This is a genomic window from Streptomyces antnestii (assembly GCF_004005495.1).
Lineage (GTDB): Bacteria > Actinomycetota > Actinomycetes > Streptomycetales > Streptomycetaceae > Streptomyces > Streptomyces antnestii.
In genome coordinates this window covers 1-57,671 of record NZ_RZYA01000006.1, presented here as the reverse complement: position 1 = coordinate 57,671, position 57,671 = coordinate 1, and the positions used below count along the sequence as shown (strand labels likewise).

At 72.4% G+C, this 57,671-nt stretch carries 41 protein-coding genes, 1 tRNA gene and 1 pseudogene (1 of these 43 running past the window's edge); 20 read left to right on the top strand and 23 right to left on the bottom strand.

All coding sequences use genetic code 11. The features are described from left to right. Positions 1 to 11: the 5' portion of a sugar phosphate isomerase/epimerase family protein gene (locus EOT10_RS14795; RefSeq protein WP_127828657.1), read on the bottom strand. It extends 892 nt beyond the left edge of the window; the window shows 11 of its 903 coding nt (coding positions 1-11); its start codon is at positions 9 to 11; its stop codon lies off the left edge, out of view. A 134-nt stretch (positions 12 to 145) separates the two neighbouring features. On the opposite strand from EOT10_RS14795, the gene iolC reads away from it, so the two are divergent. From iolC to EOT10_RS14755, 8 genes are all read left to right on the top strand, one after another. Then, positions 146 to 1,120, top strand: coding sequence for a 5-dehydro-2-deoxygluconokinase (gene iolC, locus EOT10_RS14790; protein ID WP_127828656.1), 975 nt, complete (start codon positions 146 to 148; stop codon positions 1,118 to 1,120). Continuing rightward, positions 1,117 to 2,088 (top strand): Cgl0159 family (beta/alpha)8-fold protein, encoded by a 972-nt coding sequence (locus tag EOT10_RS14785; RefSeq protein WP_223280976.1) that lies wholly within the window; start codon positions 1,117 to 1,119, stop codon positions 2,086 to 2,088. The genes iolC and EOT10_RS14785 overlap by 4 nt, the downstream gene beginning before the upstream one ends. Before the next feature lie 10 nt (positions 2,089 to 2,098). Continuing rightward, positions 2,099 to 2,914 carry a 5-deoxy-glucuronate isomerase gene (gene iolB / locus EOT10_RS14780; protein WP_127828655.1) on the top strand — a complete coding sequence of 272 codons (816 nt, stop codon included), beginning with the start codon at positions 2,099 to 2,101 and terminating at the stop codon, positions 2,912 to 2,914. Continuing rightward, on the top strand, positions 2,911 to 4,779 hold the full coding sequence (iolD, locus tag EOT10_RS14775; protein ID WP_127828654.1) for a 3D-(3,5/4)-trihydroxycyclohexane-1,2-dione acylhydrolase (decyclizing): 1,869 nt from the start codon (positions 2,911 to 2,913) through the stop codon (positions 4,777 to 4,779). Before iolB ends, iolD begins: the two co-directional genes overlap by 4 nt. Positions 4,780 to 4,857: 78 nt before the next feature. Further along, a complete protein-coding gene (mmsA, locus tag EOT10_RS14770; protein WP_127828653.1) occupies positions 4,858 to 6,369 on the top strand; it encodes a CoA-acylating methylmalonate-semialdehyde dehydrogenase in 1,512 nt (503 codons plus the stop codon). Positions 6,370 to 6,861: 492 nt separating this feature from the next. After that, on the top strand, positions 6,862 to 8,283 hold the full coding sequence (locus EOT10_RS14765; RefSeq protein ID WP_127828652.1) for an APC family permease: 1,422 nt from the start codon (positions 6,862 to 6,864) through the stop codon (positions 8,281 to 8,283). A 194-nt stretch (positions 8,284 to 8,477) separates the two neighbouring features. After that, positions 8,478 to 11,489: an alpha/beta fold hydrolase gene (locus tag EOT10_RS14760; RefSeq protein WP_127828651.1), complete on the top strand. Its 3,012-nt coding sequence runs from the start codon at positions 8,478 to 8,480 to the stop codon at positions 11,487 to 11,489. Continuing rightward, on the top strand, positions 11,486 to 12,349 hold the full coding sequence (locus tag EOT10_RS14755; protein WP_127828650.1) for an ABC transporter permease: 864 nt from the start codon (positions 11,486 to 11,488) through the stop codon (positions 12,347 to 12,349). The genes EOT10_RS14760 and EOT10_RS14755 overlap by 4 nt, the downstream gene beginning before the upstream one ends. Before the next feature lie 167 nt (positions 12,350 to 12,516). Here the strand turns inward: EOT10_RS14755 and EOT10_RS14750 are convergent, their stop codons facing one another. Further along, the gene (locus EOT10_RS14750) at positions 12,517 to 13,503 is read right to left on the bottom strand and encodes an aldo/keto reductase (protein ID WP_223280975.1); all 987 of its coding nucleotides are present in this window, start codon (positions 13,501 to 13,503) and stop codon (positions 12,517 to 12,519) included. A 22-nt stretch (positions 13,504 to 13,525) separates the two neighbouring features. Beyond that, a complete protein-coding gene (locus tag EOT10_RS14745) occupies positions 13,526 to 14,005 on the bottom strand; it encodes an SCP2 sterol-binding domain-containing protein (RefSeq protein WP_127828649.1) in 480 nt (159 codons plus the stop codon). A gap of 84 nt (positions 14,006 to 14,089) precedes the next feature. Between EOT10_RS14745 and EOT10_RS14740 the strand changes: the two genes are divergently transcribed. The 4 genes from EOT10_RS14740 to EOT10_RS14725 all read left to right on the top strand — a co-directional run bounded on the left by EOT10_RS14740 (position 14,090) and on the right by EOT10_RS14725 (position 20,168). Then, positions 14,090 to 14,884: a TetR/AcrR family transcriptional regulator gene (locus EOT10_RS14740; protein ID WP_317617342.1), complete on the top strand. Its 795-nt coding sequence runs from the start codon at positions 14,090 to 14,092 to the stop codon at positions 14,882 to 14,884. Positions 14,885 to 15,036: 152 nt separating this feature from the next. Next, entirely contained in the window at positions 15,037 to 16,998 is a 1,962-nt protein-coding gene (locus EOT10_RS14735; RefSeq protein ID WP_127828648.1) for an AMP-dependent synthetase/ligase, read from the top strand. Positions 16,999 to 17,076: 78 nt separating this feature from the next. Then, on the top strand, positions 17,077 to 17,703 hold the full coding sequence (locus tag EOT10_RS14730; RefSeq protein WP_127828647.1) for a MerR family transcriptional regulator: 627 nt from the start codon (positions 17,077 to 17,079) through the stop codon (positions 17,701 to 17,703). A gap of 242 nt (positions 17,704 to 17,945) precedes the next feature. Next, on the top strand, positions 17,946 to 20,168 hold the full coding sequence (locus EOT10_RS14725; protein WP_127828646.1) for an MMPL family transporter: 2,223 nt from the start codon (positions 17,946 to 17,948) through the stop codon (positions 20,166 to 20,168). Between the two features lie 89 nt (positions 20,169 to 20,257). On the opposite strand, the gene EOT10_RS14720 is transcribed toward EOT10_RS14725, so the two are convergent. Next, positions 20,258 to 20,330, bottom strand: a tRNA-Arg gene (locus EOT10_RS14720). A gap of 277 nt (positions 20,331 to 20,607) precedes the next feature. Between EOT10_RS14720 and EOT10_RS14715 the strand changes: the two genes are divergently transcribed. The 4 genes from EOT10_RS14715 (at position 20,608) to EOT10_RS14700 (ending at position 26,854) form a co-directional block, all read left to right on the top strand. Beyond that, entirely contained in the window at positions 20,608 to 22,260 is a 1,653-nt protein-coding gene (locus EOT10_RS14715) for a dynamin family protein (RefSeq protein WP_127828645.1), read from the top strand. A gap of 5 nt (positions 22,261 to 22,265) precedes the next feature. After that, positions 22,266 to 24,239 carry a YfjP family GTPase gene (locus EOT10_RS14710; RefSeq protein WP_127828914.1) on the top strand — a complete coding sequence of 658 codons (1,974 nt, stop codon included), beginning with the start codon at positions 22,266 to 22,268 and terminating at the stop codon, positions 24,237 to 24,239. Positions 24,240 to 24,516: 277 nt separating this feature from the next. Then, entirely contained in the window at positions 24,517 to 25,062 is a 546-nt protein-coding gene (locus EOT10_RS14705) for a single-stranded DNA-binding protein (RefSeq protein WP_127828644.1), read from the top strand. 454 nt (positions 25,063 to 25,516) lie between these two features. Beyond that, positions 25,517 to 26,854, top strand: a complete 1,338-nt coding sequence (locus tag EOT10_RS14700; protein ID WP_127828913.1) for a Cys-Gln thioester bond-forming surface protein — start codon at positions 25,517 to 25,519, stop codon at positions 26,852 to 26,854. An 86-nt stretch (positions 26,855 to 26,940) separates the two neighbouring features. Here EOT10_RS14700 and EOT10_RS14695 read toward each other — a convergent pair whose 3' ends face one another. Then, positions 26,941 to 27,501 carry a hypothetical protein gene (locus tag EOT10_RS14695; protein WP_189491568.1) on the bottom strand — a complete coding sequence of 187 codons (561 nt, stop codon included), beginning with the start codon at positions 27,499 to 27,501 and terminating at the stop codon, positions 26,941 to 26,943. A gap of 308 nt (positions 27,502 to 27,809) precedes the next feature. Between EOT10_RS14695 and ettA the strand changes: the two genes are divergently transcribed. The 3 genes from ettA to EOT10_RS14680 are packed head-to-tail and all read left to right on the top strand — an operon-like array spanning position 27,810 to position 30,582. After that, entirely contained in the window at positions 27,810 to 29,474 is a 1,665-nt protein-coding gene (gene ettA, locus EOT10_RS14690; protein ID WP_127828643.1) for an energy-dependent translational throttle protein EttA, read from the top strand. After that, on the top strand, positions 29,474 to 29,914 hold the full coding sequence (locus EOT10_RS14685) for an acyl-CoA thioesterase (RefSeq protein WP_127828912.1): 441 nt from the start codon (positions 29,474 to 29,476) through the stop codon (positions 29,912 to 29,914). Before ettA ends, EOT10_RS14685 begins: the two co-directional genes overlap by 1 nt. Further along, positions 29,911 to 30,582 (top strand): DUF8010 domain-containing protein, encoded by a 672-nt coding sequence (locus EOT10_RS14680; protein ID WP_127828642.1) that lies wholly within the window; start codon positions 29,911 to 29,913, stop codon positions 30,580 to 30,582. Before EOT10_RS14685 ends, EOT10_RS14680 begins: the two co-directional genes overlap by 4 nt. 165 nt (positions 30,583 to 30,747) lie before the next feature. On the opposite strand, the gene EOT10_RS14675 is transcribed toward EOT10_RS14680, so the two are convergent. From EOT10_RS14675 to EOT10_RS14660, 4 genes are all read right to left on the bottom strand, one after another. Further along, complete coding sequence (locus tag EOT10_RS14675; protein WP_127828641.1) at positions 30,748 to 31,701, bottom strand: ABC transporter ATP-binding protein; 954 nt, start codon at positions 31,699 to 31,701, stop codon at positions 30,748 to 30,750. Between the two features lie 20 nt (positions 31,702 to 31,721). Beyond that, entirely contained in the window at positions 31,722 to 34,499 is a 2,778-nt protein-coding gene (locus EOT10_RS14670; protein ID WP_127828640.1) for an FtsX-like permease family protein, read from the bottom strand. A 1-nt stretch (position 34,500) separates the two neighbouring features. Beyond that, positions 34,501 to 37,821 carry an FtsX-like permease family protein gene (locus tag EOT10_RS14665; protein ID WP_127828639.1) on the bottom strand — a complete coding sequence of 1,107 codons (3,321 nt, stop codon included), beginning with the start codon at positions 37,819 to 37,821 and terminating at the stop codon, positions 34,501 to 34,503. 137 nt (positions 37,822 to 37,958) lie between these two features. After that, the gene (locus tag EOT10_RS14660) at positions 37,959 to 38,363 is read right to left on the bottom strand and encodes a globin (RefSeq protein WP_127828638.1); all 405 of its coding nucleotides are present in this window, start codon (positions 38,361 to 38,363) and stop codon (positions 37,959 to 37,961) included. Positions 38,364 to 38,600: 237 nt separating this feature from the next. Between EOT10_RS14660 and EOT10_RS14655 the strand changes: the two genes are divergently transcribed. Continuing rightward, on the top strand, positions 38,601 to 39,602 hold the full coding sequence (locus EOT10_RS14655) for a methyltransferase domain-containing protein (protein ID WP_127828637.1): 1,002 nt from the start codon (positions 38,601 to 38,603) through the stop codon (positions 39,600 to 39,602). A gap of 10 nt (positions 39,603 to 39,612) precedes the next feature. On the opposite strand, the gene EOT10_RS14650 is transcribed toward EOT10_RS14655, so the two are convergent. From EOT10_RS14650 to EOT10_RS14575, 14 genes and pseudogenes are all read right to left on the bottom strand, one after another. Beyond that, positions 39,613 to 40,824 (bottom strand): FHA domain-containing protein, encoded by a 1,212-nt coding sequence (locus EOT10_RS14650; protein ID WP_127828636.1) that lies wholly within the window; start codon positions 40,822 to 40,824, stop codon positions 39,613 to 39,615. A 34-nt stretch (positions 40,825 to 40,858) separates the two neighbouring features. After that, positions 40,859 to 42,202, bottom strand: a complete 1,344-nt coding sequence (locus EOT10_RS14645) for a vWA domain-containing protein (RefSeq protein WP_127828635.1) — start codon at positions 42,200 to 42,202, stop codon at positions 40,859 to 40,861. Between the two features lie 252 nt (positions 42,203 to 42,454). Then, positions 42,455 to 43,810, bottom strand: coding sequence for a PP2C family protein-serine/threonine phosphatase (locus EOT10_RS14635; protein WP_127828634.1), 1,356 nt, complete (start codon positions 43,808 to 43,810; stop codon positions 42,455 to 42,457). 4 nt (positions 43,811 to 43,814) lie between these two features. Further along, positions 43,815 to 46,394 (bottom strand): serine/threonine-protein kinase, encoded by a 2,580-nt coding sequence (locus EOT10_RS14630; protein ID WP_127828633.1) that lies wholly within the window; start codon positions 46,392 to 46,394, stop codon positions 43,815 to 43,817. Then, positions 46,391 to 47,707: a coiled-coil domain-containing protein gene (locus EOT10_RS14625; RefSeq protein WP_127828632.1), complete on the bottom strand. Its 1,317-nt coding sequence runs from the start codon at positions 47,705 to 47,707 to the stop codon at positions 46,391 to 46,393. The genes EOT10_RS14630 and EOT10_RS14625 overlap by 4 nt, the downstream gene beginning before the upstream one ends. Positions 47,708 to 47,778: 71 nt before the next feature. Further along, the gene (locus EOT10_RS14620) at positions 47,779 to 48,789 is read right to left on the bottom strand and encodes a glutamate ABC transporter substrate-binding protein (RefSeq protein ID WP_127828631.1); all 1,011 of its coding nucleotides are present in this window, start codon (positions 48,787 to 48,789) and stop codon (positions 47,779 to 47,781) included. A 17-nt stretch (positions 48,790 to 48,806) separates the two neighbouring features. Next, positions 48,807 to 50,249: a hypothetical protein gene (locus EOT10_RS14615; RefSeq protein WP_127828630.1), complete on the bottom strand. Its 1,443-nt coding sequence runs from the start codon at positions 50,247 to 50,249 to the stop codon at positions 48,807 to 48,809. 478 nt (positions 50,250 to 50,727) lie between these two features. Then, positions 50,728 to 51,702, bottom strand: a complete 975-nt coding sequence (locus EOT10_RS14605; protein ID WP_127828628.1) for an N-acetylglucosamine kinase — start codon at positions 51,700 to 51,702, stop codon at positions 50,728 to 50,730. Next, positions 51,693 to 52,958: a 6-phospho-beta-glucosidase gene (locus EOT10_RS14600; RefSeq protein WP_127828627.1), complete on the bottom strand. Its 1,266-nt coding sequence runs from the start codon at positions 52,956 to 52,958 to the stop codon at positions 51,693 to 51,695. Before EOT10_RS14600 ends, EOT10_RS14605 begins: the two co-directional genes overlap by 10 nt. A gap of 16 nt (positions 52,959 to 52,974) precedes the next feature. Next, positions 52,975 to 53,877, bottom strand: a complete 903-nt coding sequence (locus EOT10_RS14595) for a carbohydrate ABC transporter permease (protein ID WP_127828626.1) — start codon at positions 53,875 to 53,877, stop codon at positions 52,975 to 52,977. Positions 53,878 to 53,882: 5 nt separating this feature from the next. Then, entirely contained in the window at positions 53,883 to 54,818 is a 936-nt protein-coding gene (locus EOT10_RS14590) for a carbohydrate ABC transporter permease (protein WP_127828625.1), read from the bottom strand. A 16-nt stretch (positions 54,819 to 54,834) separates the two neighbouring features. After that, a complete protein-coding gene (locus tag EOT10_RS14585) occupies positions 54,835 to 56,175 on the bottom strand; it encodes an ABC transporter substrate-binding protein (RefSeq protein WP_127828624.1) in 1,341 nt (446 codons plus the stop codon). A gap of 61 nt (positions 56,176 to 56,236) precedes the next feature. After that, complete coding sequence (locus tag EOT10_RS14580) at positions 56,237 to 57,415, bottom strand: ROK family transcriptional regulator (protein WP_127828623.1); 1,179 nt, start codon at positions 57,413 to 57,415, stop codon at positions 56,237 to 56,239. A gap of 160 nt (positions 57,416 to 57,575) precedes the next feature. Then, positions 57,576 to 57,671 (bottom strand): annotated as a pseudogene (locus tag EOT10_RS14575) (HNH endonuclease); the annotation flags it as partial.

The following is a 57,671-nucleotide window of genomic DNA, read 5'->3' as shown; positions in this document are numbered from 1 at the left end:
AGCGACGTCATGGAACCAGCCTTGAGGGCACCGCGGACGGGTGTCAATACGGGCGCCGACGCGTAGTCCGAATGTCAGGACAAAATGTTGACAGGGGTCCGCGGCGGGGCTAGACCTGAGCCTGAGACCGCCGAAGGGAATCCGTATGCAGGCGAGGCTGCCCGGCGAACCGTACGACGTCATCACGATGGGCCGGATCGGCGTGGACCTCTACCCGTTGCGGACCGGCGTGCCGCTCGCGGACGTGGACACGTTCGGGAAGTTCCTGGGCGGCTCGTCGTCGAACGTCGCGGTGGCCGCGGCCCGGCTCGGACGCCGCACGGCGACGGTCACCCGCACCGGGGCCGACCCGTTCGGGGAGTATCTGCACGGTCAGCTAAGGGAGTTCGGCGTCGACGACCGCTGGGTCACCCCCGTGCCGGACCTGCCGACCCCCGTCACGTTCTGCGAGATCTTCCCGCCGGACCACTTCCCCCTCTACTTCTACCGGCAGCCCAAGGCGCCCGACCTGGAGATCCGCACCGGCGAACTCGACCTGGACGCCATCCGGGCGGCCCGCGTGTTCTGGATGACCGGCACGGGCCTGAGCGAGGAGCCCAGCCGCTCGGCGACGCTTGCCGCCCTCGCTCACCGGGCGAAGGCGGGCATCACCGTCTTCGACCTCGACTGGCGCCCTATGTTCTGGGCCGATCCGGACGTGGCCCGTCCCTTCTACGCCGAGGCCCTGCGCCACGCGACCGTCGCCGTCGGCAACGTAGACGAGGTCGAGATCGCCACCGGCGAGCGCGAACCGGCCGCGGCGGCACGGGCGTTGCTCGCCGCCGGGGTGCGCCTCGCCGTCGTCAAACAGGGCCCCAAGGGCGTCCTCGCCATGACCGGCGACGGCGCGTGCGCGGAGGTCCCGCCCCTGCCCGTCGACGTCCTCAACGGGCTCGGCGCGGGCGACGCGTTCGGCGGCGCCCTGTGTCACGGGCTGCTCGCGGGCTGGGACCTCGACCAGGTCATGCGGTACGCGAACGCGGCGGGCGCCATCGTCGCCTCCCGCCTGGAGTGCTCCTCGGCGATGCCGTACCCCGCCGAGGTCGAGGACGCGCTGCGGACGGGGGCGGTGGTGGCATGAGGGCCGGACAGGTGGGACACGGCGCCGGAGGGTCCGCTCAGGGCCCGCGGCCGGGGAACCGCATCGCGCGCGGCCCCGAGCCCGTCGACGCGGGCGCGCTCTGCCGCATCCGTGCCCGGCACCCCGAAGCCGTCGCGGAGGCCGCCGCGCTGCGGCCCCGGCGGACCCTCCTCGGCGACTCCGGACGGCTGATGATCGTCGCCGCCGACCACCCCGCCCGCGGCTCCCTCGGCGTCGGCACCGACCCGCTCGCCATGGCCGGCCGCGCCGACCTCCTCGGCCGGCTCCGCCTCGCCCTGTCGCGGCCCGGCGTCGACGGGGTCCTCGCCACCGCCGACATCCTCGACGACCTGCTGCTGCTCGGCGCGCTCGACGGCAAGGTCGTCCTCGGCTCGATGAACCGCGGCGGCCTGGCCGGGGCCTCCTTCGAACTCGACGACCGCTTCACCGGATACCGGCCGGAAGATCTGCGCAGGATGCGGTTCGACGCCGGCAAGCTGCTGCTCCGTATCGACTACGACGACCCGGGCACCGCGCGCACCCTGGAGTCCGCCGCCCGCGCCGTCGACGAGATGGCCCGGCTGCGCCTGCCGGTGTTCGTCGAGCCGTTCCTGTGCCACCGCGACCCGGCGAGCGGAAACCTGCGCAGCGACACCGGCGCCGAGGCCGTCACCCGGTCCATCGCCATCGCCTCCGGGCTCGGCGGCAGCTCCGCGTACACCTGGCTCAAGGTGCCCGTCACCGACGACCCGGACGACATGGCGCGCGTCATGGAGACCTCGACGCTGCCGGCCGTGCTGCTCGGCGGGGATGTCGGACCGGCGGACGAGGGGGACACGGCGTTCGAGAAGTGGCGGCACGCGCTGCAACTGCCCACCGTGCGCGGTCTGGTGGTGGGCCGCTCGCTGCTCTACCCGGCCGACGGGGACGTGGCGGGCGCGGTCGACACCGCCGTGGGACTGCTGTAGGAGGTGGAGGGTGACCCATACGCCGTACGTGCCCAGGGGCAGCGCAGCCGACGGGCCCTACGCCCTGTCCGTCGACCCGGAGCGGGCCGGCTGGTCCCGCTCGGCGCTTCGGGTACTCGAACTGGAACCCGGACAGACGCACCACCTGGACACCGGTGGGAGTGAATGGATTGTGCTGCCCCTGTCAGGTGGTTGCACAGTGCGGACGCAAGGCCGGATCATCGAACTGCAGGGCCGGGAGAGCGTGTTCGGCGGGGTCGGCGACTTCGCCTACGTGCCCCGCGACGCCCATGCGCAGATCGCCTCCGGCGCGGGAGGCCGCTTCGCCCTGGCAGGAGCGAAGTGCGAGCGTCAGCTCCCCGCCCGCTACGGCCCCGCGCCGGAGGTTCCCGTCGAGCACCGCGGCTCGGGCACCAGCGCCCGCGAGGTGCGCAACTTCGCCTCCGCCGACGCCTTCGAGTGCGACCAGCTCATCGCCGTCGAGGTCATCACGCCGGGCGGCAACTGGTCCTCGTACCCACCCCACAAGCACGACGAGCACCGGCCCGGCGTCGAGTCCGAGCTGGAAGAGATCTACTACTTCGAGATCGAGGGACCCGGCGGGTACGGGTACCAGCGCGTGTCGCCGTCCCGCCCCGGCGGCACCGACGTGCTCGCCGAGGTCCGTACGGGCGACGCCGTCCTCGTTCCCGACGGCTGGCACGGCCCGTCGATCGCGCAGCCCGGCCACACCATGTACTACCTGAATGTCATGGCGGGGCCGGGAGCGGAGCGGGAGTGGCGGATCTCGTTCCATCCCGGCCATCTGACGGAGGGATACCGATGACGCGGCTGACCACGGCGCAGGCCCTCGTACGGTTCCTGTCCCGCCAGTACACCGAACGCGACGGCGAGCGGCGCCGCCTCATCGACGCGACCTGGGGCATCTTCGGCCACGGGAACGTCGCCGGGATCGGCCAGGCGCTCCTGGAGTACGCGGACGACATGCCCTTCCACCAGGGCCGCAACGAACAGGCCATGGTGCACGCGGCCGTCGGCTTCGCCCGGCAGAACGGCCGCCTGGCCGCGCAGGCCGTCACCACGTCCATCGGGCCCGGCGCCACCAACCTCGTCACGGGCGCCGCCCTCGCCACGATCAACCACCTGCCCGTCCTGCTCCTGCCCGGCGACACCTTCGCCACCCGGCCCGCCGACCCCGTCCTCCAGCAGCTCGAAGTCCCTTACGCGGGCGACGTGTCCGTCAACGACTGCCTGCGCCCCGTCTCCCGTTACTTCGACCGGATCACGCGGCCCGAGGCCCTGATCCCGGCCGCCCTCGCCGCGATGCGGGTCCTCACCGACCCGGTCGACACGGGAGCGGTCACGCTCGCGCTGCCGCAGGACGTGCAGGCCGAGGCGTACGACTGGCCAGAGGAGTTCTTCGACGAGCGGGTGTGGGGGGTGCGGCGCCCGGCGCCGGACCCGCACGAGCTGGCCGCCGCCGTGGAGGCGGTACGCGGTGCGCGCAGGCCCCTGATCGTGGCGGGCGGCGGCGTCCACCACAGCCGGGCCGAGGACGCGCTGCGGGAGTTCGCCGACGCGACCGGGATCCCCGTCGCGTCCACCCAGGCCGGCAAGGGCTCCCTGCGCTGGGACCACCCGGCCGACGTCGGCGGCATCGGCCACACCGGCACCGCGCCCGCCGATGAACTCGCCCGCACCGCCGACCTCGTCATCGGCGTCGGCACCCGCTACACCGACTTCACGACCGCCTCCGGCACCCTCTTCGGCGACGGCGCCGTGCGCTTCGTCAACCTCAACATCGCGGCCTTCGACAGCCACAAACAGGCCGGCCTGCCGCTGGTCGCGGACGCCCGCGCCGGCCTGGAAGCGCTGGCCTCCGCCGTCCGCGGCCATCGCGTCGAGCCCGCGTACGTCATGGAGTACACCGACGACAAGGAGCGCTGGGAGAGCCGCGTCGACGCCTGTCTCACCGCCGACGACGACCTTGTGCGCCCCACACAGCCCCAGGTCCTCGGCGCGCTCGACGAACTCGTCACCGAGGACGACATCCTGATCAACGCGGCCGGCTCCCTCCCCGGTGACCTGCACAAACTGTGGCGGACCCGGTCCCGGGACCAGTACCACGTCGAGTACGGCTACTCCTGCATGGGCTACGAGATCCCCGCCGCGATCGGCGTCGCGCTCGCCGCTCCGGGGCGGCCCGTGTGGGCGCTCGTCGGCGACGGCACGTATCTGATGATGCCGACCGAGATCGTCACGGCCGTGCAGGAGAACATCCCGATCAAGGTCGTCGTCCTGCAGAACCACGGGTACGCGTCGATCGGCGGGCTCTCGGCCTCGGTGGGCGGCGAGGGGTTCGGCACCGGCTACCGCTTCCCGGCCGCCGACGGCACGTATACGGGCGCCCCGCTGCCCGTCGACCTCGCCGCGAACGCGGCCAGCCTCGGCATGACCGTGCTGCGCGCGAAAACCGTCCGTGATCTGCGGGAAGCCCTGGTGGCGGCGCGCGCGGCGGACGGTCCCACATGTGTCTACGTGGAGACCGAAACGGCAGACACAGTGTCGGGCGCGCCCCCCGCGCAGGCGTGGTGGGATGTGCCCGTGGCCGAGACAGCGACCCGACCGTCGGCGGTCGCGGCCCGTAAGGAGTACGACCGGCACGTCACCGCTCGACGCCCCCGGTTGTGAACGACCCGAAACACTTGAAACACCTGAAACACCTGAAACACCTGAAACACCCGTAGGTCCCCTAAGGAGATTGCCCTCATGACGACCGACGTCAAGACCGTCAACCACTGGATCGGCGGGAAGACCGTCGAGGGTGTCTCGGGCAATTTCGGCCCGGTCACCGACCCCGCGACCGGCGCTGTCACGACGCGGGTCGCCTTCGCCGACGTCGACGAGGTGGACGCCGCGGTCGCCTCGGCCAAGGCCGCCTTCGCCGACTGGGGCACCTCGTCCCTCGCCAAGCGCACCACGATCCTCTTCAAGTTCCGCGCGCTGCTCGACGCCAACCGCGACGCGATCGCCGAGCTGATCACCGCCGAGCACGGCAAGGTCCACTCGGACGCGCTCGGCGAGGTCGCCCGCGGCCTGGAGATCGTCGACCTGGCCTGCGGCATCACCGTGCAGCTGAAGGGTGAGCTGTCCACCGAGGTCGCCTCGCGCGTCGACGTGGCGTCGATCCGCCAGCCGCTCGGCGTCGTCGCCGGCATCACGCCGTTCAACTTCCCGGCCATGGTCCCGATGTGGATGTTCCCGCTCGCCATCGCGTGCGGCAACACCTTCGTCCTGAAGCCGTCCGAGAAGGACCCGTCGGCGTCCATGAAGATCGCCGAGCTGCTCGCCGAGGCCGGTCTGCCCGACGGTGTCTTCAACGTCGTGCACGGTGACAAGGTCGCCGTCGACGCCCTCCTCGCCCACCCGGACGTGGCGGCCGTCTCCTTCGTGGGCTCGACCCCGATCGCCCGCTACATCCACACCACCGCCTCCGCGAACGGCAAGCGCGTCCAGGCGCTCGGCGGCGCCAAGAACCACATGCTGGTGCTGCCCGACGCCGACCTGGACGCCGCAGCCGACGCCGCCGTCTCGGCCGCGTACGGCTCCGCCGGTGAGCGCTGCATGGCGATCTCGGCCGTCGTGGCCGTCGCCTCCGTCGCCGACGAGCTCGTCGCGAAGATCAAGGAGCGCGCCGAGGCGATCAAGATCGGCCCCGGCAACGACCCCACCTCCGAGATGGGCCCGCTGATCACCGCCGCGCACCGCGACAAGGTGGCGTCCTACGTCACCGGCGCCGCGGCCGAGGGCTGCGAGGTCGTCCTCGACGGAACCGGCTACACGGTCGAGGGACACGAGGACGGCCACTGGATCGGCCTCTCCCTGCTCGACCGCGTCCCGACGACCGCCAAGGCCTACCAGGACGAGATCTTCGGCCCGGTCCTGTGCGTGCTGCGCGTCGACACGTACGAGGAGGGCGTGGCCCTCATGAACGCCTCGCCGTTCGGCAACGGCACCGCGATCTTCACCCGTGACGGCGGCGCCGCCCGCCGCTTCCAGCTGGAGATCGAGGCGGGCATGGTCGGCGTGAACGTGCCGATCCCCGTGCCGGTGGGCTACCACTCCTTCGGTGGCTGGAAGGACTCGCTCTTCGGCGACCACCACATCTACGGCAACGACGGCACGCACTTCTACACCCGCGGCAAGGTCGTCACCACGCGCTGGCCCGACCCGTCCGACGCCCCCGCGGGCGTCGACCTGGGCTTCCCGCGCAACCACTGAGGTCCCGCTTCCACCGAGGTGCCCCGGCCGCCACGCAGCGCGGCCGGGGCACCTCAGTGTTCACGGAGCGTGTCGGGAGTATGGCGGGAGCGTGTCCGGACAGGAGCCTCCGGAGGCCCGGAGAGTGTCCGGAGTGCGGACAAATTCTCGCGGACTTCGGGGTGGCGCCTGCGGTTCCCGTACGTAGGGGATGTATCGGGTGTCGCAGCCAATAGGAGAGATTCGCCTGAGAAAGCAAGGTCATCAATCCGAGGCACCTGATGGAATGCACTTGCCGCGGCGAACCGGCTTGGAAGTGACCAAAGTTGGATCAAGGGCGGGGTGCGGAATCCGCAGCTGAACGGCCGTTGACGTGCCGGATTTCGCAGGATGCAATAACGCGCCGGGAGTGGAAGACAACCCCCACCGCGCCAGCCCTTCGGAGGCGATAGCGCTCCCGGCCCGAGTACCACGAACACTTGCCGTAACGAGTCGATCGGAACCGCTCCCCCTATGACCGACACGCTTCGCCCAAGCCCCACGACCGTCATCGAGGAGCCGCTCGCGCCCCTCGGCAACACGGCCAGTCCCCAGAAGCTCAAGCGTTCCATCGGCGTCGTCGGCGGCACCCTGCTCACGCTCTCGTGCGTGACGCCCGCCTCCACGCTCTTCGTGGTCGTCCCCGACCTGTTCTCCTCGCTCGGCACCGCCACCGCCCTCACCATCGCGATCGGCTCGCTGCTCTGTATAGCCGTGGCGTTCTGTTACTCGGAGCTGGGCACCCTCATCCCCAGCGCGGGCGGCGAGTACGCCATGGTGTCGACCCTCGCGGGCCGCCTCGCCGGCTGGCTCGTCTTCGTGCTCTCGCTGCTCGTCGTCATGATCGTGCCGCCCGTCATCGCGATGGGAACCGCCGACTACCTCGCCCCGCTGGTGCACCTGCCGGCCGCGGGCGCCGGCGCCGGCGTCATGCTCCTCGCCACCCTCGCGGGCCTCCTCGACCTGCGCGCCAACGCGTGGATCACCGGCATCTTCCTCGTCCTCGAGGTCATCGCCGCCGGAGTCGTCGCCGTCCTCGGCTTCGCACACTCCGAGCGCGGCGCGGGCTCGCTGGTCTCGATGCACGTCTCCGGAGCGGGCGGCCACACCAACACCGTCACGGCGATGCTGGTCATCTCCGGGCTCGCCATCGCCCTCTTCATCACACAGGGCTTCTCGACCGCGGTCTACCTCTCCGAGGAACTGGAGAACCCCCGCCGCAACGTGGCCCGCACGGTCCTCGCGACCCTCGCCATCTCCACCGTGATCATCCTGGTGCCGGTCGTCGCCATCACCATGGGCGCCCCCGACCTCGCCGCCCTCACCAGCGGCAACATCAGCGCCATGGTCGAGGCCTGGTCCAACTCCGCCGTCGGCACGTTCGTCAGCCTCTGCGTCGCCCTCGCGATCATCAACGCGGGCATCGTCATGGTCATCCAGAACTCCCGCGTCCTGTTCGCCTCGGCCCGTGACAAGTCCTGGCCCGAGCCGGTCAACAAGGCGCTCTCCAAGCTCGGCCGCTTCGGCTCCCCCTGGGTCGCCACCCTCGTCGTGGGAGTCCCCGGCGCCGCCCTGTGCTTCGTCAACCTCGACACCCTGTACGGCGTGACCGGCGTCTCCGTCACCGGCATGTACCTCCTGGTCGCCGTCGCCGCCCTGCTCTGCCGGCGCGGCTCCCACCGCGACAAGAAGGCCTGGCGCATGCCGCTGTGGCCCGCGGTGCCGGTGCTCCTGATCGCCGTACTCGCGTACATCCTCAGCCAGCAGGAGGTCTCCTACCTGCTGTGGACCGGCGGCATCACCGCCGTCGCCACCCTCTACTGGGTGATCTACCTGCGCCCGCGCAAGGACACCCGGTGGCTGGTCTCGATCCCCGAGGACGGGGAGACCGCCTGACGGTCCGATCACAGACACGCGCGGGGCGCGTCGGTCCGGGAAACCGGGACCGGTGCGCCCTTCGCCGTGCGTGGCGGGCACGGCTTCGTACAACGAGCGTGGTACGCGGCGGCGGGGCCCTACTCCCCAGGGAGGTGCGGCGGTTCAGACCCGGGACTGCCGCCGTTGTCCGAGGCCGCCCGTACCGTTGACGCATGGATCTACGACTGAGCGGTCCGCGGGCCAGGACGCGGCGGTGGGCGGCCGCCGCCGCGGCCGTCGTGGTGCTCGGCGGCGCGGGCACGGTGACGGCCGCGGCCGCCTCGGGCGACGCGCCCCCCGTACGGCGCAGCGACAGAGTCCTTGACACGGGCGGCGCCAGGATCGACACCTCGTACTTCACGACCCCCGGCGCGGGGCGCCGCCCCGCCGTCCTCCTCGCCCACGGCTTCGGCGGCAGCAAGGACGAACTGCGCGCGCAGGCCGAGCATCTCGCCCGCGACGGATACGCCGTGCTCACCTGGTCGGCGCGCGGCTTCGGCCGCTCGACCGGGAAGATCGGGCTCAACGACCCCGAGGGCGAGGTCGCCGACGCCTCCAAACTCATCGACTGGCTGGCGAAGCGCCCCGAGGTCCAGCTCGACAAGAAGGGCGACCCGCGCGTCGGCGTCACCGGCGCGTCCTACGGCGGCGCGATCTCGCTGCTCGCCGCCGGGTACGACGACCGGGTCGACGCCATCGCCCCCCAGATCACGTACTGGAACCTCGCCGACGCGCTCTTCCCGAACGGCGTCTACAAGAAGCTCTGGGCCGGGCTCTTCATCAACACCGGCGGCGGCTGCGGCCGCTTCGAGCCGCAGCTGTGCCGCATGTACGAGCGGGTCGCCGAGGCCGGGAAGCCGGACGCCGCCGCCCGCAGGCTCCTCGAAGAACGCTCACCCGTCGCCGTCGGCCGGCACATCAAGGTGCCCACGCTCCTGGTGCAGGGCCAGACCGACTCCCTGTTCCCGCTCGGCCAGGCCGACGCCGCCGCGAAGGCGATCCGGGCCAACGGCGCGCCCGTCGACGTCGACTGGATCGCCGGCGGCCACGACGGCGGCGACCGCGAGACCGGGCGCGTCGAGGCGCGCGTCGGCTCCTGGTTCGACCGGTACCTCAAGGACGACAAGGCCGCCGACACCGGCCCCGCCTTCCGCGTCACCCGCACCGGAGGCATCGACTCCACCGACGGCGCCGCCCAGTTGCGCGGCGCGAGCGGCGACACGTACCCGGGCCTCAGGCACGACCCGCGGCGCGTCCCGCTCACCGGCCGCGAGCAGCACGTCTCCAACCCCGCGGGCGCCAGCCCGCCCGCCATCTCGAACCTGCCGGGCCTCGGCGCGGGCGGCGGCGGGGGACTGGGCCAGCTGTCCTCCCTCGGCGTCGGCCTCTCCCTCGACTTCCCCGGCCAGTTCGCCCACTTCGACTCGGCACCCCTGCGCGACGGCCTGCACATCACCGGGTCCCCGACGGTGACGGTGCACATCGCGTCCGACAGCGCCGACGCCGTCCTGTTCGGCAAGGTGTACGACGTCGCCCCGGGCGGCGGCTCCCAGCCGGTCCTGCCCTCCCAACTCACCTCACCCGTACGGGTGGTGGGCTCCGGAGCGGGCGGCGGCAAGGACGTCACCCTCACCCTCCCCGCCATCGACCACGAGGTGCAGAAGGGCCACCGGCTGCGCCTCGTCCTGTCCTCCACGGACCTCGGCTACGCGTCCCCGGCACACCCCGCCACGTACACGGTCTCCCTTCGTGGCCCCCTGTCCGTGCCCACCGCGCCCGACGTGCGGACGGCCGCCGCGCCGCTGCCCGCCTGGGTGTGGTGGCTGCCCCTCGCCGGCGTCCTCGCGGCCCTCGCCCTGCTGCTCACCGGCCGCCGCCGCGCGAGTGCGGGCCCCGCGGACCCGGCCCTCGCCGAAGTCCCGCTCCAGATCACCGGCTTGAGCAAGAAGTACGCGAAGTCCGCCGACCGGTACGCGGTCCGTGACCTGTCCTTCCGTGTCGAGAAGGGCCAGGTCCTCGGCCTCCTCGGACCGAACGGCGCGGGCAAGACCACGACCCTGCGCATGCTCATGGGCCTCATCAGGCCCGACGGCGGCGAGATCCGCGTCTTCGGACACGCGATCAGGCCGGGGGCGCCCGTCCTGTCACGGGTCGGCGCGTTCGTCGAGGGCGCGGGCTTCCTGCCGCACCTGTCCGGACGCGAGAACCTGGAGCTGTACTGGGCGGCCACCGGCCGCCCCGCCGCCGACGCGCACCTGGACGAGGCCCTGGAGATCGCCGGGCTCGGCGACGCCCTGGCCCGCGCGGTCCGCACGTACTCGCAGGGCATGCGGCAGCGGCTCGCCATCGCGCAGGCCATGCTGGGCCTGCCCGACCTCCTCATCCTCGACGAGCCGACGAACGGCCTCGACCCGCCCCAGATCCGCGAGATGCGCGAGGTGATGATCCGGTACGCGGCGGCCGGCCGCACGGTCATCGTCTCCAGCCATCTCCTCGCCGAGGTCGAACAGACCTGCACGCACCTGGTCGTCATGGACCGCGGCCGCCTCGTCCAGACGGGCCCGGTCACCGACATCATCGGCTCCGGCGCCACGCTCCTGGCCGGCCTCGCGGGCCCGGTCTCCGACGCGATGGTGGAAAAGGTGGGCTCGCTCCCGAACGTGGAAACGGCAACCCGCGTGAACGACGGCCTCTTGATCCACCTGACGGCGCCCGGGGGGCCGGGCGAGCCGGGGGAGTTCGGGGAACCCGGGGAACCCGGGGCGAGGGTCCCGGCGTCGGTGCCGGCTGCCGCCGAGGGCGACGGCAGTGGGTCCGGGAGTGGGGTGGGAGTGAGGGACGGGGGCGAGTCCGCCGTGCTCATGGCGTCGGCCGACGAGGGCGGGTCCGACCCGCTCTTGGTCCCGGCCGGCGATGGCGGGCCTGCCGTGCTCATGGCGCCTGTCGGTGACGACGAGTCTGCTGCGCTCGTGGCCCCGGCCGGAGACGGAGGGTTCGCCCCGCTCGTGACCCCCGTCGGCGGCGGTGAGGCCGACCCGCTCAGGGGCCCCGACGCCGAGCGTGCGGAGGTGGCCGCGCGGCTGCTCGCCGAGCTCGTGCGGCTCGGCGTGCCCGTCGCCTCGCTCGGCCCGCACCGGCGCCTCGAAGACGCGTTCCTCACCCTGATCGGAGGCGAAGCCGGATGACCGCGCTCGTCGAGCCCACCGAGGTAGCCCCCGGATACCGGGCGCGCCGCACCCTGCCCCTACGGGTCGAGGCCGTACGCCAGTTGAAGCGGCGGCGCACCCTCGTCATGGGGGCCGTCCTCGCGCTGCTGCCGTTCGTCCTCGTCGTCGCGTTCGCGATCGGCGGTGACCCGTCGTCGCGCAACGGGCGGGTGACGCTGATGGACACGGCCACCGCGTCCGGCGCCAACTTCGCCGCTACCTGCCTGTTCGTGTCGGCGGGCTTCCTGCTCGTGATCCCGGTGGCACTGTTCTGCGGGGACACGGTCGCCTCCGAGGCCGGCTGGTCCAGCCTGCGCTACCTCCTCGCGGCTCCCGTCCCCCGGGCCCGCCTCCTGTGGAGCAAGCTCACCGTCGCACTCACGCTCAGCCTCGCCGCGATGATCCTGCTCCCCGTGGTCGCCCTCGCGGTCGGCACGGCGGCGTACGGCTGGGGCCCGCTGGAGATCCCGACCGGGGGCGCGCTCCCCGCGGGGACGGCGGCGCAGCGGCTCCTCGTCGTGATCGCGTACATCTTCGTGTCCCAACTGGTCACCGCGGGGCTCGCGTTCTGGCTGTCGACGAAGACGGACGCCCCGCTCGGCGCGGTCGGCGGGGCGGTCGGCCTCACGATCGTGGGCAACGTCCTCGACGCGGTGACCGCGCTCGGCGACTGGCGCGACTTCCTGCCCGCGCACTGGCAGTTCGCGTGGGCGGACGCCATCCAGCCCCGCCCGGAGTGGGGCGGCATGATCCAGGGGACGGCGGTTTCGGCAACGTACGCGGTCATCCTGTTCGCCCTGGCGTTCCGAGGCTTCCGCCGCAAGGACATCGTCTCGTAGCGACGCCCTCAAGGGGCGCGGGGAACTGCGCGACAAGCCCCCACCGGACCCGCACCCGAACTAGGCCCCCTCAAGGGGCGCGGGGAACTGCGCGACCAGCCCCCACGCCCCCGCACCCGAATCACCACCCCCAAAGGGGCGCGGGGAACTGCGCAAAAACCCGCCCCCTACGGAAGCGCCGCCCCCCGAGCCGTCACCCACAGCTCGTACCACTCCTCATGCCCAAGCTCCGGCGCCCGCCGAACAGCATCCCCGCAAGCCCGAATCCGCTCAGGATTCGCCGTCCCGATGACCGGCACGATCCCGGCAGGGTGCCGCTGAAGCCACCACAGCAGAACCGTCTCCGGAGTCGTCCCCTTCCGTTCCGCGAGCTCCGCGACGAGCCGAGAAGTCGCCCGCTCGGCCTCCGTCTCCGCCCGCCCGCTAAAGCTCCCCTGAGCCAGCGGCCCCCACGCCTGAAGACGGATCCCATGATCCACGCAGTGCTCGAGCGTGCCCGCCGGAAACCCGTTCGCCGCGGCGCCGGACGTGTTCACCAGCACCCCCGCTTCCACCCAGTCCCGGCTCTTCAGGCTCATCTCCAACTGGTTGGCGACCAGCGGAAAGTCCAGGTGGGACTGCAGATGGGCGATCTGGTGGGCGCTCATGTTGGAGACGCCGAAACTCCGGACGAGCCCCTGCTCCTGGAGCGACGTGAGCGCCTTGGCGACGTCCCGGGGATCCGCCAGCGGGTCCGGCCGGTGCAGCAGCAGGACGTCGAGGTGATCGGTACGCAGCCGGGTCAGGCTCTCCTCCACGCACCGCACGACACGGTCGCCGCGCAGGTCGTACATCCCCGGACGCTCGCCGTCGCCGTGCCGGATCCCGCACTTGGTCTGCAGCGTGATGCGCTCGCGCAGGCCGGGCGTCCGGGCGAGCACCTCGCCGAAGACGGCCTCGGCCTTGCCGTTGCGGTAGATGTCGGCGTGGTCGAACGCCGTGATGCCGCTGTCGAGCGCCGCCTGGACGGCGGCCTCGGCGGCGTCGATGTCGGCGGGCCGGTAGGGCGCGGAGTCCCAGGTCCCGCCGAGCCCCATGCATCCGTAGATGACCCGGTCGTCGGGCGAGTGCGGATGTGTATGCGCGTGCGCGTGCGGGCGCGGTGTCGTGGTCACCCGCGAAGCGTAGGCGGACGCCTCACGGCTTCGGAATGTCGAAGTAGCGGTTGAGTCCCGCGGCGAGGGCGACATCTCCGGTGATCTTGACCTTGCGCATCATGAACATCGTGACGGGGCTGGAGTTGCCGGAGACCAGCTTCAGGAAGTCCGCGTCGCCCATGGCGAGCGTGACGCGGGGCGTGGCGTCGGAGCGGCCCTCGCCGACCGTGCAGACGCCGTCCGCGATCGTCGTCTCGTAGACGGCCTCGGCCCGGTCGCCCGCGCTCGTGACCTGCCAGCGGATCAGCGCCTGGAGGGAGCCCGCCGTCTCCGGCTTGAACTGCCGCTCCATCCGCGCGAAGACCTCCGCGAGGATGCGGGCGCGCAGTTCGCCGTCGCGGGCGATCTCGTCGATCTCCTTGGGGGAGAGGCTCTTCACGATCTTCGCGAACTCCTCGGGCGTGACCGCCGAGAAGTCGAGACCGGCAATCCCGTCGCGCGTACCGGCGCCGTCGCTCATGGAACCTCCGTGTGCCGAAGCTGCTTACCGATGAGTTAAGTTACTGTTCGGTAAGGTTACGTCCGCGTAGATAGGCTGACAAGGGTGACGGGTATAACGGGGGATCCGCCAGAAGGGAACGCGGCGCGTGCCGGGCGTACCGAGGCGCGCGGCGGCGGGCCGGGTGCCCCGGCGGGGCGCCGGCGCCGGGTGCCGCGCCGGGAGCGCGAGCAGCAGATCATCGACGTCGGCGTACGGGTCTTCGCCAAGCGCGGCTACCACGCCGCGTCCGTGGACGAGATCGCCGAACTCGCCGGCATTTCCAAGCCGATGGTCTATCTCTATCTCGACTCCAAGGAGGGCCTGTTCCTGGCCTGTCTGCGCCGCGAGTCGGACCGGCTCGTGGCCGCGTTCCAGGGGGCGGCGCGCGCGGGCGGCGCTCCGGAGGAGCGGCTGTACGCGGGCCTCGCCGCCTTCTTCGTGTTCGTCGCCGCCCACCGTGACAGCTGGGTCCTCCTGCACCGGCAGGCCGCCGAGCTGGGCGTCACGATCGCCGCCGCGGTCGCCGAGGTGCGCCGGCTCGTCATGGCCGAGGTCGCGGGCCTGGTCGGCGACGGCATCACGGACAGCGGCCACGGGTCCGTGCCGGGCGGGGCAGGCACCGGCGGCCCGGGCGCACCGCCGGGCGGTACGGACGCCGGCCGAGGCGCACTGCTGGGCGCGGAGGACGCGGACTTCGTGGCCCACGCGCTCGTCGGCGCCGCGGACACCCTCGCCGACTGGATGAAGCGCCACCCCGGCCAGTCGCCCGACGGGATCGCGCTGCGGCTGATGAACATGGTGTGGGTGGGGATGCGGCACGTCCTCGACGGCGAGGTCTGGACCCCGCCCGACGCCTGACCCGGCCGCTCAGGCCCCGCGTTTCCTCACGTCGGCCCCATTGAATTTCCGTTACGCGTGAGTAAGTTGACGCCCGAGTAAGTCTGTAAGTCTGTGTGTGTGAGTGGACGAGCGAGACGCAGGGATCACGTCAGCCGCGACCTGGAGCCGTCATGGGCGTACGCAAGGATCTTCATCGGGCACGACAGCGCAGCGACCTGGCGGAGCGGGCCGCCGTCGAGACGGTCAAGGACGAGCACGGGACCGTGCGGGAGGTGCGGACGGCCGCGCTCGCCGCGGACCCCGCCGGGGGCACGCCCGCCGACATCCCCTTCACGAACGCCGCCGAGGCCCCCGACGCGGTCGTCCTGCGGCGCAAGGAGGGCGACCACTGGCGTCCCGTCACCGCGGCGGCCTTCGCGCGCGAGGTGACCGAGGCCGCCAAGGGCCTCGTCGCGGGCGGCCTCGAACCCGGCGGGCGCGTCGCCCTGATGTCCCGTACCCGCTACGAGTGGACGGTCCTCGACTTCGCCATCTGGGCGGCCGGCGGGCAGACCGTGCCCGTCTACGCCACGTCGTCGGCCGAGCAGATCGAATGGATCGTGCGGGACTCGGGCGCGCGCCATCTGATCACCGAGACGCCCGAGAACACGGCCACCGTGCGGGCCGCGCTCGCCGCGCTGCCCGAGGAGGACCGGCCGCGCTGCTGGGAGCTGGACGCGGGCGCCGTCCTCGAACTCGCCACGCTGGGACGGGAGGTGGCCGACAAGGAGATCACCGAGCGGCGCGCGGCCCTCACCCCCGACACGGTCGCGACCGTCTGCTACACCTCCGGGACCACCGGCAAGCCCAAGGGCTGCGTCCTCACCCACGGAAACCTGCACGCCGAGGCCGCGAACACCGTCGAACTGCTGCACCCCATCTTCAAGGAGGTGTCCGGACAGATCGCGTCGACGCTGCTGTTCCTGCCCCTCGCGCACATCCTCGGCCGCACCCTCCAGATCGCCTGCCAGCTCGCCCGTATCGAACTCGGCCACTGCCCCGGCATCAAGCCGGAGGAACTGCGGCCCCAACTCCGCTCCTTCAGACCGACGTTCGTCGTCGGAGTGCCGTACCTCTTCGAGAAGATCCACGACACGGGCCGGGCCACCGCGGAAAAGCTCGGCCGCGGCGCGTCCTTCGACCGGGCCGACCGGATCGCGGTGTCCTACGGCGAGGCACACCTGGCCCGCTTCCTCGGCCACGGCGAGGGCCCGTCCGTCGGCCTGCGCCTCGCCCACGCCCTGTACGACGTCCTCGTGTACCGCCGCGTACGCAAGGAACTCGGCGGCCGCCTGCGCTACGCGATCAGCGGCGGCTCCCCCCTCGACCGCCGCCTCAGCCTGTTCTTCTACGCCGCCGGAATCCTCGTCTACGAGGGCTACGGCCTGACGGAGACCAGCGCCGCCGCCACCATCACCCCGCCGCTCGCCCCACGCCCCGGGACGGTCGGCCTCCCGGTGCCCGGCACGGCCGTGCGGATCGCCGACGACGGCGAGGTGCTCATCAGGGGCGGCATCGTGTTCGGCGGGTACCGGAACAACCCCGAGGCCACCGCGCAGGTGCTCGACGACGGCTGGTTCGCCACCGGTGACCTGGGCGCCCTCGACGAGGACGGCTACCTCACCATCACCGGCCGCAAGAAGGACATCCTCGTCACCTCCGGCGGCAAGAACGTCTCGCCGGCCGTCCTGGAGGACCGCCTCCGCAGCCGCCCGCCGGTCGGCCAGTGCATCGTCGTGGGCGACAACCGCTCCTACGTCGGCGCCCTGATCACGCTGGAGCCGGAGGCGGTGGCGCACTGGCTGTCCGTACGCAAGATGCCCGCCGGCACCCCGATGTCCGAGGTCGTCCGCGACCCGCGGATGCTCGCAGCGGTGCAGGAGGCCGTCGACTACGCGAACGAGGCGGTCTCGCGGGCCGAGTCCATCCGCAAGTTCGCCCTGGTGGAAGGCGAGTTCACGGAGGACAACGGCCTCCTCACCCCCTCCCTGAAGATCAAGCGGCACGCGGTCGCGGCCGCGTACGCGCGGGAGATTGAGGACCTGTACGGAAGAGGAAGCGGAAGAGGAAGCGGAAGCGGAGGCGGAAGCTGAACGAGACGGGACCGGGAGGGAATTCAGCGGCGATAAACGGAATGTGGGACGCGCAGGGACGCGCAGTATCCTCAGGGAATGCGTATCGGAGAGCTGGCGCGGCGTACCGGAGTTCCGGTTCCCACCATCAAGTACTACTCGCGCGAGGGCCTGTTGCCCCCGGGCGAGCGCACCAGCCCGAACCAGGTCGCGTACGACGATTCCCATGTCCGCCGGCTCAAGCTGATCCGGGCCATGCTGGAGGTCGGCGGGCTGTCCGTGGCCGCCGCGCGCGACGTCCTGGCCGAGGTCGACTCCCCGACGCGCTCGGTCCACGGCATGCTCGGCGTCGCCCAGTCCGCGGTGACCCGGGCGGCCGTCGAGCGGGGCACCGACGAGGACCGGGAGCGGGCCGAGGCCGAGGTGCGCGAGCTCGTGACCCGGCACGGCTGGACGGCGAAGCCGCAGAACCCGGGCTGGCAGTCGCTCGTCCAGATCGTGCTGACGTACCGCGACCTGGACCGCGGTGACCTGCTCACACTGCTCGACAAGTACGCGTCTGCCGCAGGCGAGTTGGCGCTCGCCGAACTCGGCGCACTCGCCGACGTACCCAGCGCGGACGGCAAGGTCGAGGGCGTCGTCCTCGGCACGGTGCTCGGCGACGCGGCGATGTCCGCGCTGCGCCGCATCGCCCAGGAGGACGCCTCCGGCCGCGCCCGCGGCTAGCGGAGACCAACTGCCGTAACCCACCGGGCCACTTGAGAGCCACGTGAAGGCACTGGTGATAGTGAAACTATCGATAGTGTGAGTTACAGTTGACCTCGGCTACTCGGCGGGGGCGGGCCACCGCACTCCCCTCGGTGTGCATATCGGCGCGCCGAAATATCTCCCGCATCTCTCACAGCTCCCCCCTCCCCGCCACGCACCGATTCACGGATTCACGGATTCACCGATTCAGGGAGTCACAAATGTTTGCAGCTTTAGGGAAGTTCACCGCGCGGCGCAGGAAATGGGTGGTCGTCGCGGCGGTCGTCTTCACGGTGTTCGCCGGCGTGTGGGGCACCGGAGTCTTCGGCTCGTTCACCGGAGGGGCCGGCTTCGACGACCCGGCGAGTGAGTCCGTCCAGGCCGACAAGGTCCTCGACGGGCCGCTCGGGCGCGAGTCCAACGACCTGATCGTCCTGTACGAGTCGAAGACCGAGGGCGAGACGGTCGCCGCCTTCGGCGACGCGGTCCGGGCCGCACTGGACGGCGTCCCGCGCGAGGGCATCGCCCGCCTGGACTCGTACTGGCACCCGGGCGGCCAGGACCGGAGCGCGTACGTCTCCAGGGACGGCCAACAGGCCTACGCCACCGTCCAGTTCACCAGTGACGACGACCAGAAGCAGGTCGAGGTACTGGAGAAGATCAAGAGTGACTTCGCGGCCGACGGCGTGTCCGTCCGCTACGGCGGAGTCGCCGCGATGACCGACCAGGTCAACACCCTCACCGGCTCGGACATCGCGCGCGCCGAGACGCTCTCGGTCCCGGTCCTCCTGATCCTCCTGGTCCTGATCTTCCGCAGTGCGATCGCGGCGCTGCTCCCGCTCGCCGTCGGCTCGTTCGTCGCCCTCGGCTCGTTCGTGGTGCTGCGCGTCCTGACGATGTTCACGGAGATCTCCAGCACGGTCATCAACGTCATCACGATCCTCGGCCTGGGCCTGGCGATCGACTACGCGCTGTTCCTGGTCAACCGCTTCCGCGAGGAGCTGCACGCGGGCGCCGACATCGACACGGCCGTCGAGCGGGCCACCGCGACGGCGGGCCGCACGGTCGCGTTCTCCGGCATCGCCGTGGCGATCTCCTTCGCCGGACTCGTCTTCTTCCCCTCCCGCTTCCTCTCCTCGATGGGGTACGCGGCGGTCGCGGTGGTCGCCTTCGCGGTCGTCGGCTCCCTCACCCTCCTGCCCGCCCTCCTGCGCTACACCGGGCACAGCGTCGACAAGTGGCGCATCCCGCTCGGCGGCAGGGACCGGGCCACCGGGCCGGAGAGGGAAGGCCGCTGGTACCGCACGGCCCACGCGGTCATGCGCAAGCCGGTCCTCTCCTCGCTCGCCATCGTCGCCGTACTGGTCGGACTCGGCGCACCCCTGCTCGGCGTCAACTGGGCGCGCCCCGGCGAATGGGTCCTGCCGTCGAACGCCGACGCGAAGGTGGTCGGCAAGACCCTCGCGGCGGACTTCACCACGAACCCCGCCCAGATCATGACGACCGTCGTGCGAGGATCGTCCGCACCGCCGGACCGAGCCGAAGTCACCGCATACGCCGGGGAGTTGGCGAGAGTCGATGGCGTCACCTCCGCGACCCCGACAGCCTTCGAGGGCAACGACGCCCGCATCACGCTCCGCTACACGCCGGACGCCATGTCCGACGCCGCGCGGAGCATGGTCCACGACCTGCGCGCGACACCGCCCCCGGCCGGCACGAAGACGCTCCTCACCGGCATGCCCGCGTCGCGCGCGGACATCGTCGGCATGATCGGCGAACGGCTGCCGTGGATGGCCCTGTTCGTGGCCGTCGTCTCCTTCTTCGTCCTCTTCATGGCCTTCGGCTCGCTCCTCCTCCCACTCAAGTCGGTGATCCTCAGCCTCCTCTCGCTCCTGGCCGCGTTCGGAGCGATCAAGTGGATCTTCCAGGACGGCCACCTCTCGGGCCTCCTGGGCTTCGAGCCGATCGGAGCGGTGGACGCGAACTTCCCGGTCCTGGTGGTCGCGATCGCCTTCGGCCTCGCCATGGACTACGAGGTGTTCCTGCTCTCCCGCGTCCGCGAGGAGTGGGAGGCGAGCGGTGACCCGGTCGAGTCGGTCGCCCTCGGCGTCCAGCGCACCGCCAGGATCATCACCAGTGCGGCGCTGCTCCTGGTCGTGGTGGTCGGCGGCTTCATGACCTCGTCGATCCTCTTCATGAAGATGATCGGGGTGGGCCTGGTGATCGCGGTCCTCGTGGACGCGACGATCGTACGAGGCCTGCTCGTGCCCGCGACGATGGCACTGCTCGGCAAGTGGGCCTGGTGGGCGCCCGCCCCGCTGGCGCGCTGGTGGTCGGCGTACGGCTTCCGTGAAACGCCGGAGCGGCCGTACGGCGAGGTGGGGGTGCCGGGAGGGCCTGACGTGGCGGGAACACTTACGTCACCACTACCGCCCGCTCGCTAGCGTCCTGCGGACGGCGCACGGGAGAGGGCCCAGGAGACCCACAGGGGAAGCCGAAAGGTCCCCAGGGAGGTCCCAGGAAGGGAAAGAGGCGCCCCCGGCAGGACTCGAACCTGCGGCCAAGCGCTTAGAAGGCGCCTGCTCTATCCACTGAGCTACGGGGGCCGGTGTGTGGCCGGTGGCTCGGAACGGATGTGGGGGAGATCCGTGACCTTGCCGGGGACAAGGATAGGGCTCCCGGATCCCTGTCCCTGCTCCTGCGCCTCCGTGGCTCGATGTGGAGGTTCAGTGAAGCGGTCCTGATAATCGCAGGCAGGTACGAATCCTGCACCGCTTTTGACGTCTCGCGCCCCGGGTGTTGTGCACTCGTTATGCCTGTGCCCCAGTCGTCCCTTCCGTCCCATGGACCGGATGGGCCGGATCGGCGCGCAGAGACGTCCATATGCTTCAGAAAGCCGCCAAAATTGGGCATTCTTCGCATGTGGTGACCTTGGACGTACGGCCTCAGCTGCTCGACGCACTCTCCGCGCTGCGCGACCGTGTCGCCGCCGCGCGCTTCCCCCTTCCTCTCCCGGGGGCACCGCGCGCGCGTGCCAACCGGGTGGAACTCCTCGCGCAGCTCGACGACTATCTCGTGCCCCGGCTGCGTGACCCAGAAGCCCCCCTGCTCGCCGTGATCGGCGGGTCGACCGGCGCCGGGAAGTCGACCCTCGTGAACTCCCTCGTCGGGCGGAGGGTCAGCGAGGCGGGCGTGCTGCGGCCCACGACCCGCACCCCCGTACTCGTCTGCCACCCGGAGGACCACACGTGGTTCTCCCGGGCCCGCGTCCTGCCGGACCTCACCCGCGTCTGGGTGCCCCGGCGCCCCGACGGCCGGGACAGCGGCGCCCCCGCCGCCACCGAGGACGGCGAACACGTCCTGCGCGTCGAGACCTCCGGCAGCCTCCCCCGCGGACTCGCCCTCCTCGACGCACCCGACGTCGACTCCCTCGTCGCCCGCAACCGCGTACTCGCCGCCCAGCTCATCAGCGCCGCCGACATCTGGATCATGGTCACCACCGCCTCCCGCTACGCCGACGCGGTGCCCTGGCACCTGCTGCGCAGCGCCAAGGAGAACGACGCGACCCTCGTCACCGTCCTCGACCGCGTCCCCCACCAGATGGTCGCCGAGGTCTCCCGCCAGTACGGGGCCCTGCTCGCCAAGGCCGGACTCGGCGACGTACCGCGCTTCACCGTCCCCGAGCTGCCCGAGTCCACCGGTGGCGGAGGCCTCCTGCCCGCCACCGCCGTCGCCCCCCTGCGGGCCTGGCTCACCCACCGGGTCCAGGACCCCACCGCCCGCGGCACGGCCATCGCCCGTACCGCGGGCGGGATCATCGACTCGCTCCGGGTCCGCACGCCCGAACTCGCCGGCGCCGTCGCCTCCCAGTACGCCGCCGCCCTGCGCCTCACCGCCGCCGTCGACGAGACGTACCGGCGGGAGCACGCGCGCGTGCGGACCCGGCTGCAGAGCGGCGGCGTGCTCGCCGGGGACGCGCTCAAGCGGTGGCGCAGCTACCCCCTCGACTGCACCCCCGCCGAACTGCTCGACGCGCTCACCGAGAGCCTCGGCGCGCTCCTGCTGTGCTCCGTCACCGCCGCCGATGAACGCATCGACGAGGCCTGGCGCCGCGACCCGGCCGGCGCCGCCGACGGCCTCGCCGCCCGCGACCCCGACCTGGAGACCGCCGAGCACCGCATCGGCATGGCGGTACGCCGCTGGCGCCGCATGCTCGAGGAGTACGCGGAGGAACAGGTGCGCGCCCTCGACGCCACCCCGCCGCCCGACACGGAACTCGTCGCCGCGCTGCTCGCGACCGCGCTCCTCGGCGGCAACCGGGCCCGCAGCGCCGGCGAGTCCCTCGCGGAACGGATCGGCGCCCAGGGGGCGCTGCGCCTGCGCGACCGGGGCGGACGGCTGCTCACCGACTACCTGGACAAGGTGCTCGCGGCGGAGCGCGAACGCCGGCTCGCGCCGCTCGACGCACTCGACGTACACCCCGAGTCCCAGGCGGAACTGATCGCCGCGCTGTCCGTACTGCAGAAGGAGAGGTGACCGCGGTGACCGCCGTCACGGACCACACCGATCACACCGATCGCATCGATCACGCCGATCACGCCGATCACGCCGATCGCATCGATCTGGCCGAGCAGGCCGAGCAGATCGGTCAGGCTGATCAGGCCGAGGGGGCGGATCGCGCCGAGTGCTGCGGTCCGTCCGGTCCGTCCGGGCGAACGGACCGTGCCGAGCCGCCTCGCCACGTGAAGCGCGTGGACGCCGGGGAGCCGGAGGGTTCGGGCGCCGAATCCGCCGCCGGGGCGTGGGACGACGGGCTCATCGCGCGACGCGTGTCCGACACCGGGGTGTTCGACGTCGAGGCCGCGGTCGACACCCACGTCCCGAACGACGTCGGCGCCGCGCACGACGACGACGCGGCGCTCATGACGCGCCTCGACGCGCTGCGTGAACTCGTCGGGCTCTCCCGGACCCGCGTCGACGCCGAGACGCTCGCGGAGGCGGGCCACGTCCTCGACGAGGCGGCCGCCCGGCGCAGGCTCTCCGACCGGCACACCGTCGTCGCCGTCGCGGGCGCCACCGGCAGCGGCAAGTCGACGCTCTTCAACGCCCTCGCGGGCGTACCCCTGTCCGAGACGGGGCTGCGCAGGCCCACCACGTCCGCGCCCATCGCGTGCAGCTGGACGGACGGGGCGGCGGGGCTGCTCGACCGGCTCGGGATCCCTGGCCGGCTGCGCCGCCGCCCGCTCCAGGTTCAGCCCGGTCAGCCCGGTCAGCCCGGTCAGCTCGGTCAGCACGCCGACGCGCCGCTCAAGGGGCTCGTGCTCGTCGATCTGCCGGACCACGACTCGGCGGCCGTCGAGCACCGTGAGCAGGTCGACCGGATCCTCGCGCTCGTCGACGCCGTCATCTGGGTGGTCGACCCCGAGAAGTACGCCGACGCGATGCTGCACGAGCGCTACCTGCGGCCCCTGGCCGGCCACGCGGAGGTCACCTTCGTCGTGCTCAACCAGGTGGACCGGCTGCCCGGCGAGGCCGCCGACCTCGTACTCGACGATCTGCGGCGCCTGCTCGACGAGGACGGGATCGCCCTCGGGGAGCACGGCGAACCGGGCGCCACCGTGCTCGCCCTGTCGGCGCTCACCGGCGAGGGGATCGGTGAACTGCGCGAGTCCCTCGACCAGTTCACGCGCGAACAGGGCGCCGCGTCCCGCCGGATCGCGGCCGACATCGACGCGGCGGCGCTGCGGCTGCGGCCGGTCTACGCGACCGGGCGCAGGAGCGGGCTCAGCGAGGACGCCAGGGAGGAGTTCACCGACCGGCTGGCCGACGCCGTGGGCGCCGAGGCCGCGGGCCAGGCGGCCGAGCGCGCCTGGCGCCGCAACGCCAACAAAGCGTGCGGCACCCCGTGGCTCAGGCTCTGGCGCTGGTACGAGGCCCGCCGCGCCCCCAGCATCACCTTCACCACCCTCAAGCCCGCGCCCGCCGACGAGGAGGCGACGGCACGCCAGCGCGTGGAGCACGCCGTGCGCGTCGTGGGCGAGCGGGCGTCGGCGGGGCTGCCCGGGCCGTGGGGGCAGGCCGTGCGGGAGGCGGCGACCAGGGGAGCGGCGGGGCTGCCGGAGGCACTCGACGAACTCGCGCTCACGGCGGGGACGCCCGCCGGACGGCTGCCGAGGCCCGGCTGGTGGCCGGTCGCCGTGCTCGCCCAGGTCTCGATGACGCTGTTTCAGGTCGTGGGCGGGCTATGGCTGTTGGGGCAGATCGTCGGCGTGCTCGACCCGAATCTCGGGGTTCCGGTGCTGTTGATGCTGGCGGGGATCGTGGGCGGACCCTGTGTCGAGTGGTCGTGCCGGATGGCCGCGAAGGGGCCGGCGCGGCGGTACGGGCTCGAGGCCGAACGCCGCTTGCGGGAGGCGGCCGCCGGGTGCGGCCGGGACCGCGTCCTCGATCCGGTGGCCGCCGAACTGCTGCGGTACCGGGAGGTCCGGGAGCAGTACGTGAAGGTCACGGGGTGACGTGAGTTCGCCCTTTCCAGGTGACGGGGTCGTGACTTCGCCCATCCCAGGTGACGGGGTGACGTGAGTCCCCTCGTTCCGTCGACCACCCGGCTCCCCATTCCCCCTTCTGGGGGGCCGGGTTTTCCACAACCGGCTGGTAGAACACAGCCGTCAGCGGGCTCGTCCCGGCACGTGCACTCTGAGAACGCGACCCGGGAACACCGGGGCCGCGGTACGGACGAGGCCGTGCGGGACGGGCCCGCACGCGTCCGTGCGCAGGGGAGGGCGGACCGAGATGAGCGAGACGACGGTGACGGTGGTGGGGAACGTCGCGACGACGCCGGTGTACCGGGAGCTGCCGAAGGGGCCGGTGGCGCGGTTCCGGCTCGCGGCGACCTCACGCCACTTCGACCGGGTGCGCAACGAGTGGGTGGACGGGCACACGAACTTCTTCACGGTCTGGGCGTGGGGCGCGCTCGGCACGAATGTGCAGGGCTCGCTGTCCATCGGTGAACCCGTGCTCGTGCAGGGGAGGTTGAGGGTGCGTGACGAGGAGCGGGGCGGGCAGCACTGGACGTCCGCGGACATCCAGGCGTCGGCCGTCGGCCACGACCTGTCGCGCGGGACGACCGCGTTCCGGCGCTCGCGGCAGGAGAGGGCGGTCCGCCAACAGGACGGCGACGCACCGTCGTTCGAGATCGCACCTGACGATGAGAAGGCGAGCGGCTCCCGGACGGAGAACGGCTCCCAGGCGGGGAACGGGTCCCAGGCGGAGAACGGCCCGGGCGGCGGCGAGCCTCGTGATGGGAGTGAGCGGCGGGAGCCGGCCGCCGTCGGCTGAAACAGATCAGTCGTCGGCCGGAAAGGTTCTGTCGCCGACCGGAGCCGTTCTCTGACCGAAGTGTGGCTTATCGGCGAATGAACGCCGGTTCCATGTCATGGATTTGTCGATAAGCCAGCGCCGTAATCCTTAGCGGCCATAACGATTCCGATTCGGATCGTCCCCGCACCCCTGTGACCTGGGGACGGTGGTGCGCGACTTCCTTAGGATGCCGGGCGTAGCTAACGGGGCAATTGATTCACGCGTCTGACCCAGCGTCTGATCCAACGTCTGACCCAGCGTCTGACCCAACGTCTGATTCACACTTCGTTCTGTCGGCGGGACGTCACCCCCCTCGTGCCATGTGTCCCGCCTGAAGGGGAATTCTGTGTTCTCTGAGGTATCTGTGTTGTCGGCGGTCGCCCCACGCGGCCGGGGCGCCGCCCGCCTCGCCGCGGCGGCCCTGGTGTCCGGGATGGCCGTGACGGCCGCGATATCCGGGGCCGGTGCGGCCGTGGCCGACGACGTGCCCCAGGGGCAGGGCGGTGCGACGGCCACGATCGGTGGGCTCAAGACCTACGGGCAGGCCGTCATCCACGACCATGGCCAGGACGAGCCCGTCTCCGCGGGGCTGTTCGAGATGTCCGTCGAGAACGGCGGCACGCTGCAGACGTACTGCATCGACATCCACAACCCGACGCAGCGGGACGCGAAGTACCAGGAGACCCCCTGGAGCGGTACGTCGCTGAGCGGGAACGCGAACGCGGGCAGGATCCGCTGGATCCTGCAGAACTCCTACCCCCAGGTCAACGACCTCGCCGCGCTGGCTCGCAAGTCCGGCGCCGGCACCCTCACCGAGAAGGACGCCGCGGCCGGCACCCAGGTCGCCATCTGGCGTTACTCGGACGGCGCGGACGTGGACGCGGTCAGCCCCGCCGCCGAGAAGCTCGCCGACTACCTCCAGAAGAGCGCGCGCCCCCTCGCCGAGCCCAGGGCCTCCCTGAACCTGGAGCCCTCCGCCGTCTCCGGCCACGCCGGCAAGCTCCTCGGCCCGGTCACGGTCCACACCAACGCCGGCAGCGTCAGCGTGACGCCGCCCATCGACGCGGCCGCCAGCGGGATAAAGATCGTCGACAAGGCCGGCAAGCCCGTGACGTCCGCGTCCGACGGCGGACAGCTGTTCTTCGACGTCCCCGAGGACGCCCCCGACGGCGCGGCCGCGCTCACGGTGCAGGCGTCGACGACCGTCCCCGTCGGCCGTGCCTTCGTCTCCGACACCCGCAGCCAGACGCAGATCCTCGCCGGGTCCAGCGAGTCCACGGTCTCCGCGACCGCGACGGCGAACTGGGCGAAGAGGGGCGCGGCCCCCGCCCTGTCGGCGCGGAAGAACTGCGACAAGAGCGGCGTGGACATCACGGCGGTCAACAAGGGCGACGAGCCCTTCACGTTCAAGCTGATGGGCCTGGAGCACACCATCGCCGCCGGGGCGTCGCAGACGGTGACGATCCCGTTGCAGGAGGACCAGGCGTACGACTTCACGATCAAGGGGCCGAACGGCTTCGCCCAGCGGTTCAAGGGCGTGCTCGACTGCCGGACCGAGGGCGGGACGGTGACCATGGGCGGCGTCGCGCAGCCCTCGCCGCTGCCGAGCCCGGCCTCCGTGGGCGGCACCGGCAGCGCCGGAACCGACCTCGCCGACACCGGCAGCTCGAACGCGACGCCGGTGATCGCGGGCATCGCCATCGCCCTCGTGGTGATCGGCGGCGGAGCGGTCTTCCTGGCCCGCAAGAAGAAGTCCCCGACCGAGGACTGAGACCATGCAAAGGCCCCTCACCAGCGGTTTTCCGCCGATGAGGGGCCGTGTCAGGGGCTTGGGCCGTCTCTGGGCCGTCGCCCCGCTCAAGCGCCCTGAGCGACTGTCCGTCCGGCCATGCCGCCACCGCCGGTGCTTACTCCGCCGTGCGGGGCTTGTGCGCGGTGGCCGTCGGCTTCGAACTTCCCGTCCCGCAGCTCGAAACGCTCGGGGAGCGAGCAGCCGATCGCCGGGGTGATCAGCAAGCTCGCCGCGACGGGTGCGGGGTCGGTGCTTGCCGTCGAGAACTCGCAGATCGCGCCCCGTCCGGTGACCGGGAACCAGAACCAGCTGTCCACCGCGCCGACCCGTACCTCGTCGGACAGTACGAACCGGCCGTGCTTCCGGGCGAAGGCCTTCAGGCGGACGGACGCCTTCAGTGGGTCGGCGGTGGACCGGATCGCGGTCAGGGTGAACTTGACGTTCTCGTCCGCGTCCAGGACCGAGGACGCGATCTGCCTGGTCTCGGCCGGCCGGCCGCCGTTCGTGCGCCCGTCGTGGGCTGCGGCTTCGGAGCTTCGGGCAGGGGCGCTCAGCATGGCGGCGGTCGCCGCGGCGGTGACCAGCACCGCACTGCCGCGCACGAGCGCGCCCACTTGTATCGACATGATTCCTCCCTGAGGGGCATGCTTCTTATTCGCGAATAAATGCCACCTGTTTCTCTTCCGTCCGACAACGGGAAAACCACCTGAATCACCCGTCCGCGCGGCGCCGCGTCACCCGGCCGGACAGGACAGTCACTCCACCGGTCGGGGCTCGGCAGTGACCACATCGACAACCAGTGACAGATCGGCTACCGAGACGAACCGGGAGCGGCCAGGTCATGGACCCCTGGCCGTACTGGTTTCCCCCATGGGGTAGCCGTCAGGCAAGATGGGGTGTATCTGCCCACACATCGATTGCCGGACGGTTTCTCTTGGCTGAGTACATCTACACCATGCGCAAGACGCGCAAGGCGCACGGCGACAAGGTGATTCTCGATGACGTCACCCTGAGCTTCCTGCCCGGCGCGAAGATCGGTGTTGTGGGTCCGAACGGCGCCGGTAAGTCCACGGTCCTGAAGATCATGGCCGGCCTCGAGCAGCCGTCCAACGGTGACGCGTTCCTCTCGCCCGGCTTCACCGTCGGCATCCTCATGCAGGAGCCGCAGCTGGACGAGTCGAAGACCGTCCTGGAGAACGTCCAGGACGGCGCCGCCGAGATCATGGGCAAGCTCAAGCGCTTCAACGAGGTCGCCGAGCTCATGGCGACCGACTACTCCGACGCGCTCATGGAAGAGATGGGCAAGCTCCAGGAGGACCTGGACCACGCCAACGCGTGGGACCTCGACGCCCAGCTCGAGCAGGCCATGGACGCCCTCGGCTGCCCGCCCGGCGACTGGGCCGTCACCAACCTCTCCGGTGGTGAGAAGCGCCGCGTCGCGCTCTGCAAGCTCCTCATCGAGGCGCCCGACCTGCTGCTCCTCGACGAGCCCACCAACCACCTCGACGCCGAGTCGGTGAACTGGCTGGAGCAGCACCTCTCCCAGTACCCCGGTGCCGTCGTGGCCGTCACCCACGACCGCTACTTCCTGAACAACGTCGCCGAGTGGATCCTCGAGCTGGACCGCGGCCGCGCGCTCCCCTACGAGGGCAACTACTCGACGTACCTCGACAAGAAGGCCTCCCGCCTCAAGGTCGAGGGCCGCAAGGACGAGAAGCGCGCCAAGCGCCTCAAGGAAGAGCTCGAGTGGGTGCGGTCCAACGCCAAGGGGCGTCAGGCCAAGTCCAAGGCGCGTCTGGCGCGCTACGAGGAGATGGCCGCCGAGGCGGACAAGATGCGGAAGCTGGACTTCGAGGAGATCCAGATCCCGCCGGGCCCGCGCCTCGGTTCCATCGTCGTCGAGGTCGAGAACCTCTCGAAGGCCTTCGGCGACAAGGTGCTCGTCGACAACCTCAGCTTCTCGCTGCCGCGTAACGGCATCGTCGGCATCATCGGTCCGAACGGCGCGGGCAAGACCACGCTGTTCAAGATGATCCAGGGCCTGGAGACGCCGGACAACGGCTCGATCAAGATCGGTGACACGGTCAAGGTCAGCTACGTCGACCAGGGCCGCGCCAACATCGACCCGAAGAAGACCCTGTGGGCCGTCGTCTCGGACGAGCTGGACTACATCAACGTCGGCCAGGTCGAGATGCCGTCGCGCGCGTACGTCAGCGCCTTCGGCTTCAAGGGCCCGGACCAGCAGAAGCCGGCCGGCGTCCTGTCCGGCGGTGAGCGCAACCGCCTGAACCTCGCCCTGACGCTCAAGGAGGGCGGCAACCTGCTGCTCCTCGACGAGCCGACGAACGACCTGGACGTCGAGACCCTGTCCTCCCTCGAGAACGCGCTGCTCGAGTTCCCGGGCGCGGCCGTGGTCATCTCCCACGACCGCTGGTTCCTGGACCGGGTCGCGACGCACATCCTCGCCTACGAGGGTGACTCCAAGTGGTACTGGTTCGAGGGCAACTTCGAGTCGTACGAGAAGAACAAGGTCGAGCGCCTGGGCGCGGACGCCGCGCGTCCGCACCGGGCCACGTACAAGAAGCTGACGCGAGGCTGATCGTGCGTCACATCTACGCCTGCCCTCTGCGCTGGTCGGACATGGATGCCTTCGGGCACGTCAACAACGTCGTCTTCCTGCGGTACCTGGAAGAGGCGCGGATCGACTTCATGTTCCGGCTCGCGCCCGGGGACGGGTCGCCGTCGTTCTCCGGCGGGTCCGTCGTGGCCCGCCACGAGATCGACTACGTGCGCCCGCTGGTGCACCGGCACGAGCCGGTCACCGTCGAGTCGTGGGTCACGAAGGTGGGCGCCGCGTCCCTCACGATCGCGTACGAGATCAAGGACACGGACCAGGTGTACGTGCGGGCCTCGACCGTGGTCGTGCCGTTCGACCTGGAGGCGCAGCGGCCCCGGCGGATCACCGCCGAGGAGAAGCGCTTCCTCCAGGAGTACGTGGACGACGGCGCCGACAGCGGCTCGGGGGCGCTGGCCGCATGACGGCACCCGTGCTGCACTTCGCCGACGCCGGGGAAGGGGCGGACCTCGCCGCCTTCCTCGGCCGGCTCGTGCACTACGACCGTGCGGCGGCCGTGCGGCTCCAGGCGGGCGGACGGGCGCTGGCGGTCTTCGGCCGCCCGCCGTCCTTCGAGGTGCTCGCGATCCGTACGGTGCGGCTGCTCAAGCCGTACGAGTACGGGCTCGACGACGCGCTCGATGTGACCGTGTCGGCCGGTGAGCTTCTCGAGTCGATCGACGAGGCGGCCGGGACTGTGCGGGTGCCGGCCTCGGTGACCGGGCCTCCGTGGGCCGGTGTGCTGCCGCCGCGGGGTGGCTGGGAGCGGGTTTCCGGGTTCCCGGAGATGGATGTCGTGCGGGGGCTCGTCCGGGCTGCCGTCGGCGAATTCAAGGCGCGTGTCGAGGAGTTGGCTCCTGACGTGCGCTCTCGCGCCGAGCTGGATCGGATCGGGCGCGAGATCTGGTCGCGGACCATTGGTGAGACCGGGGTGCCGGTGCGGGTCGCTCACGCGGCGCAGTCGCTTGGGTTTCTGCGTGGGGACACGCTCGACCTGCTGAAGAGCGGGTCTTGGCTGCGGCTGCGTACGGCTTATGGGTCGGTGGCTCTGCGTCGGGGTGGGCCGGGCGGATTGGCCCTTACGCCCGTGTGATCGGCGCCCGGCGCGTGGGCTGTGCCCACCCGTTCCGCCCCTGGCGGACCAGCTGCCCACAGCGGGGGAGGGGGCGGGGGCGGGTGCCTGCGGCTGGGTGGACCGGCTGGCCACAGCGGGGGATCGCGGCTGGTGGACCAGGTGCCCGCAGTGAGGTGCACGCCGCTAGTCGTGGGTGTTGTCCGGCCAGATTCCTATGTGGTCTTCCTCCAGTTCCAGTAGGACCCTGTCCCGCATGTGGAGCGTTTCCGTGTAGTCCGACGGGAGTTGGAGGCGGCCCGCTCGGTCGAGCATGGCGTACTCCCTCGAGATCACCGACTCCTGGCCGGTCGTCGCGTCGACCTCTGTGCGGCGCAGGACCTCCGTCGAGGTGCGGCCGTCGCGGATGGCCACCGTGCGGCGGACCTCGGAGGCGACGGCCTGGTCGTGCGTGACGATCACGATCGTCGTGCCCAGCTCCTCGTTCGCCGTGCGGAACGCCTCGAAGATCCGCTCGCCCGTGTGGGAGTCCAGCTCACCCGTCGGCTCGTCGGCGAGCAGGACCGACGGCTCGTTGGCGAGGGCCACCGCGATGGCGACGCGCTGCTGCTGGCCGCCCGACAGCTGCTGCGGCCGGCGGTCGCGGCAGTCGCCGACGCCGAGCAGTTCGAGGAGTTCCAGGGACCGGCGCGTCTTGTGGGAGCGTTTCGTGCCGCCGCGCAGCTGCATGGGGAGCGCCACGTTCTGCGCCGCCGTCAGGTAGGGGAGCAGATTGCGGGCCGTCTGCTGCCAGACGAAGCCGACGATGTCCCGGCGGTAGCGGAGGCGTTCCTTCGCGCCCATCGTGAGCAGGTCGCAGCCCGCCACCTTCGCCGCTCCGGCGGTCGGCTCGTCGAGCCCCGCGAGGATGTTCATCAGCGTCGACTTGCCGCTGCCGGACGCGCCGACCAGTGCCATCAACTCGCCCTCGCGCACGAGGAGATCAAGGCCCTGGAGTGCCTGCACCTCGACGCCGTCGGTGGAGAAGATACGGACCAGACGGTCGCAGGTGATCAGCGCGTCGTGCCCGTACGCGGGCCGGTCACGGCGGTCCGCGGCGCGCCGTTCGAGGTCGGCGAGGGTGGGGCCGGTGGTGGTCATGGAGTCTCTCCCACGGTTCGTCACAGTGATTCGCCCGCCCTCAACTCCCGTACGGATCCCCGCCGTCCGGACCACCACGCCTGGCCGGACGCCACGGCCGTGGCGAGGGCGACGACGCACAGGGCGGGCAGCAGCAGGGACAGGGAGTCCGTGCGGAGGCGGCCCGCCGGGCTGTCGCCGCCGGGGCCCGTCGCCAGGGCGAGCGCCGTCAGGTCGAGGCCGGGCGCGAGGAGCTGGATCGCGGCCCAGCCGGTCAGGGCGCCGCCCGCCGCGGCGAGCACGGCCTGGGGGAGCGCTTCGAGGACGAGCAGGCGGCGGGCCTGCCGGCGGGTGAGGCCCATGGTGCGCAGGCGTGCGAGGAGCGCGCCGCGTTCGGGGGCGGCGCGGGCCAGGGCGAGGAGCAGGCTCAGGGCCGCGTAGCCCGCGCCGATGACGACGGCCGCCGAGTAGACGCGGGCGGCGCCGGTCTGGAGGGGCGAGTCGACGTAGCGGGCGCGTTCGGTGGCCCGCAGGCGCACGCTCACGCCGGAGCCCGCCGTCTCGCGCAGCGCGGCCCCGTCGACCCGGGCGCCGGTGACGAGAAGGGAGTTGGGCCGGTAGCGGTCCGCGATGGCCTCGCTGCCCTTGTCGTGCGCGCCGACCCGGCGGGCCAGGGCCTTCGCGTCGGCGACGAGGAAGTCCTGGGACAGAGCGGGCGTGTACGCACGCACGGCGGAGATCCGCAGCACGACGGTCTCGCCGTCCAGCCAGAGCGAGAACGGGCCGGTCCCGAAGACGTCCCGCATGGACGGCGAGGCGAGCACGGGCAGCGGCGATCCGGGGGTCCCGGCGCGCGCGGTGGTCGTCGTCAACTCGTGGGCGGGGAACGGCCCGAGGCCCGTACGGGCGGACAGGCGCGCGTACGACGCCGGGTCCACGACCGCCAGCGGGATCCTGCGGGTTCCCTGGCCGGGCTCGGCGTCGTAGCGCACGGTCAACGGCGACACCTCCCGCACGCCGGGCAGCCTCGCGACCTTGCCGGCGAGCGCGGAGGGCAGGGGCGACGAGGACTCGATACGGGCGTCCGCACCGGTCGACAGGGTCGCGGCCCGGTCCCGCGCGTCGTCGATGCCCGCGAGGACCGAGCCGCCGAACGCGGCCGTCGTCAGCGCGGTCAGCAGCGCGAGCAGCGGCAGGACCGCCGTGCCCGCGCCCGCCGTGGCGCGGCCCGCACGGGCCAGCGACAGATAACCGACGGCGCCGCGCAGGCGCCCGGCGGGCCGGGCCAGCCAGCGCAGCGGCAGCGGGTAGACGCGGACGAGGACGAACGCCGCGACGACCCCGACCAGGACGGGCGCGAGCGCGACCAGGCTGTCGCCGCCGTCGCCCGTGCCCCGGCGGCGCAGCGCCACGACGGCCGCCACCGCCAGGACGAGCACGGTGAGTTCGGCGACGGTGCGGCGGCGCGACGGGCGCGCCCGGGCGAGGTCGTCGCGCGCCCCGCGGACCTGGACGCCCCGGTGCGCGAGCGCGGCACGCACGGGCAGCGCGAGGCAGGAGAGCACGACGACCGCGGCGGCGCCCAGCGCGGCGGGCAGCCACCGGCCGTGCGGGACGGCGAACAGCGCGACGGCGAGCCCGGCAGCGCCCGCCGGTACGGCGACGACCGCGGTCTCGGCGAGCAGCCGCCCGGCGAGGCCGCGCACCGAACCGCCGCGCGAGCGCAGCACGGTGAGCTCCGGCCGGCGCCGTTCGGCGGCGAGACCGCCCGCCATCAGGAGCACGATCACAGCGACGGTGCCGGTGCCGTAGGCGGCGACGGAGACCACCGGGCCGATGCCGGCGCGCAGCTTCTGGTAGCCGGTGATGAGCTCTTCGAGGCCGGTGGCGGCGTCGGTGTCGCCCCCCGTGGTCTCGCGCACCTTGATGAGGCCCGGCCCGTCCGTCGTATAGGTGAGCGCCGACTTCAGGCGGGGCATGCCGCGCGCGTTCAGGGCGCCGAGGTCGGGCGCGAGCTGCCAGAACTGCTCGGGGGCGCTGTCGGTGTTGAGGAGCACGGGTGCCGCGTCCGGCGCGAGGAGCAGACCGGCGCGCCAGAACGTCGACGGAGGCATGTCCACCGTCTGACCGAGGGCCGGTGTGCGGAAGACGGGCCGCGCCGCCCAGTACGCGCCCTCGGGGTCGCGCGGCTTCACGATCCCGGTGACGCGCAGGCTGACCCGGCCGCTCATGAGGGCCGGCACATGGATCAACGCACCGGGCTCGATGTGCAGGGCCCTGGCGGTGGCGGCCGTCACCGCGGCCTCCACCTGCCTGCTGTCGGCGGTGACTTGACCGTCCACGCGCGGCAGCCGCCCCCGTACGACGGTGGCGTGCCCGGCGAGCCCGCTCTGCGCGGAGAGCGTGAGCGCGGCGGGCAGTCCGTCGGGCCTCGGCAACCACGGGTCCGCCGCCGTGAGGGCCTTGGTGGTGCGCAGCCCGTACGAGGACTGCGCCGCGTCGACGGCGAGCGGGGCGCTCAGGGAGCGCACGACGCGCCGGTACGCGGCCTTCGTCGAGGCGCCGCGCACCATCTCGTCCCGCTTGCCCGGCAGCAGGGTGAGGCCCGGTTCGGCCATGGTGAGGTCGAGGACGGTGCGTTCGGGCGCGGCCTCCGACACCGCGTGGCGCAGGCCCGCGTCCTCGTAGTCCTCGACGGCGCGCGGGAACGCGGCGGCCAGGCAGGAGGTGAGGGCCACCAGGAGGGCGAGCGCCCAGGCGGCGCCGGGCGCGGTGCGCAGGCGGGTGCGCACCCAGGGGGCGACGGCCGGTTGCCTCATGTCACTCACTCCCCTGGCGGCGCAGCGTGATCGCCGCGTCCGGCGGCCGGCGCAGGGCGAGGCCCGCGGTGATCAGGACGGGCGTCGCGGCGACCCCCGCGAGGAGGAACAGGACCTGTCCCGGGGGCAGTTCGACCAGCAGCTTCGGCACCGGCTGCGTGGCCTGCCCGGTCAGCACGACGAGCGGCACGACGGCCCGGGTGAGGAACGCCCCGAGGGCCGCGCCCACCAGCAGGGCGAGGACGACGAGGACGCCCTGCTCGACGGCGACGAGACGGGCGAGCTGGCGCCGTGGCGCACCGAGGGCCCGCAGGACCGCGAACTCGCCGCCGCGCTCCCGCAGCGAGCCCGCCGTGTTCACGGTGAAGCCGACCGCCGCGAGCAGCGCCGCCGCGACGGCCGCCGCGGTGAGCGCGGACTGCGGGCCCGCGCCGAGCGGGTCGTCACGCAGCGACTCGGCGATCTCGGACCGCACGAGGACCTGCGAGGGGTCGGCGTCGGGGCGGGCACGCAGCGCGGCGGCGGCCTTCTCCGTGTCACCGGGGTCCGTGCTCAGCCACCACTCGCCGGGTTTGACGGTGGACGCCTGCTGCTCGGAGAGAGCCTGGTTCAGGGTGCGCAGGTCGAGGAGCAGGGCGCCGCCGTCGGTCGACTCGGCGCCGCTCTCCGTGGCCGGCTGCGCCGCGGCCCCGGCGTCGGCCTCGGGGCCCGTGGTCGGCAGCGCCCGTACGCTCCCCGCGATCGTGACGTCGACAGACGAGCCGCCGATGGGCACGGCGATCGTGGAGCCGACCTTCGTGCCGGACGAGCGCAGGAAGCGGTCCGAGGCGACGGCGGCGACCTTGCCGACCGTGGGCCGGTTCGCGCCGAGCCGGACGCTGACGACGGACGGCGCACCGCTCGGGTCGATGACGTAACCGGTGTGGAACGTGACGGCCACCGGCCCGCCCGTCAGCGGCGCGAGCACCGGCATGCCCGGTGGTCCGTCGGAGTTCGGCGCGTCGAGTGACGTCTGCCAGTCCGTGCCCGGCTTCAGCGCGCGTTCCTTGCCCGCGCCGTCCACGGCCCGGATGCCTTCCAGGGCGAGCCGGTGCTCGGTGGCGGTGCCGACGGGCTGGACGAGGCCGAGGGCCAGGCCCGTCAGGGTCAGCGGGGCCGCCGGCCGGTCGAGCGCGGAGCCGTCACCGGGGGCGAGGTCGAGGGCGAGCCGGTGCGGGCGCCCGTCGGCGGGCAGATCGTCCAGGTCCAGGTCGTACGGGGTCCCGTAGCGGTCCTCGACGGTGGCGGTCACCGCGCCCGCCACCCCGGACGGGGAGGCGCCGTGCGGCCGGCCGGGCGTGCTCAGCCGCAGCACGAGAGAGGCGCCCGCCGCGTCGGACGGCAGCTGGACGCCGGGGATGCGGTCGCCGCCGGTGCGCAGTGAAGTCAGCAGCCGCGTCGGGGACTTGGCGGCCAGGTCGTCGCGCAGCAGCAGGCCGTCCCGCGCGTGGGCCGTGTCGAGGGCGAGGACGGTCGCCGCCCGGTCCCCGCTGAGCGGCAGCTGGGTGCGCAGGGCGGGCGCCGCGTCCCGCACCCCGGGCACCGCCGCGTAGAGCCCGGCCTGGGTCAGGCCGTCCTCGGCTCCCGTGACGCGGATGGAGGCGCCCGCCCGGAAGTCCGCCTGGTCCTCCTGTGAGCGGTTCCACGACGCGCCCTGCCCGATGGCGAGCATGCCCATGGCGACCGCGAGGACGAGGAGCAGGACGGGCCCGGTGTTGCGCAGCGGGCGGCGGCTGAACTGCCAGCCCGCGAGCGCCGTGGGCAGCCCGCGCCCGCCGGCCGCGCGCCGCTCGGCGAGCTTCGCGACGGGCGGCAGCAGCCGCAGCGTCAGGACGGTGCCGGCGAGCAGAGCCAGCGCGGGTGCCGTCACGAGGAGCGGGTCGATGCCGAGGGTGCCGGAGGTGTCGCCGCTGAGCGCGCCCGAACCGGACGTCTGCCGGTCGAGCTGCCAGTACGCGACGGCCGCGATGACAAGGAGACCGACGTCGGCGCCCGCGCGCAGCGGCGCGGGCAGCGCCCTGGCCCGGCCGCGCTCGGGCCCGTCGGCGCTCAGCGCGGGCACCGTCACCGCGAGCGCGCAGCCCACCGCGACCGCCCCGGCCACCAGCCACACCCCGGACCCGGCCCCCACGTCCAGGCGGAGCCCGATCCGGGACAGGGCGCCCCGGGAGGACAGCAGCCGGATCAGTGGGCCCGCGAGCAGCGGCGCGCCCACCGCGGCGGGCACGGCGAGCAGCAGCGCCTCGACCGCGGCGAGCGAGGTGACCCGGGCCCGCGAACCGCCGCGCGCCCGCAGCATCCACGTCTCGCCCGCCCGGTCCGTGCTCAGCAGCCGGGCCACGAGCAGCAGCGCGTACGCGGCGAGCAGGACCAGCTGGAGCGCGACGATCAGGAGGGTCGAGCGGGAGACGAGGAGGGCGCGCTCGGACCGGTCGAGGGTCTCGGGCAGCGACGTGCTGACACCGGTCGTGCCCGCCAGGGCCTTCTCGCGCACCAGCGTCTTCGTGCCGGCGCGGGCGCTGGTGCGCAGCGCTTCGATCCGCGCCGTCGTCACCGAGGAGAAGTCGGCGGTCGCCAGCCACGAGGTCTTGCCGGTGCTGACCCGGCCGCCCGCGAGGTCGGCGCCGTCGGCAAGCAGCGGACCGTACGTCGTGAACGCGAGCTTCTGGATGCCGCGCCCGCCCAGGTCGTCGAGGGTCCAGTACGGGGCGCTCGGCTTGACGGGCCGGTACAGGCCGGTGAGCACGGCCGTCACCGCGGGCCCGCCGAACCGGTCCTTGAGCCGCAGCCGGTCGCCGGGCCGCAGCTTCAGCTTCTGCGCGGCGGCCTCGGGCAGCGCCGCCTCGACGGCTTTCCCGCCCGAAGCCCTGGGGCCGCGGCCCTGCGTGATCCTGACCTCGCGCCGGTCGAGCGCCGCGAACCGGGTCAGGTCCGGGTTCCCGGAGCGGTCTGCCGCGGGCACGATCGACCGCGGCAGCGCGTAGGGGCCCGACCTGGTCAGGCGCTGCACGGTCACCGGCAGCCCGTCGAAGGTGCGCCGCGCGCCCGAGCGGATCGCCGCGTCAGCCGCCGCGCGGCCCTCGGGCGGCACATCGGCCTCGACGGTCAGGGCGGTGCTCGCCACATCGCGGGTCCGCAGCGTGTGACGCAGCGAGGCGTCACCGATCGCGCCCGAGAACGCGCTGAGCATCGCGAGGACCGATGTCGTGAGCAGGACGGCGAGGAGCGCGGCCGTCAGCAGCAGACGGTGCGCGCGCACCCGTAGAAAGACGAACCCCGACACCCCAGCCCCCGTACCGCTCTACGCCGTACATCCCCCGAAAGTCTGTCCGGATGCTTTCAGAGGGAACGGGGTTGGGGAAGGGGTCTCGCGCCGAATCGGTACCGGACAGCGGGGATCCGGCTTCGGATACCGGCGCGTCAGCCCTCCGTGTTCACCATCGAAGCGGCCGCGTACGTCAGGTAGTTCCAGAGCGTGTGCTCGTGCTCCTCGGACAGGCCGAGCTCGTCGACCGCGGTCCGCATGTGCCCCAGCCACGCGTCGTGCGCGGCCCGGTCCACCGTGAACGGCGCGTGCCGCATCCGCAGGCGCGGGTGACCCCGGTGGTCGCTGTAGGTGCGGGGGCCGCCCCAGTACTGCATCAGGAAGAGCGCGAACCGCTCCTCGGCGGGACCCAGGTCCTCCTCCGGGTACATCGGACGCAGCAGCGGGTCGCCCGCGACACCCTCGTAGAAGCGGTGGACCAGGCGCCGGAAGGTCTCCTCGCCGCCGACCTGCTCGTAGAAGGTCTGCTCCTGAAGCGTGCCGTGCGGAATCTCGGTCACGTCAGTTGGCCTCACAAGTCTCGCTCGGGTCCCCCGGAGCCTTTCCGGCTGGGGGTCCGGGGGTCGTCCCCCGGGAAATGCAGCACGTGTACATGGTCTCAGACGGTCCGGACGAGGACCTGAGGCTTAGGACCGGCCGTCGAACTCCCGTGCCCCGGCCCGTCCTCCGGGCCCGTCGTACCCGCCCCACCCGGACAGGGGCTCGCTCTTCGGGGTCCCGCGCAGCACAGTGGACGCATGGGCGCACAGGACACCGACCTGGAGGCAGCTGCCGCGGCGGCGCGGGCCGCCCTCGTGCGGGAGATCGCCGAGAGCGGGGTCTGGGACGCCGACCCGGCCTGGCGCGACGTGTTCGAGCAGGTCCCGCGCCATGTGTTCGTGCCCTACTACTACCTGCCGAAGGCCACCGGCTATCAGCGGCTGTGGCGCGAGGACCCCGACCCCCGGCGGCGGGCGCGCTGGCTGCGGGGCGCCTACGCCGACGAACCGCTCGCCACGCGCGTACGCGACGGGGAACTGGTGTCGTCCAGCAGCCAGCCCTCCCTGATGGCACGGATGCTCGTCGAACTCGACGTACGGGAGGGGGACCGCGTCCTGGAGATCGGCGCGGGCACCGGCTACAACGCGGCGCTGCTCGCCCGGCGCGCGGGCGAGCAGAACGTCACCACGGTGGACTTGGACCCGGAGATCACCGAGTCAGCGCGCCGGCACCTCGCCGAGGCCGGCTGCCGCCCCGCCGTCGTCACGGGCGACGGAGCACTCGGCTGCCCCGAGCACGCCCCGTACGACCGGATCATCGCGACCTGTGCGCTGCGGGCCGTGCCCACCGCCTGGCCCGCGCAGTGCCGGCCCGGGGCGCGCGTCCTGGCGCCCCTCGCGACCGGCCTGATCCTGCTCACGGTGCGCGACGCCGGGCACGCCGAGGGCCGCTTCCTGCACACGCCCGCCTACTTCGTGCCGCTGCGCGGGACGACGCGGGGCGAGGAGCCGGTGCAGCACATCGGCGGGCTGCCCCGCCGGGCGCTGGCCGACGACTGCTTCCGGTTCCTGCTGGCGCTGACCGCGGGCCGGCTCGACCCGCACGAGGCCCTCGCCCTGTGGGAACGGGAGGGACGGCCCGAGCGGGAACGGTTCGGCGTCACGGTCAGCGGCGAGCACGAGTGGGCCTGGCTGGACGCCCCCGAAGGGCCGTACGCCTGGCCCCTGCCGAGCCCGGCGGGCCCGGCAGGACTGGCATGACCGGCAGGTACTAGCCCCGGTGGATCGTGATCGTCGTCCAGGCGCCGACGTGCACCCGGTCGCCGTCCTGGAGCGGTACGGGCACGAACGGCTGGATGGGCTCGTCGCCGCCGTTGACCGTGGTGCCGTTCGTCGAGTTCTGGTCGACGACCGCCCACGACCCGTCCGGCTGCTGCACGAGCACGGCGTGCTGGTGCGAGACGCCCGGGTCCTCCGGGGGCACCGAAAGATCGATGTCGGGGGTGTCGCCCGTGGAGTGCCGGCGACGGCCGATCGTCAGCTGGTTCCCGGTGAGCCGCCGCTGCTGCTCGGGCGAGTACGCGGGCAGGTTCAGGCCCGAGGCCTCGGGCCCGCTGCGGTGCATCATCGCCATGAAGTAGTCGCGGTCGGGGCCGATCGTCGCGCTCCAGGAAGCCGGCGCCGTCGGCTGCTGCTGGAACCCCTGGGGCGCCTGCGGAGCCTGGGTCTGCTGCGGCGGCGGGAAGCCCTGCGGGGCGCCAGGAGCCTGGCCCGCGGGACCGGGCTGCGACGGCGCGGCCGGCGCCGACGGGGGCGAGAGCACCCAGTCGTCACCGCCACCGCCGAACGACGGCCCCGGCGGCGGAGGCGGCGGACCCTGCGGGTGGCCGGTCTCCTGCGGGAACGCGGGCGGGGCCGGCGGACCCGGCTGCTGGAACGCCTGCGGGGCGCCACCGGTGCGCGGGCCCGGCGGGGGCGGCGGTCCCGACGGGTCGCCGCCGAAGGGCGGGATCGGCTCGGCGGGCCGGTTCATCTGCGAGGGCCGCGAGCCGTGGTAGTCGAACGAGTCACCGGGGCCGGGCGGCTGCTGGAAGCGGAGCGCCGGGTTCGGGGGTGGGGCGATGCTCTGGCCGGAGCCGGGCGCCGACGGGTTCGGGGCGGCCGGGGTGTAGGACGTCGCCGTGTTCGTCAGGAAGTTCCACCGGCACTCCTCGCAGAACGGCGCGCCGCCCTCACGGGGCGTGCGGCACTGCGGGCACAGCTCGGGCCCGGCGCCGGGCGGGGGCGGGGAGCCCTGTCCCTCGGGGGCCGGCGGCGGGTAGCCGTAGCCGGGCGGGGACGACTGGCCGGACGCGGGATATCCGTAACCGGCGGCCGGCGGCGGCGGGGGAGGGGGCGGGGGTACGGCACCGGCCATGCGGTGACCGCAGACCTCGCACCAGTCGTCGGATCCCGACTGGTGTCCGTTCGGGCAGGTCGGCATGTCGGTGCTTCCCCTCCGTTACTTCGCTACGTCATCACTTCTTGACACGGACAGTCTTCGTGGACCGGGTCTCGAGGGTCATTTCGTCAGCCTCGGCGACCTTGGCCTTCAATCGAACAGTACCTTCCGCGGCGTCCACCACGTCCACCACCTTCGAGAGCAGTTTGGCCGTATCCGCGTTCCCGGAGGCCGCGGCGAGCTGTACCGCGCGTCCCAGCTTGGCCGTCGCCCCGTCGGCATCGCCCGCTTTGCGGGCATCAAGACCCTGTTGGATGACTTGTGCCAGTTCCGCCTGTCCCGTGTAGTGCGCGACCTGCGGGTTGATCGACGTGGACGCGGCCATGTCGTCCGTCCACACGGCCCGTACGAGACCCTGCGACAGGGTCTGCACGGCGCCGTCGGCACCCGGGACCACCAGCGAGACGCGGGCGGCCAGCATCTCCTGCCCGAGCTCGGCGTCCGGGACCCGTACGCACACGTGGTAGTCGCGCGACTCGTCGCCCCAGGAACCCGTCGGGTAGTCGCCGGCGCGCGGCCCCACCTCGGTACGACGGTCCGTCAACTCCTCGACGGTGGGCGCGACTTGCTTGACGAACTTGATCTCGGAGCCGAGGGGCGTCCACAGCCGCAGCGCGACGTCCGCGACCTCCTTGCCCATCGCCGTCTCCATCATCCGCGTGAAGTCGGCGGCGAGGCCCGCCGGGTCGGCGACGATGTCGGCGGTGCCGAGCAGGGCCGAGGCGATCCCGGTGACCTCCTTCACCTCCCAGTCCGTCCCCACACCGCGCGCGTCACAGGTGAAGCGGCCCGCGCACGCGTCGAGGGAGGCCTTGAGGTCCTCGGGCGACTCGTGCTCGTTGCGCCCGTCGGTCAGCAGGATGCCGTGCCGGATCGAGACGTCGGCGCTCGCCAGGAGCCGGTCGGCGAGGCCCAGCCAGGTGCCGATCGCGGTGCCGCCGCCCGCGGACAGCTTGCGCAGCGCCTGCTTGGCCTCGCCGCGGGTACGGGTGTCGGCCACCGCGAGCCCGCCGCCGCCCGGGTAGACCTCCTTCGCCACGTGAGTCCCGCCGATCACGGCGAAGTGCACCCCGTCGCGCAGGGTGTCGATCGCGGCGGCCGTGGCGTCCCGGGCGTTGCGCATCTTCGTCGGCGGATAGTCCATCGAGCCCGAACAGTCCACCATCAGCGCCACCGCCGCGTCGGACCCCCGGCCGGCCGCGTAGAACTGCGGCGCCGACACCGCACCGCCGACCGTGCCGCCGCCTGTCGACGTCACCGTCACGATCGCGTTGACCTCGCGGCCGCCCTCCGGCAGGTACTCGTTCTGATAGACGTCGACCGAGAACTGCGGGACGTGCGACTTCGAGAAGTTGGCCATGGTTGTTGGTCCCCCCTACACCTTCGTGCACCTGTGTGGAACTGCCCCGACGACCCGGCGACCCGACGCCCTCCCCGCGCCACCCCGCCAGGGGGTGTCCGGCGGATCATGGCCGGGGCCGCGACGCCTGGCACGGCACCTCGCCGCGTTGCCGAAACGACCGGACAGCTCCGCTATCAGGACGCTCCGGCGCCTTGCGATGCACCGCACCAGACGCCGCGACCTGTCCGACCCTGATCCGCCGGACACCCCCTAGGCCGATCCTGCCCCTTGCGCCGGTACCGGGAACGGCAGCACCGCCACTGTTACGTTGTCGTGGCCCCCGCCGTCGAGCGCGTGGCCGACCAGGACCTGCGCGCTGTGCAGCGGCCGGTGCGCCGCGTCGGCCGGAATGACCCCGGCCATCTCCTCGGCGCCTTCCGCGTAGTTCCACAGCCCGTCCGTGCACACCACCACCACACCGGGCCGGTCCGGCTTGAAGGAAGCGGTGTGCGGCTCCAGTTCGTACGCGTCCGCGCCGAGCCAGCCCGTGATGGCGTGCGCGCGCTCGTCCGCGTACGCCTCCGCCTCGTTCATCAGACCCGCGGCGACCATCTGCGCCGCCCACGAGTCGTCCTCGGTGAGCCGGGCGGCCGGGGCCGTGCGGTCGTCGGGCACCCAGTACGCCCGGGAGTCGCCGACCCAGCCGACGATCAGGAGGTCCTTCGCGACGATCGCGCCGACCAGCGTGCACGCCGGCGCGTTCTGGTTCGGGGCGTGCTCGCGGCCCGAACCGGAGTCCTGCGCAAGGGCGTTGACCGCGTCGGCCGCCACGACGATCGCGTCGTGCATGGCCTGCTGCGGATGCGTGCCCCGCGGCAGGGACTCCAGAAGCGCCTCGCTCGCCGCGTGGGACGCCGCGAGCGACGCCTCGTCGGGGCGGGTCGCGGAGGAGACCCCGTCGCACACGATCGAGACGACGGACGCCGTCCCGTCGGGCAGCGCCGCCGACGCGATCGCGAACGCGTCCTCGTTGCGGTGGTGGCGCAGCCCCCGGTCGCTGACCGCGGCGACCGCGCCCAGCTCCTGCTCCATGTGATCGCGCTCGCGCGGCTGCGCGTGCCCGCAGTTCTCGCAGTAGCCGTCCCGGTCGACCTGCCCGGCCCGGCACGCCACGCACAGCTTGGTGCCCGCGGGAGGCGTCGCGAGGGCCTCGGGCGGCGCCGTCCGAGGATCGGGGGCGGGCAGCGTGTAGTCGCCGCCGGACCCCGTGGGTTCCCCAGGACCCGTCGCCTGCTCGGGAACCCCGTCGAAGCGCACGGCGGACGGGAGTTCATGGCCGCGCGAGTCGGTGCCCGGGAGGTCGGTGGGCAGATGCACGGGGGCGGGGGTGTCGGAGCTGTCGAGCTCCTGCGCGGCCGGCCAGTCCACCGAGGGTGCGCCGGGCTCCGCCGCGTCGTCCGCCGGCAAGGCGTCCGTGGTCAGCGTGACGGTCGGCTGGTCGCCCGGTGGGGCCGGGACCGCCGACAGGTCGTACCCGCACGCGCCGCAGAAGCGGTCACCCGACTCGACGGGTTCCTCGCAGCTGGGGCACGTCGACATGGCCGTCGGCCGAGGCATCTGCGACATCAACTCACACCCACGTCCGTGGACGGTAACGGTTCGCCCGCTCCACCAGTTCGATCCTCTCCTCGCCAACCTGAGCGAGCCTGGCCAGTGTCCGGTACGAGCGCTCGAGGCCGAGTCGCAGCCCGCGCTCGTCCAGGTCGCTGCCCAGCACCAGGGTCCGCACTGGTCCCTGGCGCGGAGCGGAACCTTGACTACCGGAGAGTACCCAGTCGAGCGCGGTGCCAAGGACCTCGGTCGACAACTGCTCCCGGCGCACCGCGTCGAGCCCGAAGCCGTCCAGCGCCTCGACCTGGCCCGCGGCGGCCGTCAGGTCGTCGAGGAGCGGCCCGTGCGCCGCGGCCTGCTCGGCCATCCGCTGCCGCAGTCTCGCCCGCACGGCGGCGACTCTGGCCGCCGTGTAGTGGATCGACGACTCCGGTACGGACTCCAGCGTGTGCACGGCGCCGTGCCGGTCGGCCGCGGCGAGCTGCACCCGGGCCAGGCCGAACGCGGCGCTCACGAAACTGGGGTCGGTGGCCCAGACGAGGCGGTAGTACTCCGCCGCGTTGTCCAGCTGGCCGAGGACCTCCGCGCACACGCCGAGCGCGAGCTTGGGGGCGGGCTCGCCGGGGAACGCGTCGTAGATCGCGTCGAACGACAGGGCCGCGTTCGTGTGGTCGCCGGTCGCGAGCGCCGCGACGCCGCGGTACCAGACCACGCGCCAGTCGTCCGGGTGCTGCGCCTCCAGCTCCGTCAACGCGTGGGCGGCGGACACCAGTTCGCCCATTTCGAGCCGGGCGCGCAGCTCGCGAAGCCGCAGCTCAAGGGAGGCGACGGGCGAGGCCCGCAGCGCGGTGACGATCTCACCCGGCGCGGACGCCATGAGGCCCGCGAGGAACCCGGCGTTCGGGTCGGCCGGGTCGACCCTCGGCACGGGCAGCGCGAGCGCGGTGACGGCGGCGTTCAGCGGCTTCACGAGGGTGCCGGGCGCGGCGGGAGTGCCCGGGGCGCCCGGGAGCGCGGTGGGCACGCCGGCTGGCGGGAGCGCGGACGCGGCCTGTCCTGCGGCCCGTTGTGCGCCCCGCCCTCTGCGCCGTACCGGCTCCGCCCGGACTCCGAGCCGCGACACCTCGCCCGTCAGCTGTGCGAACAACTCCGTGTCCGTGACCTTGGTCTCGGGTCCGAACAGCGTCGACAGGGCCGGGCGCGGACGGCCCGTCTGGAGCGCCACGACCTCGCGCAGGACGCCCGTCAGCTGCTCCGCCATCTCCTGCGCGGACGCGAACCGGCGCGCCGGGTCGGGGTCGGTGGCGCGCACGAGGAGCCGGTAGAACGACTCGTACGTGCGGAAGACCTCGATGCTGTCGGGGTCGGGCAGGGAGTCCGCGAAGACGTTCGTGTAGCCCTGGAAGTCGAAGGTCAGGACGGCCAGCGTGCGCGCCACCGTGTACAGGTCCGAGGCGACCGAGGGGCCGACCTCCGCGACCTCGGGCGCCTGGTAGCCCACGGTCCCGTAGATCGCCGACTCGTCGTCGTCCATCCTGCGGACCGCGCCCATGTCGATGAGCTTGAGCTGGTCCTCCGTCTGGATCGCGTTGTCGACCTTGAAGTCGCAGTACAGGAGGTTGCGGCTGTGCAGATGGCCGAGCGCCTCCAGGGCCTCGATCCCGTACGCGCACGCCTGCTCGACCGGCAGCGGGTCGCGCTTGCCGACCGGTGTGCGCCGACCGTTGGCGATCTCCTTCAGGGACTTGCCGCCGACGTACTCCATGACGATGTAGCCGTCCATGGAGCCGGTGCGCTGGTCCAGGTGCTCGACGAAGTTGTAGATGCGGACGATGTTCGCGTGCTCGATCTCGGCGAGGAAGCGCCGCTCCGAGATCGCCGCCGCCATGGCGTCCTGGTCACCCGTGTCGAGGAGACCCTTGAGGACGACCCAGCGGTCGGACACCGCGCGGTCCACGGCCAGATACACCCAGCCGAGCCCGCCGTGCGCCAGACAGCCCACGACCTCGTACTGGCCGTGCACGATGTCGCCCGCGCGCAGCTTCGGCACAAACGAGTACGGGTGGCCGCACTTCGTGCAGAACCCCTCCGTGCGGCCCGGGCGTTCGCCGCGCGCGCGGCCCACCGGGGCCCCGCAGTCCGCACGCGAGCAGAATCGCTTCCGCTCGGGGACCTCGGGGTTCTCCTGCACCATCGCCCGCGGGTCGGGCCGCGGCACGTCCGGCACCTCGACCAGACCGACGCCCAGGCGCCCGCGCCCCGACGACGACGCTGAGGCGCCCGAGCTGCGCACCGACACCGAACGCGCCGTCGACTGCCCGGACAGGGAGCGCGAGAGCCGGCCCGAGACCGACCGGCGCGACTGCGCCGAACGCGACGAGGAGCGCGAGCTGGCCCGCGAGGAACGCGAACTGCTGTGCGCGCTGGAGCTGTTGGAGCCCCGGCCGCCGCCCGTGATGCCCGTCGGCGACGACCCCACCATGCCCGTCGGCGAGACCACCGGGGCCAGACCGCAGGTGTCGCAGTACAGCTCCCCGCCGCCCACGTCCTCGTAGGACCCCGCACACCCGGGACGCTGGCACTGCCGCTGCTCGCTCATGATTCCCCCCTCCGGTCGGCGGGACCGCCCTGATCGGGCACCCGCGGGCCCCATGCGTCGGCGGCCGCCCGCTGATACCGCGTGACCGCGTCCTCGGCCGCCCGCAGATCGCAGGGCGCGCTCCAGAGCATGCGGCGCGCCGCGTCGTAACGCTCCACGAGGAGCGGGTCCTCGGCGAAGCCGAGCCGCGCCACCTTCGCCTTGTACGCGTCGAGACGCCCCCGCAGCTCGGCCCGGACCGCCAGCGGCTGCGTGACCGCCGTCAACGACTCGCGGGCCCGCAGCAGTTCGTCCTCCGCCTTCGTCTCCAGCGTCTCCAGAAGCGGTGAGAGCCGGTGCCACTGCGCGCTCCTGCGGTACTCGGCAGCCGTCGCCAGCTGCTCCTGGAGCACGGTCGGCGGGCCGCTCACCGCGGGCACCTCGAACGCGGCGATCTTCGCCAGGACCTCGCCCCGCGCGGTCCGCGCCTCGGCGAGGGTGCGGTCCGCGCGCGAGAGGACGTCCCGCAGCCGGCCGAGCCGGAGCTCCGCGTCCTGCCGCACCGTCAGCACCGCATCGATCTCGCGGCGCACGTCTTCCAGGGCGCGCGCCTGCCGGTCGTACTCCGTCGTGTCGGGGCGTCCGCCGCCGGGCGCCGAACTGCCGGGTGCGGAACGCCAGTACGTCAGCGGGTCGGACACGACCTCCTCCCGCAGCCGCGTCAGCGCCCGCGTGATCCGCTCCAGGTCGTCACCCGCCGGATGCTCCCCAGGGCGTACGCCGACGGAGTGCGCGAGCCGGCGCGTGCGGCCCAGCTCGGCGGCGAGGAGGTCTATGCGGGCGGGCAGCGCCGACCAGACGGCGTCGGCGGCGACCACCATGTCCAGGGAGCTCGCGTACAGGTCGTTCATCCGCTCGACCAGCTCGGCCAGCGTGAACCGGTCGCTGAGCCGGGCGGGGCCGGTGAGCGACGCGGGCGCGGCGGGGCCGCCGCCGGGGACGGTCACGCTCTCGCCGCGCAGCAGCTCGGTCAGCTCGACGAGGTCCTCACGGCTCGACCAGCGGCGGCGCGCACGCAGCTCACGGGCGCCGCGCAGGGCCGCCGTGTACGCGTCGAAGTACGTCCACAGCAGCGTGATCGCCTGCTCGGCGGCCGCCCAGCGCTCCTGGGTCGCGCCGGTGAGGCGTGCCCCTTCGAGGAGCCTGCGGCCCGCGTGGTCCTGGAGGGCGAACAGCGACGTCTCGATCGCCTCGTGCTCCGCGCCGAGCCGCGCCAGCGCACGGTCCACCTCGTCCCGGTCCATCACCGGACCGGGGGGTCCCGTGACGCCCATCGATCACCTCTCCGTTCACCAATTGCCGCCGGCCGGAGCCGACGGCCTGTGTAAGTAGCGCCGGGTCGCGGCTACTTGTACTTCGGCGCGGGCGGCCCGGAAGCCGCGCCGAGCCCGTCCTTGAGCCACTTGTCGTACGAGGACTGCCAGCCGCCGTCCTTGCGGAAGTCCTCCAGGACCTGGTTGACCCGGCGTACCAGGTCGTCCGTGCCGCGCTTCATCGCCACACCGTAGAACTCCTTGGTGAACGGCTCGCCCTTGAGTTCGACCGTCGGGTCCTGCGCGGCCTGGCCCGCCGCGAGCGCGCTGTCCGTCACCACGGCGTCCACCTCGCCGAGCTGCAGCCGCACCAGGCAGTCCAGCTGGTTCGGCACCGTCGTGGAGATGTCGGTGCCGGGCGGGAGCGTGCCCGCCTTCCGGTCGTCGTTGAGCCGCTCGAACGCCGTCGAGCCGGCCGCCGTGCAGATCCGCTTGCCCGCGAGCGACTTGTCGTACCCCGTGATCGAGGACTTCTTGGGCGCCAGGACCTGCTGGCCGGTCTGGAAGTACGCCGTGGAGAAGGCGACCTGGTCGAGCCGCAGGCAGCTGATGGTCATCGTGCGGACGACCATGTCGACGTCGCCGTGCTGGACCGCCGGGATGCGCTCGTTGGTCGGGATCGCGCGGAACCGGATCGCGTCGCCGCTGCCGAGGATCTTCCGGGCGATCTCGTGCGCCAGGTCGATGTCGAAGCCCTCCAGCTCACTGGACTTCTTCGTGCTGTTCGGGTCGCGGTAACCCCAGTGGTAGCTGTTCTGGTCGACGCCGACGACGAGATAGCCGCGCTTCTTGATGGCCGAGACCGCGGGACCCGACTCGTCGCCGGACGCCGGGAGGCTGCGCTCCGGATCGGTGCAGGTCTCGACCCTGGCCTGCACACCCGTCGCCAGACCGGGGCCGCCGACCCCGGTGCTGCCGTCGACGCCGGCACCCCGGGTCAGCGGAAGCAGCAGCGCGAAGACCGCGGTCAGGGCGCAGGCGACCGCCATGGCCGCCACACCGCCCCAGCCGCGCAGGCTGATCCGCGTACGTCGTGCGCTCACTGCTGTCCCGCCTCCTCTCACCGGTACTCCGAAAGCCTGCGCCCGATGCCGAGCACGGCGGCCGCCGCGCCGAGCACGGCGAGGACGGCGGCGCCCACCGGGAGCCCCGTCATCGCGCCGCGCCCGCCGGTCGCCGCCTGCTGGAACTCCGCCTGTTCGTGCGTCAGGGCGGTCTGCAGCGCCTTGTCGACGTTGTCGAAGCACTCGCGGGTCGGCTTGTCCTGCGCGGAGCCGATGACCTTGTCGAGCGCCCCCTGGTAGTTGCCCGCGTCGTCCTGCTCGCGGGCGTCCCTGTGGCGGTCCTTCCACACCTTCATGTTGGCATCCGCGGCCTGCACGGGCCGCTTGCCCGTGCCGTCGTCGGCGAGCTTCGCCGCGTCCCCGAGCTTCGTGGTGAGCGTCTTCATCTGCTTCTGGAAGTCCACGTCGAAGGCGTCCTTGGGCACGCCCTTCACGTCGACGGTCTCGGCGCCGCGGCTGACCAGCGTCAGGTTCTCGTTGCCCCGGGCCTTGAGGGAGGCGATGCGCGCGTCGTGCAGCACGTTCAGCGAGCGGACGCCGTGGTCGTACGACGCGTCGAGCCCCACGCGGGCGAAGGTGTGGCCCGCGACGAGCCACAGGAGGACGACGGTGGACGCGGCCGTCGCGGCGACCAGGCCGTGGTTCAGAACGCGGTTGGTCCTGCGGTAGTTGCGCCGCTGGGCCCAGGCGAGCGCGCCGAGCGCGACGACTCCGAGGCCGATCGCCGCCCAGGGGTAGGGCGTGGCGCTGTCGTAGTCCGAGCGGAGCCGCTCGTTCTCCTTCTTGTACAGGTCCTCGGCCGCGGGGAGCATCTGCTTCTGCATCGTCTCGTTCGCGTACCGCAGGTAGGCGCCGCCCAGGGGGAAGCCCTGCCGGTTGTTCGCCCGCGCGCGCTCGATGAGGCCCTTGTACTGCGGCAGCAGCGTGTTGAGCTTGGAGATGGCCGCCGTGGAGGGGGAGTCGGGGGCCGAGTTCGCCGCCGCCGTCACCAGCTTGGCCGCGGCGGTGCGGATGTCCTTCTCGTAGCGGTCCCGCGTCTCGGCCGGCTCCTGGCCGCCCGCGAGGAAGCCGCTGGACGCCGCTGTGTTGGCGTCGGCGAGGGAGCGGTAGATGTCCGCCGCGTCGGCGCTCAGGGGCTGGCTGCTGTGCAGCACGTCGTCGGCGGCGGCCGAGCGGTCCGTCATCTGCCAGGCGGTGACCGCGCCGAACGCGACGACGAGCAGGGCGAGCACCGCGCCGATGATGCGCAGCCGCCCGGGCTCCGTCGTCGCGGCGCTGCGCAGCCGGTCGACGCCCTCCGCCCAGGCGGTGCCGCGCGCGGCCTCGGCCGGGTCAGGGCCCTGCGCGTGCGGCGGCCGCACCTGCGGCGGCACGGCCGGCACCGTGGGCGCGCCGATCGTCCCCGGCGGCGCCGCGCTGCCGTTCGGCGGGTAGTTCACTCGACCTCCCCCTGGTCATCGGTCCGTCACTTCCGTCCGGCGTGCGGGGAGCGCGGCGAAAGTGCACGGCCGCAAGTATTGCCGCAGGGACCGACATCCGCACAGCCATTGACTGGATCTTGTTCGGATTGCCGTGCGAACCCGGCAATCCGAAACGCCCCCGCGCACGTCGTCGTGCCGCCGCTGCCCTAGGGCGTGTTTCGAAAGTCCCGCCTGCCCCGCGGCGTCTGGCACGCACTCCCCCACTCTCGGCTTCGCTCGAGCGGGGGGACCCCCATGCGGCGTTGCCGAAACGTCCGAGTGGCTCCGCCACTAGGACGCTCCGGCGCCTTGCGATCGCACGCACCAGACGCCGCGGGGCCCGCCCTCCGGGCGGACGACGCTACTTTCGAAACACGCCCTAGAACACGTGAGCCGCATCCGATCGGTTCCCTCGGCGCGCGCCGGTCGGGCCGGCGCGCGCGGCCGGGCGGCCCGCTCAGCCCCCGAAATGCGCCCGCACGCGCGCGTGCGCGTCGTCGTCCGCCCCCACGGCGTCGAGGCCGAGCAGCGCCGCGCCCAGCACGGGCCGGGCGGTGACGACCGCCGGCACCGCCTTCGGGGCGCGGGCGGCGAGCATCTCGCGGATCCGGTCGTCGAGTTGGGGATGGCGCGCGGCGAGCACGGAGCCGCCCAGGAGCACCGGGGTCTCCTCGTCGAGCAGGTCGAGCCGGTCCAGGGCCACCACGGACATGGCCACGACCTCGTCGGCGAGCCGGTCCACCAGTGACCGGGCCACCGGGTCGCCGTCCGCCGCCGTCGCGAACAGGACCGGCGTCAGCTCGTGCCGGCGATGCACCGGGATGCGGCCCAGGTGCAGCGCCTCGATCAGCGCGTACATGGAGGGCAGCCCGAAGTGCGCGGGCAAAGAGCGCATCAGGGCGGTCGCGTCGCCACGGCCGTCCTCGGCGCGCGCCGCGTACCAGAGGGCCTCCTCGGCGAGTCCGCCGCCACCGCCCCAGTCGCCGGAGATCTTGCCGATCGCGGGGAACCGGGCGGTGCGTCCGTCGGGCAGCATCCCGACGCAGTTGATGCCGGCGCCGCACACGACGGCGACGCCGCGCGGCTCGGAGTCCTGGAGGAGGCCGGCGCGCAGGACGGCGAAGGTGTCGTTGCGCACGTCGACGGAGGCGGCCCAGCCGCGGGCCCGCAGCTCCGCCGCCAGCTCCCGCTCCTCGACCGGGAGATCGGCGTTGGCGAGACACGCCGAGACGTGTCCCACCGTGGTCGTGCCCGCCTCGGCGAGCGCACGGCCGACGGCCTCGGCGAGGACGTCGACGGCGGCCTCGACGCCCACCCTGGGCGGCTGGAACCCGCCGCCGCGGGCCGCTCCGACGACGGTGCCGTCGGCCGCGACCACCGCGACGTCGGTCTTGCTGTTCCCCGCGTCGACGGCAAGGACGGTCATGCCCACGCGAGGTGCTCCCGGTTGTGCGCGATCAGCTGGTCCGTGAGCGTCTCGGCGTACTCGTACTGGCCGATCAGGGGGTGTGCGAGCAGCGCCTTGAAGACGCGGTCGCGGCCGCCGCGCAGGGCGGCTTCGAGTGCCAGGTCCTCGTAGGCGGTGACGTTCGCGACGAGGCCCGCGTACAGCGGGTCGAGCGCGGGCACGGCCAGCGGCGTCGCCCCCTTGCCGTCGACCGCAGCCTGCACCTCGATCACGGCGTCGTCGGGCAGGAACGGCAGCGTGCCGTTGTTGTACGTGTTGACGACCTGGTACGGGGAGCCCCCGCCGCCGAGGAGCGACGCCGCCAGGTCCACGGCCGCCTCGCTGTAGAAGGCGCCGCCACGGCCGGCGAGCAGCTCCGGCTTCTCGTCGAGCGCCGGGTCGCCGTACATCTCCAGCAACTCCCGCTCCATCGCGGCCACTTGGGAGGCGCGCGACGGCTTCGTGCGCAGCTCCCGCACCACCGCGTCGTGCTGGTAGTAGTAGCGCAGGTAGTAGGAGGGAACGACCCCGAGGCGGTCCACGATCGCGCGCGGCATGTGGAGGTCCTCGGCGATGGCGTCGCCGTGCTCGCCGATCAGGCGCGGCAGCACGTTCTCGCCGTCCGGGCCGCCGAGGCGGACACCCAGCTCCCAGGTGAGGTGGTTGAGGCCGACGTGGTCGAGGTGCACCTGCGACGGCGTCACGTCGAGCAGCCGCGCGAACTTCCGCTGGAAGCCGATCGCGACGTTGCACAGACCGACGGCCTTGTGCCCCGCGTTGAGCAGCGCCCTGGTCACGATGCCGACCGGGTTGGTGAAGTCGATGATCCAGGCGTTCGGGTTCGCGCGGCGCACCCGCTCGGCGATGTCGAGGACCACCGGCACCGTGCGGAGCGCCTTCGCGAGGCCGCCCGCGCCCGTCGTCTCCTGCCCGACGCAGCCGCACTCCAGCGGCCAGGTCTCGTCCTGGTTGCGGGCGGCCTGCCCGCCGATGCGCAGCTGGAGCAGGACGGCGTCGGCATCGGCGACACCGGCGTCCACGTCGCTCGTCGTACGGATGACGCCCGGGTGGCCCTGCTTGGCGAAGATCCGCCGTGCGAGCCCGCCGACCAGTTCCAGCCGGTCGGCCGCCGGGTCGACGAGGACGAGCTCCTCGATCGGCAGGGTGTCCCTCAACCGGGCGAAGCCGTCGATGAGTTCGGGTGTGTAGGTCGAGCCTCCGCCGACCACTGCGAGCTTCATAACCGAATAACCGTCCTTAGCCCTTGACCCCGGTGAGGGTGACGCCTTCGACGAAGGCTTTCTGTGCGAAGAAGAAGACGATGCAGACCGGCGCCATCACGAGGAGCGTCGCGGCCATCGTCAGGTTCCAGTTGACGCTGTGCGCGGACTTGAAGGATTCGAGGCCGTACGACAGCGTCCAGGACGCCGGGTTCTGGGCCGCGTAGATCTGCGGCCCGAAGTAGTCGTTCCAGCAGTAGAAGAACTGGAACAGCGCGATCGCGGCGATGCCCGGCTTGGCCATCGGCACGATGATCTTCAGCAGGGTCCGTAGCTCACTGCAGCCGTCGACCTTCGCCGACTCGATGTACTCCTTCGGGATCGTCAGGAGGAACTGACGGAGCAGGAAGATCGAGTACGCGTCGCCGAACGCCATCGGGATGATCAGCGGCCACAGCGTGCCCGACAGATGGAACTGCTGCGCCCACACCAGGTACATCGGGATCACGATGACCTGCGGCGGCAGCATCATCGTCGAGATGACGAGGATCATCGCCGTCCGGCGGCCACGGAAACGGAACTTGGCGAGCGCGTACGCGACGGGGATCGCCGAGCACACGGTGAACAGGGTGCCGAGGCCCGCGTAGAGCAGGGAGTTCTTCCACCAGTCGAGGAAGCCGTCGGTCGCGAAGACGGCCTTGTAGTTCTCCCAGTGCCAGGCGTGCGGCCACAGGTCGCCGCTCATCGCCTGGCTGTCGCTCATCACGGACGTCAGGAAGACGAACACGAACGGCAGGACGAACAGCAGCGCGACGGCGATCGCGACGCAGTGCACGGCGATCCAGTGCAGGACCCGCTTGCGGCGGGCGCGTGCGGCGGCGGGGCCGGACACGCGGGCGGGAGCCGCGGTCGGGACGGGGCTGAGTGTCGTAGACGTCATCTTGATCAGTCCTCCGCCGCGAGCAGGCCCGAGCGCTTGCGCATGAGCAGCATGGTCACGGCCATGGCGATGGCGAAGAGCACGAGCGAGAGGACGCACGCCGCGCCGGTGTTGAAGTTCTGGAAGCCCATCGAGTAGACGAGCTGGGGGACCGTGAGGGTCGAGTGGTCGGGGTATCCGGGCTGGATCACGGAGCCCGGGCCGATCGAGACGCCGGAGGCGATCTTTCCGGCGACCAGGGCCTGCGTGTAGTACTGCATCGTCTGCACGACGCCGGTGACGACGGCGAACATGACGATCGGAGTGATCGACGGCCAGGTCACGTACCGGAACTTCGACCAGGCGCCCGCGCCGTCCAGCTCCGCAGCCTCGTACTGCTCCCTGGGTACGTCGAGCAGCGCGGCCATGAAGATCACCATCAGGTCGCCGATGCCCCACAGCGAGAGCAGCACCAGGGACGGCTTGGCCCAGGCGGCGTCGTTGAACCAGTTCGGTCCCGTGATGCCGACGTGCGCGAGGATCTCGTTGACCGGTCCCGTCGACGGGTTGAGCAGGAAGACGAAGGCGACGGTCGCCGCCACCGGCGGGGCCAGATACGGCAGGTAGAAGGCCGTACGGAAGAAGCCGGCGCCGGTCTTGATCTTCGTGATGAGCAGCCCGAGCGAGAGCCCGAACACCACCCGCAGGGCCACCATCACGACGACCAGCCACAGCGTGTTCCACAGGGCGGGACCGAACAGCGGCATCTGCTCGAAGACGTACTTCCAGTTCCGCAGCCCCACGAAGTCGGGCTTCTGGATCTGGTTGTAGTGCATGAACGAGAAGTAGACGGTGGCGATCAGCGGGTACGCGAAGAAGACGCTGAAGCCGATCAGCCAGGGGGAGAGGAAGCCGAGCGTACGCAGTCTGCGCCGCGCGGGACTGGACAGGGTCAAGGCCATGATGGGCTCCCGCTCCTCAGCTCTTCGACTGAAGGGTGTCGGCGTCGATCTGCCGGTCGAGCTCGCGCAGCCCCTTCTCGAGGTCGTGGACCTTGCCCGCCTCGACCGAGTACGAGAAGTCCTGCAGAGACGTGATGTACATGCCGCCGTTGGTGGAGGGCGGCATGACCTGGCTGTACTTGTTCTGCGCGATGTCCAGGAAGGTGCGGAACGTCGGATCGGCGTCCAGCTTCGGCGACTTGAGGGCGGCGAACGTGGACGGCACGTTGTGGATCGCGTTGGCGAAGCTGACGACCTGATCGGTGTCGGCGGTCAGGTACTTGACCAGCTCCCAGGCCGCGTTCTGGTGTCTGCTGCTGTGCGCGATGCCCGCGACGGTGCCGGTGAGATAGCCGCGCCCGTACGTCCCGGCCTGGTCGTCGGGGACCGGCAGCGGTGCCACGCCCCAGTCGAAGCCGACCTTCGCCTCGTTCAGCATCAGGCCGCGCCACTCGCCGTCGAGGTGCATCGCCAGCTTGCCGTTCATGAACGCGTTCTGCGTGGACATCTCGTCACCGAAGGACGTGCGGAAGCGCTCCAGGGCGTTGTAGCCGCCCTGCGCCTCGACGAGCTTGTGGGCGGTGTCGAAGAACTTGGACGTCGCCGGGTCCTTCGCGAGCCGCGAGTCGCCCTTGGCGTCGAAGTACGTGGGGCCCCACTGGGCGAAGAGCCGGTCGGGGCTGTTCTGGTACAGGCGGAAGTTCGGCATGAAGCCGACGCGCTTGTAGGAGCCGCCGCCCGCGCGCTTCGTGAGCTTCTTGGCGTCGGCCTCCAGCTCGGACATCGTCCGCGGCGGCCGGCTGATGCCCGCCTCGTCGAACGCGTCCTTGTTGTAGTACATCCCGTACGCGTCGGCGAGCAGCGGCAGGGCGCACTGGTCACCGTCGTAACTCGTGTAGTCCAGCAGGGTCTTGGGGAAGACCTTCGTCTTGTCGAGGCCGCTCTTGCGCATGAACGGGTCGAGGTCCGCCCACATGCCGGAGTCGCAGTACTGGCCGACGTTGTTGGTGGTGAACGAGGTCACCACGTCGGGCGCCTCCCCGCCGCCGGCCCGCAGCGCCTGGTTGATGGTGGCGTCCGTGACGTTCCCGGTGGACTCCACCCGGATGTTCGGGTGGAGCTTCTCGAAGCGGGCGATCGAGTCGTTGATCGCCTTCACCTCGCCGGGGGCCGACCAGCCGTGCCAGAACTTCAGTGTCACGGGCTTCGTCGGGTCGTCGTCGGCGCTGCCGACGCTCGGGTTGGCGCAGCCGGACAGCAGTAGTCCGGCCGCGGCGAGCGCCACGGGCGCACGCAGGGGTATACGCCATCGCGGCATGGCGAACGTCCTTTACCTGAACGGGAGTTGGCGGAAGGTGCGAGAGAGGGAGGGGGCGGGGTCAGGCGGTGCTGGTGTCGAAGACGGTGTCGCGGGCCTGGGTGAGCGCCGAGCGCAGGGCGCCGGTGAGGATCGGATCGTCGTCGAGATCGCTGATACGCAGCTGGGGCCGCGGCAGGGCGAGCCCGGTGAGCTCGCGCTCGACGCGCAGTCGCAGCGCCTCGCCGCCGGCCCGGGCCACAAGCCCCGACAGGACCACGAGTTCGGGGTCGACGACCGCGACGACGGCGGCCAGGCCGGTGGCCAGGCGGCGGGCCACCTCGTCGAGCACGGCGGGGTCGGCGAGCGCCTCCCCGAGATCCTTGACGCCCCCCGCGAGCAGCCTCACGGCGGGCGCGGCGACCAGACTCTGGAAGCCGCCCCCCGCGTCCTCGCCGGCGATCTCCTCCTCGCCGCCGCGCGCCAGCGGGGCGCCGGGCAGCGGCATGTAGCCGATCTCGCCCGCGCCGCCGGTCGCGCCCCGCAGGAGCACGCCGCCGAGCACGATGGCGGCACCCACGCCCTCATCCACGTACGCGAGCACGAAGTCGTCGTGGTCCTGCGCCGCGCCCTCGTACTGCTCGGCGATGGCGGCGAGATTGACGTCGTTCTCGATGGAGACCGGGGTGCCGAGGACCCCGGCGAGCTCGGCGAGCAGGGTGCGCGAGTGCCAGCCGGGCAGGTGCGGGGCGTACCGGAGCTGGCCGGTGTGCGGGTCGATGGCGCCGGGGGTGCCGATCACGGTGGCCGTGATGTCGTCGTGCCCGAGCCCGGCCACGCGCAGGGCGCCGTCGAAGGCCTCGGCGACCAGCTGCGCGGTGCGGTTGCGCACGTCGTCGGCGACGGCGACCGCCTCGATACGGCAGCGGCCGCGCTCGGCGCCGGCGATGTCGGCGACCACGGCGGTGATCCCGGTGGGGTCCGCGCAGAGGGCCACGACGTGGGCGGCGCCCGGGTTGATCTCGTACAGCACGGCGTTCGGCCCGGGCCGGCCGCTCTGGCTGCCCGTGGCGCGCACCAGGCCCACCGCTTCCAGGCGGCCGAGCAGCTGGGAGGTGGTGGGCTTGGACAGGCCCGTCAGCTCCCCGATCCGGGTGCGGGTCAGCGGGCCGTGCGCGACGAGGAGATCGAGGGCCGCGCGGTCGTTCATGGCGCGCAGGACGCTCGGGGTGCCGGGGGTTCCCGGGGCCGCACCGGCCATGGCCTGTCTCCTCGCCACACTGTTAGGAAGGTTTCCTATCGATGTGCGAGAACGTAAGCCGTGGGTGAAGGGGGCGTCAATAGCCGACGGCCCTCAGGCAACCAAGTCGTTACCCACGCCGTCAGGGGCCGGGCCCGGAACGCAAAGACCCGGATCGTTGTCAGGCGGAAATGCCTTCGATCCGGGCCAGGGCCTCGTCCGCGCCGAACGGCTGCAAGTACGGCAGCCAGCGCGGATCCCTATGCCCGGTCCCGAT

Excerpts from the sequence above, each read along its gene's own strand:
- iolC (WP_127828656.1), top strand. The coding sequence starts at position 146 with ATGCAGGCGAGGCTGCCCGGCGAACCGTACGACGTCATCACGATGGGC.
- EOT10_RS14785 (WP_223280976.1), top strand. The coding sequence starts at position 1,117 with ATGAGGGCCGGACAGGTGGGACACGGCGCCGGAGGGTCCGCTCAGGGC.
- iolD (WP_127828654.1), top strand. The coding sequence starts at position 2,911 with ATGACGCGGCTGACCACGGCGCAGGCCCTCGTACGGTTCCTGTCCCGC.
- mmsA (WP_127828653.1), top strand. The coding sequence starts at position 4,858 with ATGACGACCGACGTCAAGACCGTCAACCACTGGATCGGCGGGAAGACC.
- EOT10_RS14765 (WP_127828652.1), top strand. The coding sequence starts at position 6,862 with ATGACCGACACGCTTCGCCCAAGCCCCACGACCGTCATCGAGGAGCCG.
- EOT10_RS14760 (WP_127828651.1), top strand. The coding sequence starts at position 8,478 with ATGGATCTACGACTGAGCGGTCCGCGGGCCAGGACGCGGCGGTGGGCG.
- EOT10_RS14755 (WP_127828650.1), top strand. The coding sequence starts at position 11,486 with ATGACCGCGCTCGTCGAGCCCACCGAGGTAGCCCCCGGATACCGGGCG.
- EOT10_RS14745 (WP_127828649.1), bottom strand. The coding sequence starts at position 14,005 with ATGAGCGACGGCGCCGGTACGCGCGACGGGATTGCCGGTCTCGACTTC.
- EOT10_RS14735 (WP_127828648.1), top strand. The coding sequence starts at position 15,037 with ATGGGCGTACGCAAGGATCTTCATCGGGCACGACAGCGCAGCGACCTG.
- EOT10_RS14730 (WP_127828647.1), top strand. The coding sequence starts at position 17,077 with ATGCGTATCGGAGAGCTGGCGCGGCGTACCGGAGTTCCGGTTCCCACC.
- EOT10_RS14725 (WP_127828646.1), top strand. The coding sequence starts at position 17,946 with ATGTTTGCAGCTTTAGGGAAGTTCACCGCGCGGCGCAGGAAATGGGTG.
- EOT10_RS14715 (WP_127828645.1), top strand. The coding sequence starts at position 20,608 with ATGCTTCAGAAAGCCGCCAAAATTGGGCATTCTTCGCATGTGGTGACC.
- EOT10_RS14705 (WP_127828644.1), top strand. The coding sequence starts at position 24,517 with ATGAGCGAGACGACGGTGACGGTGGTGGGGAACGTCGCGACGACGCCG.
- EOT10_RS14700 (WP_127828913.1), top strand. The coding sequence starts at position 25,517 with ATGGCCGTGACGGCCGCGATATCCGGGGCCGGTGCGGCCGTGGCCGAC.
- EOT10_RS14695 (WP_189491568.1), bottom strand. The coding sequence starts at position 27,501 with ATGTCGATACAAGTGGGCGCGCTCGTGCGCGGCAGTGCGGTGCTGGTC.
- EOT10_RS14680 (WP_127828642.1), top strand. The coding sequence starts at position 29,911 with ATGACGGCACCCGTGCTGCACTTCGCCGACGCCGGGGAAGGGGCGGAC.
- EOT10_RS14675 (WP_127828641.1), bottom strand. The coding sequence starts at position 31,701 with ATGACCACCACCGGCCCCACCCTCGCCGACCTCGAACGGCGCGCCGCG.
- EOT10_RS14670 (WP_127828640.1), bottom strand. The coding sequence starts at position 34,499 with ATGAGGCAACCGGCCGTCGCCCCCTGGGTGCGCACCCGCCTGCGCACC.
- EOT10_RS14655 (WP_127828637.1), top strand. The coding sequence starts at position 38,601 with ATGGGCGCACAGGACACCGACCTGGAGGCAGCTGCCGCGGCGGCGCGG.
- EOT10_RS14650 (WP_127828636.1), bottom strand. The coding sequence starts at position 40,824 with ATGCCGACCTGCCCGAACGGACACCAGTCGGGATCCGACGACTGGTGC.
- EOT10_RS14645 (WP_127828635.1), bottom strand. The coding sequence starts at position 42,202 with ATGGCCAACTTCTCGAAGTCGCACGTCCCGCAGTTCTCGGTCGACGTC.
- EOT10_RS14635 (WP_127828634.1), bottom strand. The coding sequence starts at position 43,810 with ATGTCGCAGATGCCTCGGCCGACGGCCATGTCGACGTGCCCCAGCTGC.
- EOT10_RS14630 (WP_127828633.1), bottom strand. The coding sequence starts at position 46,394 with ATGAGCGAGCAGCGGCAGTGCCAGCGTCCCGGGTGTGCGGGGTCCTAC.
- EOT10_RS14625 (WP_127828632.1), bottom strand. The coding sequence starts at position 47,707 with ATGGGCGTCACGGGACCCCCCGGTCCGGTGATGGACCGGGACGAGGTG.
- EOT10_RS14600 (WP_127828627.1), bottom strand. The coding sequence starts at position 52,958 with ATGAAGCTCGCAGTGGTCGGCGGAGGCTCGACCTACACACCCGAACTC.
- EOT10_RS14595 (WP_127828626.1), bottom strand. The coding sequence starts at position 53,877 with ATGACGTCTACGACACTCAGCCCCGTCCCGACCGCGGCTCCCGCCCGC.
- EOT10_RS14590 (WP_127828625.1), bottom strand. The coding sequence starts at position 54,818 with ATGGCCTTGACCCTGTCCAGTCCCGCGCGGCGCAGACTGCGTACGCTC.
- EOT10_RS14585 (WP_127828624.1), bottom strand. The coding sequence starts at position 56,175 with ATGCCGCGATGGCGTATACCCCTGCGTGCGCCCGTGGCGCTCGCCGCG.
- EOT10_RS14580 (WP_127828623.1), bottom strand. The coding sequence starts at position 57,415 with ATGGCCGGTGCGGCCCCGGGAACCCCCGGCACCCCGAGCGTCCTGCGC.